This window comes from Caballeronia zhejiangensis, assembly GCF_000698575.1.
Taxonomy (GTDB): Bacteria; Pseudomonadota; Gammaproteobacteria; order Burkholderiales; family Burkholderiaceae; genus Caballeronia; species Caballeronia zhejiangensis.
Genome location: NZ_JFHD01000010.1, coordinates 112060 through 167984 on the forward strand (window position 1 = coordinate 112060; position 55925 = coordinate 167984).

Consider the following 55925-nt stretch of genomic DNA (forward strand, 5'->3'; position numbering starts at 1 on the left):
GACTCTCGACGCATCCTCAGTCATACCACCGCGGCGTATAAACCCAATCCCCGACGACACGCGTCATCGATGATCCGACGATGACCATCGTCCTCATGTCGACGAGCTCGCTCTTCAGTTCACCGAGCTCAATGACGCGCAAAGCCTCCGCCGGACGTCCGATATCTCTTCCCAGCACGACCGGCGTGTCCGAGTCCCGATATCGCTTCACGACGTCGATCGCACGATCGAACTGCCACGGCCGCGCCTTCGACAGCGGGTTATAGAAAGCCATCACAAGATCCGCTTCGCCTGCATGCGCGATGCGCTTCTCGATCACGCTCCACGGCTTCAAGTTATCCGACAACGACAACACGCAGAAGTCATGGCCGAGCGGCGCACCCGCGCGCGCGGCCGTCGCGAGCGAGGCCGACACGCCCGGCACGATCTGAAGCTTCACCGCATTCCATTCGGGATGCGTGGCGCGTCCTTCGTCGAGTGCTTCGAGCACCGCTGCGGCCATCGCGAACACGCCGGGATCGCCCGATGACACCACGATCACGCGTCGGCCTTCACTCGCGAGTTCGAACGCGTGTCGCGCGCGCTGCAGTTCCTCGCGATTGTCGGTGATGTGCACGCGCTGGTCGTCGCGAAACGGTCCCGCCATACGCACATACGTCTCGTAACCGAGCACGTCTTGTGCGTCGTGAAGCGCGCTTCTTGCGGCGGGCGTCATCAGTTCCGCCTTGCCGGGACCAAGGCCGATCACCGTCAGCGTGCCGCGCGCATGGCCGATCGATCCCGCATCGATCGGCGTATCGCTGACGTGCAGCGCAACGCCTCGCGCATCGTTGCGAGCGAATGGCGGGGCATCGCAGAAGCGCAACGGCACATCGAGCGCACGCGCCGCATCTTCGAGCGGACGCGAAGCCATGTAGCGAGCGGGCGCGGTCAACGCCGCGAGCGCAAGCGGTGCGAGACCACGTTCGTTCAAGGCAGCTCGCACGCGTTCGGCGACGTCATCGTCGTGTGAAATATCTTCGATCCACGCAAGCACGCAACGCGGATGAATCACGAGGCTGTTTTCATCGCGCGTGGCAAGCGGCGTGATGCGAACGGCAAGACGCGCATCGTCGTTGCGAGGCAGCGCGGCATCGTCGAGCCAGGGCGCGTGGCCTTCGATGCGCGTCGTCGCGCCCGCCAGCAGGTCGGACACGAAACGCTTGCCTTGCTCGATATCCGCAAGTGCATAACCTTCGGGCGGCGCCAGCAGACATTTCCCGAAGCGCAATTCGCCGCTCGTCGTGATCGCGGGTGCGACTTGCAAGGCGTCGCCGATCTCGCGCGCAAGCACATTCACGCCGCTCATGCCGCCCAGCAGCGGCACGATGGCGCTGCCATCCTGCGCGATGGCGAGCACGGGCGGTTCGTTGCCTTTGTCGGCGAGACAGGATGCAAGCGCGCGAATCACGATGCCCGCGGAACACAGCGCGACGATCGCCGCGCCCGACGCATACAGACCACGCACGTGCGCGCCGAAGTCGTCATACGCGATGTCCGCGCTCACGCGGCTCGCCAGTCCATGCACGCGCGATTGCGGAAAGCGCGCCTGAATGCGACGCGCGGTATCGAGCGCGCCCGCGCCGAGCACGACGATCGCCATCGGCATGGAAGCCTTCATGCGCGCCATTTTTTCCCCGGCACGACGAGCAGCGAGAAATACGGCGATGCCATCGGATCGACTTCATCGAGCGGCACGATGCGCTGGTTGGCCATCGTCGCGCGCTCGACATACAACGCGCGATCGTCGAGGCCGAGTTCGCCCAGCACGCGCCGCACTTTCTCGAAGTTGCGGCCGAGCTTCATGATGACGGCCGCATCGGCTCCTTCGAGACGGCGCTTCAGATCGTCTTCAGGCAGCACGCCCGACAGCACCGACAGACTCTGATTGCGATACACGAGCGGCACGCCGAGCACGGCCACGCCGCCGAGCATCGAGCACACGCCCGGCACGACCTCTGCATCGAAGCGTGCTGCGAGACGATCGTGCAGATACATGTACGAGCCGTAGAAAAACGGATCGCCCTCGCAGATCACGGCGACATCGCGGCCGGATTCGAGATGACCGGATATCGTGAGCGCGGCTTCGTCGTAGAACGCGCTGATGATCGTCTCGTAGCAGAGCGGCGGTTCGAGCGCTTCGGTCGTCACCGGATAGACGAGCGGCAGGCGCATCTGCGTATCGTCGAGATGCGATTCGATGATGCCGAACGCATTACCCTTCTTGCCCTTTGCGACGAAATACGCGACCACCGGCGCGGCCTTCAAAAGCCGCAGCGCCTTCACGGTGATCAGCTCCGGATCGCCCGGGCCGACGCCTAATCCAAAGAGACGTCCACGCATCATTCGGCCTCCGAAGCAAGTGCGTTCACTGCGGCCGCTGCCATCGCGCTGCCCCCGCGCCGGCCGAGCAGCGCGACGAAGGGCACGCCGCGGCTATCGGCGGCGAGCATCGCTTTCGATTCCGCCGCGCCGATGAAACCGACCGGAAAGCCGAGAATGAGCGCGGGCTTCGGCGCGCCGGCATCGATCATGTCGAGCAGATGGAAGAGCGCGGTCGGCGCGTTGCCTATCGCGACGATCGCGCCTTCGAGTTGCGCACGCCATAGTTCGAGCGCGGCGGCCGAGCGCGTGTTGCGCATCGCGCGGGCGCGCTCGGGAATCGAGGGATCGCTCAAGGTGCAGATCACGCGGTTGTCGGCGGGCAAGCGCGCGCGCGTGATGCCCTCGGCGACCATGCGCGCATCGCACAGGATCGGCGCGCCCGCTGCAAGCGCCTTTCTTCCGATGCTGCCCGCGCCGGGCGAGAAGCGCAGATCGCTCACGATATCCACCATGCCGCACGCATGGATCAGTCGCACGGCGAGCTTCTCCAGATCGGCGGGAATGGCGGCGAGGTCGGCTTCGGCGCGGATCGTCGCAAAGGACTGACGATAAATCTCCGCGCCGTCGCGGATGTAGTCAAGCATCGGCATGGCTCCGGGCGAGCCGTTCGGCCGCCTCTTCGATGGTCAGATTGCGCGCGACGGCTCGTGCGTCGCGATGTAAGTCGTATCGTCCGGGCGCGACTGCGTAGAGCGTGACCGGAACCGGATGCGCCGCCGCGCACGAACGCTCGCAGCCGCTCAGATGCACCTGCGTCTCGTCATCCGAAGGCAGGAGCGCGGCGAGCCGGTGAGCATCGGCTTTGGTATCGGCACGGCTCTTTGCGCAGCCTTCCGAACCCGCGCACGCGATGAGGCGCGCGAGCGGTTCGTGCGCGCCGGTTGCAAGGCCGAGCGCGTGCAGCCCTTGCAGCACGTCATGCGCTGAATGCGCCGCGAGGCCGGGAATCAGCACGCTTTGCCACGGCGTCATCGTCAGGCGGCTTGCGCCGTGTGCGTCGGCGAGATTGGCGAGCGCTTCGAGCTTCGTCGCATCGAGACGGCCCAGCGGCGTTTGCGCACCCGCGTACCACGTCGCGCGATGCGGCTCCTCGTGCGCGCCGAGACGCAGCGATGCATCGGCGGGTGCGCGTGTCCATGTCGCGATATCGGCGTCGAAACGTAAGGCGTCGAGAAAGCGCGCAACGCCGATACGCGCAAGCAGATCGCGCATGCGATGTTCTTCAGGCGTCGCCAGCGCGAGAAAGCTGCGCAACACGTTCAGGACGAACATCACGAGATCGTCGCGCGAGATCGCGCCGAGCGCCGGATCGCGCATCGTTCCGGCGAGGCCGAATGCGAAGCGCGCGCCATCCTCGATGGCGGAAAGCCAAACATCGTGCGGATGATCGAGCATCGCGAGGCGCTCGCCGGCGTCGAGCTGGAGCGCGAATTTCGGCGACAGCGCATGCAGCGACGCATCGGCCTGCATCGCATCGACGATCCGCGCGGCGAGCGCGCGCGTGCCGTCGTCCGCAAGCGGGCTCAGCATTACGTTGCGGATGTCGTCTGCGCCCGCCGTCGACGGGCCGAGGCCCGCGTCGAGGGCGATGTCGACGAGCGCGGCGTGGGCATCGTCGCGAATGCCGCGCAGTTGCAGATTCGCGCGATTGGTCACTTCGATCACGCCCGAGCCGTACTCGCGAGCCGCGCGCGCGACGGCCCGCGCCGCCCGCGTGCTCAACACGCCGCCCGCGAGACGCAGACGCGCAAGGCCGCCATCGCGCGCGGGCACGATGCGCATCAGGCCCGGGCATGCGGAAGCACGCGGCGTTGCGTTGAGCGATGAGCGGTCGAAAGAATTCAAAAGCGTGACCCGTTGGGCTTCGCGCGTGATGAGCGAACCGGTACACCCCGCCCGGTCGGCGTCGCGCGAATGCGTTGGGTCGGCAGGTCTCTTGGCTGGCAGGTCGACATTCGCGCCGGCCTTCCCGGTAAAAACCAGTGGCAGTGGAGCGCGGACTCGCTGCGTACAATTGCGGGGGCAGCCACAGTTTTGCTGTGTTCCCTTTTAAGCCCTCGGTCTCACGACCCCGGGCGCCGACGGACCTGTATTATGCCCGCTTTTATCGACCCTCCGAGCGCTTCCGGCATGTATCCGGGAACGCGATCGGAATCGCTGCAAGGAGACCGCGCATGTCGAACTGGCTGACCGTGGTGGGCATCGGCGAAGACGGCTGGCACGGACTTTCCCGCGCCGCGCGTCGCGCGCTTCTCGACGCCCAGTCGATTCACGGCGGCGAACGTCATCTCGCGTTGCTGCCGGATCGCATCGCCGCGCGCCGCATGCCGTGGCCGAAACCCTTCTCGCTCGATGCCGTGCTCGCCGAACGCGGCGACGGCAAGACGCGCATCTGCGTGCTCGCGAGCGGCGATCCGATGTGCTTCGGCGTCGGCGCGACGCTCGCGCGCGAAGTCGCCAACGGCGAAATGCGCGTCATTCCCGCGCCGTCGTCGCTGTCGCTCGCGGCGGCGCGCCTGTGCTGGGCGCTCCAAGACGCCGTCTGCGTATCGCTCGTCGGGCGGCCGGCGGCGTCGCTGCTCGCGAATCTGCATCGCGGCGTGCGCCTCATCGTGCTGAGCGCGGACGGCACGACGCCCGCCGCCGTCGCCACGCTTCTGACCGCGCATGGTTTCGGCGCGAGCCGCATGACCGTCTTCGAGCATCTCGGCGGCAGCGACGAACGCCGCATCGACGAGCGTGCCGACGACTGGCGCGAGCCCGTCGTTGCCGCGCTCAATCTCATCGCGATCGAGTGCCGGACGCACGCCGGCCACGCCGGGCCGCCGCTCACGCCCGGTCTCGCCGACGACGCCTACCGCCACGACGGCCAGTTGACGAAGCGCGACGTGCGCGCCGTGACGCTCGCGCGCCTCGCGCCGCAGCCCGGCGAACTGCTGTGGGACGTCGGCGCGGGCTGCGGCTCGATCGGCATCGAATGGATGCGCGCGCACGGCGCGTGTCGGGCGATCGCGATCGAAGCGAACGAGAGCCGTCAGCGTCTCATCGAATACAACCGCGATGCGCTCGGCGTGCCCGCGCTGCAACTCGTCAGAGGCGAAGCGCCCGCCGCGCTCGACGGCCTTCCCGCGCCGGACGCGGTGTTCATCGGCGGTGGATTGACGGTGCCGGGCCTGCTCGATGCGTGCTGGGCGCGTCTGCGTCAGGGGGGGCGGCTCGTCGCCAATGCGGTGACGCTGCAAAGCGAGGCGGCGCTCGTCGAATGGCGCGCGCGGCACGGCGGCGAGCTGACGCGCATCGGCGTCGCGCAGGCGGAACCGCTCGGCAGCTTCGATACGTGGCGTCAGGCGCTGCCGATCACCATCCTGCACGCGAGCAAACCGTGATGCGTCATGCGTGAAGAGACACCGGAGAAAGCCGCGCCGCTGCGCAGCGGCTACACGACAGGAAGCTGCGCGAACGCGACGAGTCTCGCGGCCGCGCGCCTCTTGCTGCTCGGCGAGACGAGCGAGCGCGCGGAGATCGTCCTGCCGAAGGGCCAGCGCGTGACGATGATGCTTTCGTTCTGCCGCCGTTTACCCGATGAAAGCGCCGCCGCCGAAGCCGGCGTCATCAAGGATGCGGGCGACGATCCCGACGTCACGCACGGTGCGCTCGTGTTCGCGCGCGTGCGACTGTCGGAGGAACCGGGCGTGCGTTTTCATGCGGGCGCGGGCGTCGGCACGGTGACGCGCGCGGGCCTCGCGCTCGCCGTCGGCGAACCGGCGATCAATCCGATGCCGCGCAAGATGATGACCGAGCATCTCGACGCGCTCGCAAAAAGCGTCGGCTATCGCGGCGGTTTCGACGTGACCATCGGCGTGGAGAACGGCGAAGCGCTCGCGCAGAAGACGATGAATCCGCGCCTCGGCATCGTCGGCGGATTGTCGATACTCGGCACGACCGGCATCGTCAGACCGTTTTCGTGCTCGGCGTACATCGCGTCGATTCATCAGGGCATCGATGTGGCGCGGGCGAACGGGTATCGGCATATCGCCGCGTGCACCGGCAACCAGAGCGAGGACGCGATGCGCGCGCGCTACGGCCTGCCCGACATCGCATTGATCGAAATGGGCGATTTCGTGGGCGCGGTGCTCAAGCATTTGCGCCGCGCGAGCGTCGACAAGCTGAGCCTGTGCGGCGGCTTCGGCAAGCTGTCCAAGCTCGCGGCGGGGCATATGGATCTGCACAGCCGCAGTTCGAGCATCGACTTGCCGCTGCTCGCCGTCTGGGCCGCCGATGCGGGCGCGAACGCCGAACTGCTGGCGTCGATGCGCGCGGCCAACACGAGTCAGGAAGCGCTCAAGCTCGCACGCGCCGAAGGCATCGCGCTCGGCGATATCGTCTGCCGACGCGCGCGCGATGTCGCGCTCGACGTGCTGCCGCCAGGCATCGAAGTCGAGACCTTCGCGATCGACCGGCAGGGCAATATCGTCGGGAGCGCGGCATGACGCGCGTGCTGCTGCTCGGCGGCACCGGCGATGCGCTCGCGATCGCGCGTGCGCTTCCTACGACGCACGTCTACAGTCTCGCGGGCCTCGGGCGCGTGCCGGGCGATCTGGCGTGCACGGTGCGCGTCGGCGGTTTCGGCGGCATCGACGGGCTCGTGCGATATCTGCGCGACGAGCACATCACGCTCGTCGTCGATGCGACGCATCCCTATGCCGCGCAGATGAGCCGCCACGCGTTCGATGCCTGCGCGCTCGCCGACGTGCCGCTCTGGGCGGTGCGCCGTCCCGCATGGCAGCCGCAGGCGGGCGACGACTGGCGCGAGGCGTCGGACTGGCGCGAGATCGTCGAATGCATCGCGCCGTTTCATCGGCCGCTTTTCACGCTCGGGCGCGAGGCGCTCGCGCATCTGCACGACATTCCCGCGTCGCAGCACTGGACGATTCGCTGTCTCGACGCGCATCCGGGCAACGCGCGCGCGAGCATTGTCGATGCGCGCGGTCCGTTCGATCTCGCCGGCGAGCGCGCCTTGTTCGACGCGGCGCGTATCGATGTCGTCGTCAGCAAGAACAGCGGCGGGCGGGCGACCGAGGCGAAGCTCGCGGTCGCGCGGGAACGCGGTATCGCCGTCGTCATGCTCACGCGGCCCGCGCTTCCCGACGCCGACCGTATTTTCGACGACGCCGCCAGCGCCCGCGACGCGCTTCAACACTGGCTCACCAGACCATGACCGTTTATTTCATCGGCGCCGGACCGGGCGATCCCGAACTCATCACAGTAAAGGGGCAGCGGCTGATCCGCGCATGTCCCGTGATTCTCTACGCCGGCTCGCTCGTGCCGACGCAAGTCCTCGACGGACATCGCGCGCTGAAATGCATCGACACGGCCGAGCTCGATCTCGACGCGATCGTCGCGCTCCTGCAGGAAGCGCACGCGAACGGGCACGACGTGGCGCGCGTGCATTCGGGCGATCCGTCGCTGTACGGCGCGATCGGCGAGCAGATTCGCCGGCTCGACGCGCTCGCGATTCCCTACGAAGTGGTGCCGGGTGTCACGGCGACGGCGGCATCGGCGGCGGCGCTGAAGCGCGAACTGACGCTGCCCGGCATCTCGCAGACCGTGATCTTCACGCGCTACGCGACGAAGACGTCGATGCCCGAAGGCGAGAGCCTCGCCGATCTCGCGCGTCATCGCGCGACGCTCGCGATTCATCTGGGCGTGCGGCATATCGAGCGCATCGTCGCGGAGCTCGTGCCGCATTACGGCGCGGACTGTCCCGTCGCGGTCGTGTTTCGCGCGAGCTGGCCGGACGAGACGTGCGTCGAAGGGACGCTCGCGAACATCGCGCCGAAAGTGCGCGAGGCGGGCATGGAACGCACGGCGATGATTCTCGTCGGACGCGTGCTGGCCGCCGACGGCTTCGCGGAGTCCACGCTCTACGCGAAGGATCGATGACGCGATGCGCGACCTCGACGCCGTCTTCGATGCGCTCGCGAAATCGGCATTCCGGCGCCGTTTCGCGCTCGGCGTGCGTGAGGGGAAAGTTTTAAGGGAGAAGGGCGTCGACACGGTCGTCGCGCAGGCGCATGAGCTGATCGGCAAGCGGCTTGCGCCGCAAGCGCCGCTGAACGACGGCAAGCAGACACCGTTTCGCGGGCATCCTGTCTTCATCGCGCAGCACGCGACGGCGACGTGCTGCCGCTCGTGTCTCGCGAAATGGCACGGCATCGCGGCGGGAAAAGCGCTCGACGACGCCGAGCGCCAACATGTCGTCGATGCCATCGAACGCTGGCTGCGCGCGCAACCGCTGCCGGCGGCGTCGAACCAGCCCGCGCCCGACAATCCGCAGCGCGAACTGCCTTTCTGACGCGCTCTAACGCGACGGATCGGCGCCCGCGGCTTCGAGACGCGCGCGCCGCACCGCCACGAAAATCAGCAACGCGAAAACCAGCGGTCCTACACCTACGCCGCAGTCCTTGGCCAACTGATTTCCCAACTGCGGATAGATCCACGCGAAAAACAGGATCGCGGGCTCGCCGCGCAGCCATCCGTCGCGCAGCGCGCGCGCGGCGATGAGTGCCAGCGGGATGCCGAGCCACACGCCGTCGTAGTTATAGATGTAGGGGCTGATCATGAACGTCGCGGCGACGAGCGCCGTCGCGCGAACTTCCAGTCCTTTCGCATTGCGCCATACCCACGCGACGGCGCAGATCGCCACGGTCGCCTGACACGCCTGCGCGACATAGGCGGGACCGGTCGCGACGTGCGCCATGCGCAGGCTCGCGAAGAGGCTCGCCATCTGGAACCAAGGAAGACTGCCGCTCGCGGTGAAACCGTTGGCATCGTGCAGTCCGTGCAGAAAGACCGGCAGGATGTCGAGGCCGAAGACGGCGACCGAAACCGTGGTGAACAGGATCGTCGTCAGCGCGGCGGCGATGAAGGTCGTCCACATGCCCGCGCACGCCAGCGCGAGCGGAAACAGGATGGCCAGATGCGGCTTGATCGAAAGCAGGCCGATGAAGACGCCCGCGAGCATCGGCCGTTTTGGCATCGAGAGAAATGCGGCGAGCGCGAGACTCGCGGTGAGCGCGGCATTCTGTCCCTGGGCCGCGTTGAGCCAGATGCCGGGAAACGCGACGATCCACATGATCATGTCGGGGATCGGCAGCGCGCGGCGGGCCAGCAGCACGAAGACGACCGACGAAATCGAAGCGAACAGCGCGTAGGCAAGCGGCGCCGACAGGAAGCCGAACGGCTGCACCAGCAGCAGAAAGTTCGGCGGATAGAACCACGGCCCCGGCAGGATGATGTGCGGCCCCAGTTGCTGCGCGACGTGCTTGATCGCGTCCGCCGAATAGGCGTCGAGCGGATGCCCCGCGAGCGCGAGGCGCGCAGCCGACCAGAACGTCAGAAAGTCCCAGCCGGCCGGATGACCTTTCTCCGCCACGGCACTGCGCACGGCGAGAACGAGCCCGTAACACTGGAGCACGACGAGGATCGTCGCGCAATAAGCGCTCACGCGCGAGCCGTTGAGCCAGCGCCGACCGGGCGCGCGTTCGATGGAAGCGGGTTGGGTGCTCATCCGTCCGATATCGGCCGGATGGCGCCGAAACTTTAGCGAACGTCCGCCCGCGCGCGTTACTCGCGAACGCGTCCCTTGGCGCGCCGCGCGAGCATGTTCAGGCCCTCGACCAGCGCCGAGAACGCCATCGCCGCATAGATGTAGCCCTTCGGCACGTGTGTTCCGAAGCCTTCGGCGATCAGCGTCATCCCGATCACGAGCAGGAAGCCGAGCGCGAGCATGACGATCGTCGGATTGCGCTCGATGAAGCGCGACAGCGGACCGGCCGCGAACAGCATCACGGTGACGGCGGCGATCACCGCGACGAACATGATCGGAATGTGCTCGGTCATGCCGACCGCCGTCACGATGCTGTCGATGGAAAACACGAGATCGAGCAGCAGGATCTGGCCGATCGCCGACAGCGGCGTCAGGCTCTTGCCCGACGCGGGGCCGGCGTGTTCGTCGGCGTCGTGCGTGACGTGATGGCGGATTTCCGTCGTCGCTTTCCAGACGAGAAACACGCCGCCCGCGATAAGAATCAGGTCGCGCCAGGAAAAGCCGTGCCCGAACGCTTCGAAGATCGGCGTGGTGAGGCGGACGATCAGCGCGACCGTGCCGAGCAGGCCGAGCCGCATCACGAGCGCGAGCGCGATGCCGATGCGCTGCGTGCGTTCGCGGTGCGCCGCGGGCAGCTTGTTGGTCAGGATCGAAATGAAGATCAGGTTGTCGATGCCGAGCACGACTTCCATGACGACGAGCGTCGCGAGTGCGGCCCAGGCGGCGGGATCGGCGAGAAGGGCAACGAGATAGTCCATGGTTCGGGAGCGTTCGAGATGAGGGCGAGATATTAGCCTGTTCGGCGGGAAAAATGAAATGAACTTGAAAGCTTGCGCCTGATCGAAACCAGCCGGTGACAATCCCCGACGCGAGATGTTGTTCAAACCGACAAATATCGGATTTGAAACGCTTATTTGCATCTGTTCGCGTGATGCACTGCCGCAAATACGGGTAAACTCCAATGCTTTCGCGCCGCGTGTTCGCGGCCGTGTTTAACTGTCGCCGCAAGGACACTGAGCAAGCCGCATGCAGCAAAAATCAAAACGTCTCGTCGAGCTGGACTTCTTCCGGGGACTGGTACTGCTGATCATCGTCGTCGATCATATCGGCGGCAGCATGGTGTCGCGTTTCACGCTGCATGCCTTCGCGCTCAATGACGCCGCCGAAGTCTTCGTGTTCCTCGGCGGCTTCGCCACGGCGACGGCCTACGCGTCGCTCGCGGAGCGCCGCTCCGAAAGCGCGGCGCGCAGGCGCTTCGTGAAACGCGCGTTCGAGCTTTATCGCGCGTTTCTCGTCACGGCGGCGCTGATGCTCGTCGCATCGTTCCTGCTGCGGCCCTTTTTTGGCCACGCGCCGAATCTCGCGCTGCATGACCTGGACACGCTGATGTCGCAGCCGGTTTCCTCGATCGCGGAAATTCTCACATTCGAGCGCCAGCCTTATCTCTCGGCCGTCCTGCCGATGTACGCGCTCTTCGCACTCGCCGTGCCGCTCATGCTGCCGCTCGCGCGCAGCAAGCCTTGGCTGCTGCTCGGTCTAAGCCTCGCGTTGTGGGCGTTCGCGGCGCAGATCGGCGAATTCATGCCGTCCGTCGACGACAATCTGTGGGACTTCAATCCCGCCGCCTGGCAGTTGATGTTCGTGCTCGGCGTGCTGGCGCGCTGCCAGCCGATCTATCAACGCGTGAGCGCGAACCGCTTCGGCTGGATCGTGAGCGCGGGCGCCGTGGCGCTGATCGCCGGCATGGCGTATTACAAGCTGCTCGTGCTGCCGCCGGTGCTGGACAGCGCCTTCAAGCGCGACCTTGCTGGTCCGCGCGTCGTGAATTTCCTCGCCATCGCGTGGATCGCGGCGAATCTGGCGCGCTACGGCGTCGTCAAGGCGGTGGCGACGCGCCTGCCGTGGGTCGGCGCATTGGGACGCGCGGGCATGGTGTCATTCGTGGCGGGAACGGTGATTTCGCTCGTCGTCGATTCGATCCTGTTCACGTTGACCGATGGCCTCATCAACGTGCCTGCCGGACTCGCCGCCGACGCCATCGCGATCGGCGCGCTGCTTGCCGTGCCGCATGTGCATCAGCGGATCTCGAACTGGCTCGGCACCCGTCAGCCGGTCCCGGCGACGGCCGCCGCCGCACCCGCGACGGTCGCCGCAGCCGACAATCGGGGGCGCGGCATACGGTGATCTCTTCGAAGCGGGCAGTCGAACTGCCCGCTTTTTTATCGCGCTTTCATTGCAACTAACGGTCTGATTTTGCCGCCGACTTCGATAAGCACCGCCCGCGAAGAACCGAGGCACAGGTCTTGCAAGCAGTCACCGAATACAACACAAAAATCGGACCTGCCATGCTCAAGCTCGCCATTCTGTTCGCGATCATTTCTGTCGTCGCCGGATTCTTCGGCTTTACGCGCGTATCGTCGGGTGCGGCGGGCATCGCGAAGATCTGCTTCTTCATCTTCCTGATTCTGTTCGTCATATTCCTCGTCGTCGCGATTTCGGCGGGCTCGCTCGTGCTGTAGCGCGGGAAAGCGCCGGGCGCCGTACCGCGTGGTTCCTCGCATCGACCCGCGTGCGGCGACGGTGTTACATTGCCCCGAGAAGACGTTCACGCGACCGTGAATCGAAAAGGAGGAGGCGATGCAGCATGCCATCGGCGCGGCCTTGCAGCCGGCGCAACGCGACGTCATCCGTCATTCGCACGAGCGCTCGGCCACGTTCGGGCTGTGCGAGACGATGCGCCCGGATTACGCCGTGCTGTCGGGCACGGAGCTCGCCGTCAAGCTCGATGAAAGCCGTGCGCTCTTCGCTCACGCGCTGCCGGTGATGGAAACGCTGTACGCGCAGATCGCCAATACGCACAGCATGATCGCGCTCACCGACGCGAGCGGATTGATCCTGCATTCACTCGGCGACGACGACTTCCTCGCACGCGCCGAAAAAGTCGCGCTGCGCGCGGGCGCGCTCTGGAGCGAGGAGCATCAGGGCACGAACGCGATCGGCACGACGATCGCCGAGCGCACGGCCGTCACCGTGCACGGCGACCAGCACTACCTGCGCGCCAATCACTTTCTGACGTGTTCCAGCGTGCCGATCCTCGATCCGCACGGCAATCTCTCCGGCGTGCTCGATGTCACCGGCGACCGACGCGGCTATCACCAGCACACGATGGCGCTCGTGAAAATGTCCGCGCAGATGATCGAGAACCGACTGATCGCGAGCGGGTTCAGCGACGGCCTGCGCATCCGTTTCCATAGCCGGCCCGAGTTCATCGGCACGTTGATGGAAGGCATCGCCGTATTCGATCTCGACGGGCGCCTGCTCTGCGCGAACCGCAGCGCGCAGTTTCAGCTCGGTCTCGAACTCGGCGCTTTGCGTTCGCAGACGCTCGATGCGCTGTTCGGCGAGCGCGTCGATGAACTCATCGCGCGCGCGGGCGATGCGCCTTGCCGGCTCGAACTGCATAGCGGCGTCGCGGTGTTCGCGAGCGTCGATTTTCACGCGCGGAACATGTCGAGCGTCCCGAGCACGACGAGCACGATTCCCGCACGCGAGCGCGCCGGTTCGAGCCTCGCCGATCTCTGTACCGGCGATGCGCAGATGAACGACATCGTCGCGCGCGTGCGCAAGGTCATCGGCAAGAACATACCGATTCTGATCGGCGGTGAAACGGGCGCGGGCAAGGAAATGCTCGCGCGCGCGATCCACGACGATTCGCCGCGCCGCGCGGGGCCGTTCGTTGCGGTGAACTGCGCATCGCTGCCGGAGACGCTGATCGAATCGGAGCTTTTCGGCTATGCGCAGGGCGCGTTCACGGGCGCGGCGAAGCGCGGCGCGATCGGCAAGATCGTGCAGGCGAACGGCGGCACGCTCTTTCTCGATGAAATCGGCGACATGCCGCTCGCGATGCAAAGCCGTCTGCTGCGCGTGCTGCAGGAACGCGTCGTCGAGCCGCTCGGCGCCGCGCGCGCGGTGCCGGTCGATTTCATGCTCGTCTGCGCGAGCAATCGCAAGCTGCGCGAGCGCGTCGCGCAGGGCGAATTCCGCGAAGATCTGTATTACCGGATCAACGGTCTTTCTGTGACGCTGCCGCCGCTTGCCGCGCGCTCCGACCTGCGCGCGGTCGTCGACAAGATTCTGCGGCACGAGCGTTTCGCCGGGCGCGTCGTGTACGTCGACGACGACGTGCTCGCGCTCTTCGCGCGTCATCCGTGGCCGGGCAACATACGGCAGTTGAGCAATGTCCTGCGCACGGCGTCCGCGATGCTCGACGATCACGACACGCATATCCGCATCGAACATCTTCCGCACGATTTCGTCGATGAACTCGGCGAACAGCCCACATTCGATAACGCAACGCCGCCCGCGAACGTCGCGCGTCTTGTCGACATCGAAGCGAGCGCGGTGAGCGCCGCGCTCAAGGCGCACGGCGGCAATGTATCCGCGACGGCGCGCGCGCTCGGCATATCGCGCACGACGCTGTATCGGAAGTTGCGCGTTTAATCGGCTGGCAATTTCGCGTCGGACGCGGGCAACGCGCCGCTGTGATCCTTCAGCCCGACGCCGGTGAGCTTCAGGCGGCGCGCTTCGTTCAGCAGCCACATCAGCTTGAATGCGGCGATTTCGTAGTCGAGTCCTTCGGGCCGCACATTCGATATGCAGTTGCGCTCGGCGTCGTTGCGTCCGGCGCGCGGCGCGTAGGTCACGTAAAGACCGAGGCTGTCGGGCGAACTGAGCCCCGGCCGTTCGCCGATCATTACGACGACGATCTGCGCCCGCAAAAGCTCACCGATGCGATCGCCGAGGGCGACGCGCGCCTGCGTCGCGATCACGACGGGACCGACGTTCCATCCGTCGAGCCGCGCACGCAATGTCGCGAGCAAGGGCGCGACGTGACGTTGCGCGGCGAAGGCCGACAAGCCATCGGCGGCGACGAAAACGATATCGCTTTCGGATGCGTGCGCTGCAAGCCGTTGCGCGCTTTCATCGTTCAGCACGCGGCCCAGATCCGGCCGACGCAGATAGCGATCGCGATCGGGCGCGGCGCTTTGCGCATCGAGCGTATCGAAGCCGGCGGCGCGAACGGCTTCGCGCAACGCGACGGTATCGAGCGGCTGATGCACCGCGTCGCGCGCCTGCGCATGCGCGAGTTCGAATGCGAGCAAGGGCGCGGTCGGCAGGCTGCTGCCCGCGCGGCCGAGCGCGATGCGCGCGTTGGTGAAGCGCCGCAGCGCGTCCCAGGCATCGGCGTTCGTCATGAGTCGATCCAGTCGAGCAAAGGTTGCGTGGGCGCGGCGAGCAGATTGCCGCGGCCATCGGTGACGCGCATCTTCGCGAGCCACGCTTCGAATTCCGGCGCGCGTTTCAGGTTCAGCGCGCGGCGGATATAGAGCGCGTCATGAAACGACGTGCTTTGATAGTTGAGCATCACGTCGTCCGCGCCCGGCACGCCCATGATGAAGTTGACGTTCGCCACGCCGAGCAGCGTGAGGAGCGTGTCCATGTCGTCCTGATCGGCTTCGGCGTGATTCGTGTAGCAGATGTCGCAGCCCATCGGCACGCCGAGCAGCTTGCCGCAGAAGTGGTCTTCGAGTCCCGCGCGGATGATCTGCCGTCCGTCATAGAGATATTCCGGGCCGATGAAGCCGACCACCGTGTTCGTCAGAAGCGGTTGGAAGCGGCGCGCGACCGCGTACGCGCGCGCTTCGCAGGTCTGCTGATCGACGCCGTGATGCGCGTTCGCCGACAGCGCGCTGCCTTGCCCCGTCTCGAAGTACATGACGTTATCGCCGACGGTCCCGCGTTTGAGCGAGAGCGCCGCGTCGCGCGCTTCCTCCAGCAACGCGAGCGACACGCCGAAGCTCGCGTTCGCGCGCTCCGTGCCCGCGACGGACTGGAACACGAGATCGACGGGCGCGCCTTGCTCGATGGCGGCGAGCGTGTTGGTGACGTGCGTGAGGATGCACGACTGCATCGGCACGTCGTAGCGCTGGCGGAAATCGTCCATCATCGCGAGCAGCTTGCCGATGGCGGCGGGCGAATCCGATGCGGGATTCACGCCGATGACGGCATCGCCGCAGCCGTACAACAGGCCGTCGAGCATCGATGCGGCGATGCCCTTCGGATCGTCGGTCGGATGATTCGGCTGCAGGCGCACCGAGAGATGCCCCGGCAGGCCGATCGTCGTGCGAAAGCGCGTGACGACCGGGCGTTTTCTGGCAGCGAGGATCAGATCCTGATTGCGCATCAGCTTGGAAACGGCGGCGGCCATCTCCGGCGTCACGCCCATCGTGATGCGTTCGAGCGCGGCGGTGTCGGTGGTATCGGCGAGCAGCCACTCGCGGAATTCGCCGACCGTCAGGTGCGCGATCGGCGCGAACGCTTCGCGCGAATGCGTATCGACGATGAGGCGCGTGACTTCGTCGTCCTCGTAGGGAATGAGCGGCTCGTCGAGAAACGCGGCGAGCGGCACCTGCGCGAGCGCCATTTTCGCGGCCACGCGTTCTTCCTCGGTGGCGGCCGCGATGCCCGCGAGTTCGTCGCCGGAGCGCCGCGGGCTGGCGCGCGCGAGCAGCGTCTTCAGATCGTCGAAGCGGTAGCGGCGCGCGCCAATCGTCTCGTGAAAGCTCATTGCTTTCCTCTCGGAAGCATCGATTCATGCACTTTAGCCGCTTTCGCGGGCATCGCGCGTCGGTCAAAAAAAGCGCGTCCGGGCCGAAATCCGCCCGCATGCGATAATTTTTCGCTCGATTCAGCCAAAACCCGCCCGCAAGCCCGTGAAAAACCTGCTCGTTCCCATCGATCGCCTGAGCGAGTTCGATGAAATCGTCGACGTCCGCACACCGCTCGAATTCGCCGAGGATCACATTCCCGGCGCGATCAACGCGCCCGTGCTCAGCAACGAAGAGCGCGTGATCGTCGGGACGATGTACAAGCAGGTCTCACCGTTCGAGGCGACGCGCGTCGGCGCGGCGATGGTCGCGCGCAATATCGCGATGCATCTCGACACGATCTTCGCCGACAAGCCGCGCAACTGGCGTCCGCTCGTCTATTGCTGGCGCGGCGGCAAGCGCTCCGGCTCGATGACGACGTGGCTCAACATGATCGGCTGGCAGGCCCGGCAACTCGACGGCGGCTACAAGAGCTATCGGCGCGACGTGATCGAGCGGCTCGGCACGCTGCCCGGACGTTTTCGCTATGTCGCGCTGATCGGCCATACGGGCAGCGGCAAGACGCGGCTGCTGAAGGCGCTCGACGCGGCCGGCGCGCAGACGCTCGATCTCGAAGGACTCGCCGCGCATCGCGGTTCCTTGCTCGGCGCGCTGCCGGGACGCCCGCAGCCGACGCAAAAAGCGTTCGATTCGGCGCTCCTGAAGACGCTTTCGGGCTTCGATCCGGCGAAACCGGTTTTTGTCGAAGCGGAAGGGCGGCGCATCGGATCGATCACGATGCCCGACGCCATCCTCGACAATCTGCACGCGGCGTCGTGCGTGGAAGTCGAGGCGCGGCGCGAGGACCGCATCGCGTTCTTGCTGCAGGATTACGCGCATCTTTTCGACGATCCCGCGTTTTTCAAGGCGCAATTGTCGAAGCTCGTCGCGCTGCATAGCCGGGAGCGCGTCGCGCACTGGCATCGGCTGATCGATGACAACGCGCGCGCGGAGCTTTTCGCCGAACTGATCGACCGTCATTACGATCCGGCGTATGGACGCAGCAGCCAGGCGCTCTATACGAAGCTGCCGCATGCGGCGCACGTGCTGTTCCGTCCGAACGACGCGGACAGCGTCGATCAGGCGAAAGCCTTGCTCGCCCGGCTCGCCGAGACGACGCCCGCGCTCTGATTCAATTTCATCACTCGAAAGAAAAAGATATGACCACGTTTTCACAACCTCGCGTCGCACGCGGCTGGCTGGTATTCCTGCTGATCGCCGTCGTGGGCCTGTTCTACGTGAAATGGTTTCCGTACTACAACCGCGCGTTCGTCGCGGCGAGCCAGCATTCGATCGGCAAATCCATTCTGATGGGCACGTCGGCGAGCGCGCCGGAGCCGTCGTGGCAAGCCGCGCTCGACTACGCGATCGCCTACGGCAAGGCCATCTGGCAGGCGATGGTGCTCGGCCTTCTGCTCGGCTCCGCGGTGCAGGCGCTGATTCCGCCGCGCTGGGTCGCGCGGGCGCTGGGCGAGCACAACTTCGGCAGCGTCGTGAACGGCGGGTTGATGTCCTTGCCCGGCATGATGTGCACGTGTTGCGCCGCGCCCGTCGTCGCGGGGCTGCGTGCGCGCGAAGCGGCGCCGGGCGCGGCCGTCGCCTTCTGGCTCGGCAATACCGTGCTCAATCCGGCGGCGCTGGTTTTCATGGGCTTCGTGCTCGGCTGGCAGTGGACCGGTTTGCGGCTCGTGCTCGGCGTATTGATGGTGTTCGGCCTCGGCTACGCGATCAACCGGATGGTGACGCCGGCGCAGGCGGCGTCGTCGCGTCAGGCGCTTGCCAAGCTGATCGAAGAGGACGAGCCGGGCACGGCGTTTTCGCGCTGGATCAAAATTCTCGGACGCATGACGTTGCGGCTCGTGCCCGAATACATCGTGCTCGTGCTGCTGCTTGGCGCGGCGCGCGCCTGGCTCTTTCCGCACATCGGTCCGGATATCGGCAACGGCATGTGGTGGATCGCGGCGTTTGCCGTCGCGGGCACGCTCTTCGTGATTCCGACCGCCGGCGAAGTGCCCATCATTCAGGCGATGCTTTCGCTCGGCATGGCGACGGGACCGGCCGGCGCGCTCTTGATGACCTTGCCGCCCGTCAGCGTGCCGTCGCTCGCGATGCTCGCGCGGTCGTTTCCGCCGCGCGTGCTCGCGTTCGTGGCCGCGTCGGTCGTGGTGTTCGGGATCGTTGGCGGGGTGATTGCGGCGGCGGTGTTCTGAACGCGCGCGGCGCCTCAATGAATCGCCGCGCCCGCCTTGATCAGCAACTTGAACGGCAGCGCGAGCAGCATCGCGCCGCCGACGCCCGCCATCCACAACGCGACGAACCAGAACACCTTGCGCGCGCGCTCAATGGTAGTGATGTTCGCCATGACGCACCTTTCCTCTGAAGACCCAATAGCCTAGCGTCGTGTAAGCGACGATCACAGGCAGAATCACCGCCGCGCCGACGATCGTGAAGAGCTGGCTCGAACGGGGCGCGGCCGCATCCCAGATCGAAACGCCGGGGAAAATCTCGTGCGGCGACACGCTCAGCACCAGACCCGAGTAGCCGAGAAACACGAAGCCGAGCGCGACGGCAAACGGCCGCTTCTCGTGACGCGATGCGATCGAGCGGCGCATCGCCCACGCGCAAACCGCGACGAGCACGGGCACCGGCAACATGCGATAGAACCACGGCGAATCGAACCAGCGCGACGCGATGCCCGCGTCTTGCAACGGCGTCCAGATGCTGACGACCGCGATCGTCGCGAGTTGCAGAACGGTCAGCGGCCACACGACGCGATACATCCGCCGCTGCAGATCGCCTTCCGTTTTCGCGATCAGCCAGCACGCGCCGAGCAGCGCATAAGTGACGACCAGCGCGCCGCCCGTGAAGATCGAGAAGGGCGTGAACCAGCCGAAGGCATCGCCGGAAAAACGGCCGTCGGCGACCGGAATGCCGTCGAGAAACGCGCCGAGCGCCACGCCCTGAAAGAACGTCGCGCCCGCCGATCCACCGATGAACGCCAGATCCCACATATGCTTCGTGCGCTGCGCCTTCGCGCGGATTTCAAACGACACGCCGCGGAAAATCAGGCACACGAGCATCAGCACGAGCGGCAGATACAGCGCGGACAGCACGGTCGAATAAACCATCGGGAACGCGGCGAACAATCCCGCGCCGCCGAGCACGAGCCACGTTTCGTTGCCGTCCCAGACGGGCGCGACGGTGTTCATCATCACGTCGCGATCGTGCTGATCCGGAAAGAACGGGAAGAGAATGCCGATGCCGAGGTCGAAGCCGTCGAGCACGACGTAAAGGAACAGGCCGAACGCGATGATCGCGGCCCAGGCGAGTGTGAGGTCCATGTTCTTAAGCTCCTTCGATGGACTGATTCGGAAGGCTGAGCGGACGCCGCGCGCTGCCGTCCGACGGCTGCGTCGACGCGCCCGGCAACGCGGGGCCGTGACGCAGCAGCTTCAGCAAGTAGTAGATGCCCGTGCCGAAGACGAAGGTGTAGACGATCACGAACGCGAGCAGCGACACGCCGACTTGCTGCGCCGTGACCGGCGAGACGGCATCGGCAGTACGCATCACGCCGTACACGACCCAAGGCTGGCGTCCGGCTTCGGTCGTGACCCAGCCCGCGAGCAGCGTGATGAATCCGCTCGGACCCATCGCAAGCGCAAAGCGATGGAACCAGCGCGCCTCGAACAGCTTGCGCCTGCGATGCAGCCACCACGCCGCGAACGACATCACGATCATCAGCACGCCGAGTCCGGCCATCACGCGGAAGCTCCAGAACACGAGCGTCGAGTTCGGACGGTCTTCCTTCGGGAATTCCTTCAGGCCGCGAATCTCGCCGTCCCAGCTATGCGTGAGGATCAGGCTGCCGAGATGCGGAATCTGCACGGCGTATTTCGTCGTTTCGGCTTCCATGTCGGGAATGCCGAAGAGATTGAGCGCGGTGCCGCCTTTCTCCGTTTCCCAGATGCCTTCGATCGCCGCGATCTTCGCCGGCTGATGTTCGCGCGTGTTGAGGCCGTGCGCGTCGCCGACGAGCGCCTGAATCGGCGTCAGGGCGAGCAGCAGCCAGAGCGACATCGAAAACATCTTCTTGATGGCCGGATCGCGCCGGCCTTTCAGCAGATGCCACGCGCCGGTCGCGGCCACGACGAGCGCCGCCACGATGAACGCCGCAATCGCCATATGCGCGAGCCGGTACGGAAACGACGGATTGAAGATGATCGCCCACCAGTCGACCGGCACGACATGATCGCCTTCGATGCGAAAGCCCTGCGGCGTCTGCATCCAGCTATTCGAGGCGAGAATCCAGAAGGTGGAGATGAGCGTGCCGATGGCGACCATCAGCGTTGCGCCGAAGTGCGCCTTCGGGCCGACCTTGTTCCAGCCGAACAGCATGATGCCGAGGAAGCCCGCTTCGAGGAAGAACGCGGTCATCACTTCATAGGTGAGCAGCGGCCCGGTGATCGGACCGGCGAAGCTCGAAAAGCCGCCCCAGTTGGTGCCGAATTCGTACGCCATGACGACGCCCGACACGACGCCCATGCCGAACGCGACGGCAAAGACTTTCGACCAGAAGAGACACAGCTCCTTGTAGACCGGCTTGCCGGTTTTGAGCCACGCGCCTTCGAGCACGGCGATGAAACTCGCGAGCCCGATGGAAAGCGCCGGAAAGATGATGTGGAACGAGACGGTGAACGCGAACTGGATTCGGGCCAGATCGAGTGCTTCGGGAGTCGAATGCATGATGACTTGTGCCTTGAAATTCACGCGCGCCCGCAGTCGGGAGCGGTTGTGTCCTGTGCTGATCGAGACGTGCGACGGGCCGGAGCTTAGCTCTGTTTCGAGACGGGTGTTGCGCTGCGTCAGTGAATTGTCATTGCGCGCAAATGCCGCAGTTTCAAGGGTTTAGCACCGCTATCGGATTGATTTCTCGATGATTTCGAGATGGAGATTTAGTGCGCTGCGGCAAGATCGCGCACGCGTTTTCGCGACAATCGACCGCACTGGAATCGCCGCGCGCAAGAGGCGCCGGTTTTGATCGGTTCAGAAAGAACTTTTACGTTGTCGCGGCACGGGACGTGCGACAGGCGCGGTTACCATAATCGCTTTTGACACGCGCGACGTGCGCGTAGGAAGGAGAAGCATCATGCGCCTCGATGACCAGCAGGAAAGTCAGAATGTAGAGGACCGGCGCGGCGGGGGCGGTTTTCGAATGGGCGGCGGATCGATCGGCATCGGGACGATCGTCGTGGCGCTCGCGGCGTCGTATTTCTTCGGCATCAATCCGATGACGATCATCAACGGCGCGCAAGTTCTGCATGGCAACGCGCCGCAACAGCAGGCCGCACCGTCCAATGCGCAACCGGCCAACGATCCCGGCGCCGTGTTCGTGCGCCGCGTGCTCGGCAACACGGAACAGACGTGGCAGCACATCTTTCGCGCGCAGTTCAATCAGGACTATCCGGCGCCGCGGCTCGTGATGTTTTCCGGCGCCACGCAAACCGCGTGCGGCACCGGGCAGGCAGCCATGGGCCCGTTCTATTGCCCGAACGACCGCAAGGTGTACATCGATCTTTCGTTCTATCGCGAGTTGCGCGACCGCTTCGGCGCGAGCGGCGATTTCGCGCAGGCGTATGTGATCGCGCATGAAGTCGGGCATCACGTTCAGAACGCGCTCGGCATCATGAACAAGGTCGATCAGGCGCGCTCGCGAATGTCGCGCGAGCAGGCGAACGCGCTGTCGGTGCGCGTCGAGTTGCAGGCGGATTGCTTCGCGGGCGTCTGGGCCGCGGTCGCGCAGCGCGAGAACGCCAAGCTGATCGAGCCGGGCGATTTCGAGCAAGGCTTGAACGCGGCGGCCGCGATCGGCGATGACCGTCTGCAACAGCAATCGCAAGGTCGCGTCGTGCCCGAGGCGTTCACGCACGGGACGAGCGCGCAACGCCAGCGCTGGCTGCGGCGCGGCATGTCATCGGGCGATGTCGCCCAGTGCGACACGTTCTCGACGCGTTCGCTCTGATCGACGGGCGCGCGTCGCGGCAACCGGACGCTGTGAATTGGTCTATTCTGAAGCCGTCGCAGCGTCCGTTTCCGGATAGTCCTTACAAACGCTGACATCGCGTTCGTCTCAAATTCATTAGAATCGCTGGTTTTCCGGGTTCGGCCCAGCATTGCCGCTGGCCGCGACTCGCACCGGAACATTCTCGTCCCGTTCATGAAGCGAATTCTGATCGTCAAAGTCACGTCTCTCGGCGATATCGTCGAGACGCTACCCGTCGTTGCCGATCTGCGGCGCGCGTTTCCTTCCGCCAAAATCGACTGGGCCGCGGACGCCGCCTTCGCCGATATCATCCGCTGGAATCCCGGCGTCGATCGCGTGCTGAGCGCGCCCTTGCGCAAGTTCAAGAAGGCGCGCAGCTGGAACGATCTGAAGGAGATCGGCGCGTCGATCGGTGAGTTGCGCGCGGAAAAATACGACGTGATCGTCGATATTCACGGTGTCTACAAGAGCGCGATCATCGCGTTCATCGCGCGCGGACGGCGGCGTTACGGGTATCTGAATCAGGATCTCGGCGAGCGCGGCGCGGCTTTCGCGTACAACGCGCGCTTCGGTCCGCGTCCGCTCACCGATGCCTGGCGCGGCATGCGCGTGAGCGTCGCGGATGCGCTCGGCTATCGTCTGGAAGACCCGCCCGACTTCAACATCCGCCTGCCCGCGCCCACCCGCGAACTGAACATTCCGCGCGACGCGCGCATCGCGATGCTGTTTCATGCGACGTCGGCGGACGTGAAGAAGTGGCCGCAGTCGCATTGGGGCGAAGTCGGCCGCTGGCTGACCGCGCGCGGTTATTCGATCGCGCTGCCGTGGGGAACGGAGCGCGAGCAGGACGAGGCGCGAGCCATCGCCGCGCTCGTGCCGGGTGCGACCGTGCTGCCGAAGCTGTCGGTCGTGGAATGCGCCCACTGGATTCAGGCGTCTGAACTCGTTGTCGGCGCGGATACCGGGCTCGTGCATCTCGCGCACGCCCTGCAGCGCCGCACCGTGATGTTGTTTGCCGCGACCTCGCGAGAGCATTTCGGCGTGAATGATCCCGGACGGTCGGTGTCGATCGGCGAAGAGGGCGCACCTCCCGACGTGCCGCAAGTGCTGGCTGCCATCGAAAGCGTGACGAATTCGCCGCAAAAACCCGTTCCTCATTCGGCCGAATCGGGCGCTACGGTTCGCTGAACATGAGTCGCAGCGAAACTTTGTGCGCATAAACTCATGCGACGCTTGGCCCGGTAGAAAATCCATCGCGCGGAAAAAATATCAGTACGCTAACGTAAAACTTGCCATACAGCACTTGACGGCAACCCCGGCAAGCACGACGATTGCGGAAAACACCTAAGAATCGTCCGATAAGATGACCGAAGAAACCGTCGCAGATGCGCGCCAGTCGCTGGCGCGTCTCGAACCGTCCGAGATTCCGCTCGGCACGCCGCTCGAATGGCCGATCGTCGCCGCAGATGGCGCGATGTTGTTCGACGCCGGCGCCGTCGTGCCGGACGGCGCGGCGCTCGAATTCATGTTCCGGCACTTCGAGCCGAATCGTGCGATTCAGGCGGCAGCGCCGAGCGCGCCCGAGGAAGAGTTCGCGAAGGACGGGCCGCTGACGCTGGAGGACATCGGTCTCACGATCGGCGCGCGGGTCGGCTTGCGCGGCACGGGCGGCACGGGTTCTGCCATGTACGCGAGCCGCGTGATCGGCTTTTCGACGCCGCGCCGCAATGGCGAGCGTTCGCTCTTCGTGACGCAGCCTTTGATGGCGGGATTCGATCCGCTCGTTCTGACGCTGGGCGAGCAGGTCGATCTGGTCGCGCTGACGGGGCGGGGCGTGTTCCGCTTCGCCTGCACCGTCGATGCCACCTGCCGCGAGCCGTTCAATTACGCGGTGCTATCGGCGCCGGGCGCGATCCGCCGATTGCGCACGCGCAAGTTCGCGCGGATGCCGACTCGTCTCGCGGCGCATTTCGCGGCCGTCGGGGAGCCGCAGAGCGCGCTGCAACTGGGCCGCGTGAGCGACATCAGTCCGTACGGCATGTCGCTGACCGTCGCGAATCCGGTCGCGCACATGGGCGAGCGTCTGCAACTTTCATTTCAGTTCAGGACCGATGGCGTCGAGGTGAAGATCGAGACCATCGCGATCGTGCGCCATGTCGGCGCGACCGATCCTGCCGATGGCAGCGCGGCGTACGGGCTCGAGTTCGAAACGCTCGAACCGTCGCAGCGGATCGCGCTGAAATCGTTTATGGCCGAGCACAGCTAAGCGGCCTCGACGCGCTTCAGGCGCCCGGAAAGCCGTCGGGAAAGAGCCGCTCGACCGCCGCCTCGAAATGCTGAATCGGCGCGGCGCCGCGCAGCGCGATCGGCGGCGGCGGTTCCTGGCCGGGCGCGGGCTCGCGCGACAGCACAGCGAACGGCACGCCCGTCACGCCGAGCTTCTTCGCGAACTCTTCGTCTTCGATCACGAGATCGGTGTACGTGCCGTCATCGAGCGCTTCCTCGAGCAGTTCGGGATCCACGCCGCAGGTCGCCGCGATGTCGAGCAGCGCGTCGGTATCGCCGATATCGATGCCTTCCTCGAAATACGCCTTGAAAATCGCCCGATGCACGAGATCGTAGCGGCCGGATTCGCGCGCGAACATCGCCGTCTCGAATGCCTTGCGGCTGCGCGGCGCGACCGGCGGCATACGCATCGTCACGCCGCGTTCTTCCGCCAGCGGACGCACCGATTTCTCCCACGATTCGACGATCTGCTCGCTGTTCGGATCGACGAGCGGCGTCGGCTCCGGACGCAATTCGAACGCGTGCCAGCGAATCTCGACCGCATCGCCGTATGCGTTGCGGAACTGGTCGAGCACGGGCGTCTCGAGATAGCAGAACGGACACACGAAGTCCGACCAGACGTCGATATAAAGAACTGACGTGGATGCCATGTGAGCCTCAAAAACGAACGGCGCGTGTTTGCGCCGTTTGACTGAACCGGGCGAACGCCGCGTTTCCGGCGACGTCCGCAAAACCGGTATGTTAGCGCGTGCGCGCCGCCGACGCGCGGTCGCGCGACGCATCAGAATCCGCCGTCGAGCTCGATCTTGCTGCCGTCGAAGAAGCGCGACAGGCGAAACGCGCGGGGATCGACGATCGGTGCGTCGTTCGCGACGATATCCGCCATCAGTCGGCCCGCGCCCGGACCGATGCCGAAGCCGTGCCCCGAGAAACCCGTCGCGATGAAAAGCCCCGGTTTGCCATCCACGCGGGAGATGACCGGCACGGCATCTGGCGTCACGTCGATATAGCCCGCCCACGCTTGTTCGATGCGCAATGGATTCAGCGCCGGAAAGAGCTTGCGGAACTCCGTGACCGCCGCTTCGTTGAACGATTCGACCGGCACCGGATCGAGCGTGCGCGCGGTTTCGAAGACGGTCGGCCGGTCGAGCGGCCAGCGGCGCGGGCGTCGAAGTTCCTCGAAGAAGCGCGCGTTGAGTCCGAGCTTGATCGAACCGATCTGGCTCCTGAGCGCGGGCAGGAATTTGACGAGGAGCCGAAAGCTGTCGGGCGTGATGTCGTGATAGCTGTGAAACGCATTCGCGATGGTGTAGCCGCCGTCCAGACGCTTGCGATAGCCCATTTCCTGATTGCACGCGCTGACGTCGGGTCCGCCGTCGAGCGGCGCGGTGCGCATGACCGACGAACGCACCATGAGTTGCGGCACATCTACGCCGAGACTGCCCGCGAAATAGCGCGTCCACGCGCCGCCCGCGATGACCACGCTCGAACAGCGGATGCGTCCGTGTTCCGTGACCACGCCGTGTATCGCGCCGCCGCTCGTTTCGATGCCGCGCACCGCACAGGGCGTGAGCACTTTCACGCCGCGTTCGCGCAGCGCTGCGGCCATGGCGGGCACGGCGCGTTGCGGTTCCGCGCGGCCATCGCTCGGTGTGTAGATGCCGCCCGCGAAGCGTCGCGACGTGCCGGACATCAACGCGCCGGTTTCGTCGGGCGACGTGATACGCGAATCGAGCGCGTCGCGGCCGACGAGCGCGACGGCGCGCGCGAGCCAGGCTTCGTGATCGGCGAGGGCTTTGGCATCGTCGGCGGCGTAGAGAATGCCGCATTCGCGAAAGCCGGTGTCGATGCCCAGTTCCGCATCGATGCGCCGCCAGAGCTTGAGGCTTTCGAGGCTCAGTTCGAGTTCGCGCAGGTCGCGATGCGTCGCGCGGCACCATCCCCAGTTGCGGCTCGATTGCTCGCCGGCGATATAGCCCTTTTCGCACACGGCGACCGACAAGCCTTTTTCGGCGAGCGCGCGCGCCGTGCTGATGCCGATGACGCCGCCGCCCACGACGACGACATCGACGTGATCGGGCGGCGTGCGGTCTTCGGTGATGCGTTCGGTAGGTGGACCCATGTGATGTGGTGTTGTGTTAAACGCGAACGGGCGATGATAGTCCAATGCGCAGGCTCCCTGCACCCGCTCGAGCGATCGGCTACGATGCAAGCGCTCGGGCTATCGAAGGGCGCCGTTCGGGCACGGCGCGTGCGAATCGTCGGTTCCAATTTATCTTCTGGAGAACTCTCGTGCAAAAGACAGCATCGGCAAAATGGAGCGGCGGCATCAAGGACGGCAAGGGTTTCATCTCGACGCAGACCGGCGTGCTCAACGAGGCGCCGTACGGCTTCAAGTCGCGCTTCGAGGAAGGTCCGGGCACCAATCCGGAAGAGCTGATCGGCGCGGCGCACGCGGGCTGCTTCACGATGGCGCTCTCGCTGCAACTCGAGCTGGCCGGCATGAAGGCCGAGAGCCTCGAAACCAAGTCGACCGTGACGCTCGATAAAGACGGCGACGGCTTCACGATCACCGCCTGCCAGCTCGATCTCAAGGCGAAGATTCCCGGCGCCGACAAAGCCGCTTTCGACAAGGCTGCGCAGGCCGCGAAAGAGGGCTGTCCGGTGTCGAAGCTGTTTGCGGGCAACGCGAAGATCACGTTGAACGCCGAGCTGGTGTCGTAAGCGGCGTGGCAGTCGAAGCCGAAAACGCGGACGGCCACATCACCCGTCCGCGTTTTTTTCGCGCGTCAGTTCCTCGATGATGAGCCGCGCGGGCGCCGGCAATGCCGCGCCTTTTCTGGTCACGACGCCATACGGCTCCGTGCGCGAACGCACCGCGATGGCAAGCCGCTTCGCGAGTCCGTGTCCGGCGAGAAACGTCGCCATGTCGAGCGGCATCATTGCGACGAGCGTCGGATCGCGCTGCAGCAGCAGGACGGTCGTGATGGTCGATGCCGTTTCGATCGGATGCAAGGGCAGCGGCAGCCCCGCTTCCTTGAACTCGCGCTCGTAGAGGCTGCGGATCGGCATGATGGCCGGATAGACGATCCATCGGCTCGAAGCGAGTTCGCTCAACTCGACGCGCGGTGCATCGACGAGCGCATGGGAGACGCCCGCGACGATCGCGAGCGGTTCGTCGCGCAACTCGACGTAGTGGTAATGATCCGGCTGACGCGCGACGCTCGCACGGCAGATCGCGACGTCGAGCCTGCCTTGATCCAGCAGCGCGAGCAGGCGCGCGCTCGTGTCTTCGACGACTTCGATGGTCAGCGCCGGCTGCCGCTCGCGCAGTCGCGCGAGTGCATCGACGAGCACGCCCGACACCGCGCCGGTGATCGCGCCGATGGCGAGCCGTCCGCCCGTGCCTTGCAGAATGCCCGCCATTTCCTCGCGTAAATGCGCGACGTCCATGTGAATCAGCCGCGCATAGCGGATCACGCAGCGCCCGAGTTCGTTCGGCTGAATGCCTTGCGCCGAACGCGTGAAGAGCGTGGCGCCGAGCGTCGCTTCGATCTCGCGCAGCGCCTTGGTCGCGCCGGGCTGCGTAAGCGCCATTTCGTCGGCGGCGCGATGCAGCGAGCCATGATCGTCGAGCGCGATCAGCAGGCGCAGTTGCTTGAGCCGCAAGCGCGCGGCGATGGAATCGGCATTCGGCAGCATGGTTTCGGCAGGCATAGGGACAACGAGAAGATAACGGAAAGTTATTGCCCCGGCAGCAGCTTTCATTATTCAAGCGATGCAGCGTTCTCTACATTGTGGGTTCCGTTCACCTCGTCAAGGAAATACCGACTCATGAAGCTGCTGCGATACGGCGCTCCCGGCCGCGAAAAACCCGGCCTTCTCGATTCCAGCGGCGCGATCCGCGACTTGTCCGGCGTCGTCGGCGATATCGCGGGCGATGCGCTCCTGCCCGAATCGCTCGCACGTCTCGCGAAGCTCGATCCATCGACACTGCCCGTCGTGCCTTCGAACGAACGCATCGGGCCGTGTGTCGGACGCATCGGCAAGTTCATCTGCATCGGGCTCAATTACGCCGATCACGCGGCGGAATCGAATCTGCCGGTGCCGTCGGAGCCGGTCGTGTTCAACAAGTGGCTCTCGGCGGTCGTCGGCCCGAACGACGATGTGCGCATTCCACGCGGCTCGAAGAAGACTGATTGGGAAGTGGAACTGGGCGTCGTGATCGGCAAGGGCGGCGCGTATATCGACGAAGCCGATGCGATGAGTCACGTCGCCGGTTACTGCGTCATCAACGATGTCTCCGAGCGCGAATATCAGATCGAGCGCGGCGGCACCTGGGACAAGGGCAAGGGCTGCGATACGTTCGGCCCGATCGGTCCGTGGCTCGTCACCGCCGACGAAGTGCCCGATCCGCACAAGCTCCCGCTCTGGCTCGAAGTCGACGGCAAGCGTTATCAGAACGGCAACACGAGCACGATGATCTTCAAGGTCGGCGAGATCGTCGCGTATCTCTCGCGCTTCATGAGCCTGCAACCGGGCGATGTCATTTCGACGGGCACGCCGCCGGGCGTCGGCATGGGGCAGAAGCCGGACGCCATCTATTTGCGCGCGGGACAGACGATGCGCCTCGGCATCGAAGGTCTGGGCGTTCAACAACAACGCACGGTGGACGCATGAACCGATACGACTTCACGAATCGCGCGGCTGTCGTGACGGGCGGCGCGCAGGGCATCGGCTACGCGGTGGCGCAGCGTCTATTCGAAGGCGGCGCGCGCGTCTCGTTGTGGGATCGCGATGAAGCCGCGCTGGCGAATGCCCGCGCGCGTCTGGGCGACGTTCAGACCGTGCTCGTCGATCTGACGGATCGCGATGCAGTTGCCAACGCGACGTCGCGCACGCTGGAGCGCTTCGGGCAAATCGACGTGCTCGTGCACAGCGCGGGCATCGCGGGCGCGAACGCGACGGTCGCCGATTACGCGCCGGAAGAATGGTCGCGCGTGATCGACGTCGACCTCAACGCGGCGTTCCATGTGAATCAGGCGATCGTCAGGGCGATGATCGCGCGCGGCTATGGACGCATCGTCAACATCGCGTCGATCGCGGGCAAGGAAGGCAATCCGAACGCGTCGGCGTACAGTGCGGCGAAGGCGGGCGTGATCGCGCTGGCGAAGAGTCTCGGCAAGGAAACGGCCGGCCTCGATATCGCGGTGAACGCCGTGACGCCCGCCGCCGCGCGCACGAAAATCTTCGAGCAGATGAAGCAGGAGCACATCGACTACATGCTGTCGAAGATTCCGCGCGGACGCTTCGTCGAAGTGAACGAGATCGCATCGATGGTCGCGTTCCTCGCTTCGTCGGAGAACTCGTTCACGACGGGCGCGGTCTTCGATCTCTCCGGAGGACGCGCGACTTACTGAACACACGCGTCAAGACAAGAAAATCAAGGAGACAAGCCACATGAATACCTTCGCCGCCCCGCGCGAGGCGACGCTCGACGACAGCCGCATCTACAAGAAAGTGTTCTGGCGCTTCGTGCCGCTGTTCGTCGCGTGCTTCGTGTTTTCGTATCTCGATCGCATCAACATCAGCTTTGCGAAGCTGCAGATGCAAAGCGAGCTCGGCTTCTCCGACGCCATGTACGGCTTCGGGGCGAGCGTATTCTTCGTCGGATACTTTTTATTCGAAGTGCCAAGCAATATCGTTTTGCATCGCGTCGGGGCGAAGCGCTGGATCGCGCGCATCATGATTACGTGGGGCATCGCGTCGGCGTGCATGATGTTCGTGCGCAGCGAAACGTGGTTCTACGTGCTGCGCTTTCTGATCGGCGCGCTCGAAGCGGGCTTCGTGCCGGGCGCGCTGTACTTCTTCACGAAGTGGTTTCCGTCGTCGCGGCGCGGGCGCATCAACTCGTTTTTCATGGCGTCGATCGCGCTGTGCGGGATCATCGGCAGCCCGCTGTCGGGCGCGATCATGAAGTTCTGCGATGGCCTGAACGGCATGCCCGGATGGCAATGGCTCTTTCTGCTCGAAGGCATTCCGTCGGTGCTGCTCGGCTTTGTCGTGCTCGCGTTCGTCGATGACGACGTCGATCACGCAAAGTGGCTCGACGCCGGCGAAAAGCGCGCGCTGAAAGCGCAACTCGCGCGCGATCCGAAAGTCGGCGAAGTGCATTCGCTGAAGGCCGCGTTCAGCCAGCCCGTCACGCTCGTGATGGCGCTCATCTATCTGTTCCTCGCGATGGGCATCTACGGGCTCGTCTTTTGGATGCCGCAGCTCGTGAAAACCGCGGGCACGAGCGATCCGTTCATGATCGGCCTGATCTCGATGCTGCCTTACGCGGTCGCGGGCATCGGCATGATCCTGATCGGCAAGCATTCGGACCGGACCGGCGAACGGCGCTGGCACCTCGGCGCATGCGCGCTCGCGGGCACGATCGGTTACGTGCTGTGCGGCTTTTTCCCGACGAACACGGTGATGCTCGTGATCGGCCTCACGATCGCCGCGACGGGCATCATTACGTCGCTCGGGCTGTTCTGGATTCTGCCGACGCGCTTTCTCACCGGTATCGCAGCGGCGAGCGGCATCGCGCTCATCAATTCGGTCGGGCAGTTCGGCGGGATCATCAGTCCGTACATGGTCGGCAAAGTGAAGACGATGACCGGCAGCGCGACGCCCGGCCTCTATGCGATCGCGTGCGCGTGCCTGCTGGGCGCGATGCTGATAGTGTGGGGCCTGCCGCGCCGCCTGTATTTCCGCGAGAGCGGCAGCGAGTGAAGCGAACTCGACCGCGGGTCAGTGAGGCGCGTTGACCACCACGTACTGAACGGACGTGCCCGAGTATTGCGGCTGATACCACGTCGAGCCGCATTGCTGATACGTCACGCCGTTGACGCTGATCGCGGAGCAACTGGGCGGCAGTGTATGAACGATGGAGCCGACTATGGCTGCCGTCGCGACCACGGTTGTCGTGACGGCGGCAGCGGTTGCCACCGGATGGTCGTTGTACCAGCCGCCGTTGTTGTAGCAGCAGCCGTGGTTGTCACTGATGTTCTGCGCCGCATTCATCCGGTTATTGCTGATGTTTGTCGCCGCGTTCGTTCGGTTCGAACTGACCTGCTGAACGGTGTCCTGCCGGTTGCCCTCACGCGTCGTGCGGTTGGCTTGCCGTGTCGCGACATTGGTTTCATGCGCGCTCTGCCAGGCGCCGCTATTCACGGACGTTTGAGCGCCGCCGCGGACTTGAAAGGCGCTTGCCGTCGACGCGATTGTTGCCAGTAAGAGCGCCGCGCATGCCGTGCTTGAGAAGTTCTTCAAATTCATGATGATGATCTCTACATTAATCGATTATTGCGTGTCTTTGACCTGCACGATTTTGATTTCGCGCGCGTTCTCAGGGGCCGAGAATGCGAATGCGCCATTTCCGATTTCAGGATTGAGGTTCCAGCGATAAATCGCCGTGTATTGCGGCCGCTCCTTGTCCGACAATGTCACGATATTCAACTTGCACGGCAGCGGTTTATCGCCTTTCTGAACCCAGAGCTGCCAATCGACCGATTTTTCGTGGTATGCATAATGTGAGCACGTCGCGCCGTTTATTGTCTCGTCACCGAGATAGGCGGCGGAAAGCACTCTTTTCATGTCGTCCGGATTCGCTCCCAGCGTGAAAATATCGCTTAACGGCAATTCGATTCCGTACTTGTCGCCGAGATCGCTGATCAGTTCCTTGATGGTGGCCGGCGCCGGCACCGTCGCATAGTATTTGCCCGGCTCAGTGTAAAGCGTGAAGTGCTTTCCGTCGAAATAGGCGTGACGACTGCTGCCAGGCGCACCGCCGGAAATATCCGCCTTGAGATGATCGGGGCGATTTACGGTCAGCTTCGTCGTGTGCGACAACTGGACCAATTGTGCCGTTTTACCGTCCACCATGATTTGATCTGTCGTCGAATCGACATCCAGAACGAACTGCTTCACGGTTTGCATATAAGCGCTCATTTTGGCCAGCGCTTCCATTGCGGCGGGATCTGGTTTATGCGCGGTCGCCGTTTCCTTCGCCGATGCGCTTACCATGCTGCATAACGCGCCTGCAACCGCGGCGCACAGCGCGAGTTTCGCGAAGATAGTCGTCATTGTCTTCTCCTGAATTGATGATTGAAATTCGACGAGATAATCATCAGAGAATACCTTTTTGTTATAGGAACATGATTTAGTCCGCGTAAATTTTCTTTGCCGATTGAAATAAATTATATGATGGAAGTGCGTCAGTTCAACTGAAACACTGATTTTCGGTTTTTGCTTCGTGCCCGGCTGACGCGATTATTACGTTTTTTGACGTCGAACTTATTCCCGCCGTATTTTCGGCGCGTTGAATAAGTATTTCGTTTGGCGGCGCGCTGGACAATCGCTGCCTGCGACGCCTTTTATTTGAATAAACGCAATCTGTTTCGGATCAAAGCACAGATCGCAACGCTCGTTGGCGCTAGCGCGCCGGAGCGCTTTTGCGGGCGGCTTTCTGCGCGTACATCTTGCTGTCGCTTGCCGCGAGCAGATCGATCACCGACGAATGCCGATCGGCGTCGAACTGTGTCTGCCCGACGCTGAAGCGAATCCGATAACCCGGCGCCGATGCCGCATTGCTCGCGGCGAGCAATTCGCGCAGGCGATCGAGCGCGCGGCGCGTTTCGTCTTCGCGGGCGTCGGTCAGAAGGGCGACGAATTCGTCGCCGCCCAGACGGCCGATGACATCGCTCTCCCGCAGCGATTCGCGCAGCGCGGCGGCGAAGGTCACGAGCGCGCGATCCCCTTCCGCATGACCGAAGGTGTCGTTGATCTGCTTGAAATCGTCGAGATCGAAGAAGAGCAGCGACGCGTCGCGCTCAAGGCGCTTGCAGACGTTCAGCGCATGCTGCGCGAGCGCTTCGAAGCCGCGCCGGTTCGCGATGAGCGTCAGCTCGTCGACGGTCGCGAGCTCGATCGCCGCGATCTCCTGTTCCGCGATATGCGCGAGATCGCGCAACAGGCCGCGTTCGTCGCCGTCCAGCTCGCGCGGGCGCGTGTCAATGAGACAGAGTGTGCCGAGCTTGCTGCCGTTGGGCACCATGAGCGGCTGACCGGCGTAGAAACGGATGCCCGGATGGCCCGAGACGAGCGGGTTGTCGTGAAAGCGGACGTCTGCGCGGGCGTCGGGAATCATGAAGACGTCGTCTTGCAGGATCGCGTGTCCGCAGAAAGAAATGTCGCGCGAGGTTTCCTGCACGCCGAGACCCGCGCACGACTTGAACCACTGACGGTTTTCGTCGATGAGCGAGACGAGCGCGATGGGTACGTCGAAGACGCGGCGCGCGAGACGCGTCAACCGGTCGAAGCGTTCTTCGGCGGGCGTATCGAGGATGCCGAGCGTGCGCAGGGTGGCAAGGCGGGCGGATTCGTTCTCGGGTATCGGTGCGACGAGCATGTGTCTCCGTGCTTAACGTAACCACTGGAGCCGTTATTCTCTGACAATTGCGCAATAAATACACCCGTTCGTGCCGAAGGCGCGCGGTTGCGTTTTCGCTATGATGCCGATGGTCTGCGGCCCTTTGTCACGGCAATCCCTTCGCACGCGCGGCGCTCGCGCAGGTCCGATGCATTCGGCGCGTTTTTGCTGCAACCTCGTGGCTACATCGCAAGAGCCGACGATCCCATTCAACCGATCCGCCCGGAGCGCCGATGAAATTCAAGCTGGACTGGACCCTCGTTTCCCCGATTCTCGCGCTCGTCGTGCTGGCCGCGGCCGCTTTCATACACAGCGGCGCGCTGATCGTGCTCGCGGCCATCGCGCTGGCGTTCGCCGTGTTCGCGGCGGTGCATCACGCGGAAGTGGTCGCGCATCGCGTCGGCGAGCCGTTCGGCACGCTGGTGCTCGCGGTCGCCGTCACGGTGATCGAAGTCGCGCTGATCGTCTCCGTGATGCTTTCCGGGGGTCCGGAAAAAGCCGGTCTGCCGCGCGACACGGTGTTCGCCGCGATCATGATCTGCAGTTGCGGGATCGTCGGGCTGTGTCTGCTGATCGGCGGCTTGCGGCATCACGTGCAGGATTTTCAGCTGCAAGGCGCGAGCGCCGCGCTCGCGATCCTGTGCGCGCTTTCCGTGCTTACACTGGTCTTGCCGAATTTCACGAGCACGGTCGCCGGTCCCGCGCTTTCGACGTCGCAACTGATCTTCGTCGGCGTGATTTCGCTCGTGCTGTACGTGACGTTCGTGTTCGTGCAGACGATCCGCCATCGCGATTATTTCCTGCCGTTCGCGCCGCCGGCCGCCGCGGGCGTGCAGGACGAGGACGAGGCGCCGCACGCGCCGCCGCCGAGCAACCGGGAGGCGTGGGTCGCGCTCATCTTTCTGATGCTTTCGCTGGTTTCGGTGGTCGGGCTGGCGAAGCTGCTGTCGCCGGCGGTGGAAGCGGGCGTCGCGGCGGCGGGCGCGCCCGAGGCTGTGGTCGGCGTGGTGATCGCCGCGCTCGTGCTGCTGCCGGAAGGACTCGCCGCCTTGCGCGCGGCGCGCCTGAACCGCCTCCAGACGAGCTTGAATCTCGCGCTCGGTTCGGCGCTCGCGAGCATCGGATTGACTATTCCCACAGTGGCCGTCGTGTCGATCTTCATGGGCCAGCCGATTTCGCTCGGGCTCGCGCCCAAGGAAATCGTCATGCTCGCGCTCACGCTGCTCGTGTCCGTCATTACGCTCGGCACGGGCCGCTCGACCGTGCTCCAAGGCGTCGTGCATCTCGTGATCTTTGCGGCTTTCCTGTTTCTTTCGGTCGTGCCTTGACGCGCGTCGTCCGATCAATCGTGCGATTTTGTTACCATTCACGGTTTTTCGCGCGCGTCCGCGCGCGACGTTTCGCGGTCTCATCGAAAGTCCTGAAGGAAAAGCATGTCATTGAAGAAGTCCGCATCGTTCGCGATGCTTGCAGCACTCGCCGCCGTGTCTTTCTCGGCGCAAGCGAAGGAAATCACGCAAATCCGTTTCGCCGTCGATCCGTCCTATCCGCCGTTCGAATCCAAGCAGGCCGACGGCAAGCTCGCCGGCTTCGATATCGATCTCGGCAATGCGCTCTGCGCGCAGATGAAGGTCAAGTGCGTGTGGGTCGAAAACAATTTCGACGGCATGATTCCCGGCCTCAAGGCCCGCAAATTCGACGCCGTGTTGTCCGACATGGGCATCACCGAAGAGCGCCTGAAGCAGATCGATTTCACCGATCCGCTCTATGACACGCACGCGCAACTCGTCGCGCGCGCCGGCTCGGGCATCCTGCCGACGCCGCAGGCATTGAAGGGCAAGCGCGTCGGCGTCGAGCAAGGCACGGTGCAGGAGCGTTACGCGAAAGTGAAATGGGAGCCGCAAGGCGTGACCGTCGTGGCTTACGGCGATCAGGAACAGGTCGAGGCCGATCTCGTCGCGGGCCGCATCGACGCGATCTTCACCGACGCCGCGCAAGCCGCCATCGGCTTTCTGAAGAAGCCGCAGGGCAAGCCGTTCGCGCTCGTCGGCCCGATCGTCGAGGACAAGGCGATCATCGGTCCTGGCACGGCCATCGGTCTGCGCAAGGGCGACGCCGATCTGAAGAACGGCCTGAACAACGCGTTCGCCGAGATCAAGAAGAACGGCACGTTCAAGCGCATCATGGCGAAGTATTTCGAGACGGATATCTCGATCCAGTAAGCGCCGCCCGCCGCATTCGTTTTCGACCGGAAAGGCATCGTTCGCGATGCCTTTTCTTTTCGCTTTCGACGAGAGATACATCGAAGATGCAGGTTCATCATCATCCGCTCGTCGGCGCGTCGCTCGGCACAGGGCGCGCGATCACGAGCTATCGATTCGGTCCGCAAGACGGCGACGCGGCGCCGAAGGTCTATATCCAGGCTTCGCTGCATGCCGACGAATTGCCGGGCATGGTCGTCGCGTGGTATCTGAAGCGGCGCTTCGCCGAACTGGAAGCAGCGGGGAAGCTGAACGCGCGTGTCGTAGTCGTGCCGGTCGCGAATCCGGCGGGATTGAACCAGCATTGGTTCGGCACGCAAATGGGCCGCTTCGAGATGCGCTCGGGGCAGGACTTCAACCGGCGCTTTCCCGAGTTCGGCGCGGAATTGGCGCTCGAACTCAAGAACCGTCTGACGGGCGACGCGACGCGGAACGCTCGGCTCATCCGCGCGGCGCTGCGCGAGCATCTGGCGGCGCTCGAAGCGGCGACCGAGCTCGAATCGCAACGCATCGAGCTGATGAAACTCGCGTGCGACGCGGATCTCGTCATCGACCTGCATTGCGACTGGGAAGCCGTCGCGCATCTCTACACGACGCCCGGCGCGTGGCCCGCGATCGAACCGCTCGCGCGCTATCTCGGCAGCGAGGCGCAATTGCTTGCGGACGTGTCGGGCGGCGAGCCGTTCGACGAGGCGTGCACGGCGGCGTGGCGCTATCTGCGCGGTGCGCTCGGCGAGCGCTTTCCGATTCCGATGGGCGCGCAATCCGTCACGCTCGAACTGCGCGGCGTGCGGGACGTGTCGCACGAGATGGCGGCGCGCGATGCACAGGCGATCGTCGATTATCTGACGCACATCGGCATGATCGCAGGCGATGCGCCGAAGCCGCCGCCGCTGCGCAATCCCGCGACGCCGCTTGCGGGATGCGAGTACATCCACGCGCCGATGTCGGGCGTGATTCTGCATCGGCGCGAAATCGGCGAGCGGATTCGCGCGGGCGACGTCATCGCCGACGTGCTCGATCCGCTCGACGATCGCCTCGTGCCGCTCGTGGCGCAGACGGAAGGGCTGCTCTACGCGCGGCACTGGACGCGCTTCGCGACGGCGGGAATGCTGGTCGCGCGCATCGCGGGCGCGGACGCGGCGCGGCAGGGCGACCTGCTCGTGCCTTAGCTGCGCCTCGGTTGCGCGGCGGCGGGTACCATAGATTCGGCTGGCCTTACGTCATGGAGAACAAGAAACATGCTCAAGAACATCGATCCGCTGCTCAACGCGGACATCCTGCACGCGCTCTGCGCGATGGGTCACGGCGACGAAGTCGTGATCTGCGACGCCAACTTTCCCGCCGATTCCGTCGCGCGACAGACGGTGCTCGGGCGCGTGCTGCGGCTCGACGGCGTGAGTTCGCCGCGCGCGGTGCGGGCGGTGCTGTCGGTGCTGCCGCTCGATACGTTCGTCGATCATCCTGCTCAGCGCATGGAGGTCGTCGGCGACGCGGCCGCGCTGCCCGCCGTGCAACGCGAAGCGCAGCGTGAAGTCGATGACGCCGAGGGGCGCGCCGTGCCGCTGGCGTCGATCGAGCGTTTTGCCTTCTACGAGCGCGCGAAGAACGCGTATTGCGTGATCGCCACCGGCGAATCTCGGGGTTACGGCTGCTTCATCTTCAAAAAGGGCGTGCAGTTGGCGCCCGACGCGCCGGAGAAAAATTGACCGATCGACCTAGGGAATACCCTGTTGCTTTTTTGAAAACGTGTTGCGGTGCAGCGAGAAAGGCGTATAGTTAGGGTTATTCCCTAGCTACTTACCCTGAGAGACCCACATGAAAACCACCGCACAACAATCCCTGGTCGTTTCGTTCGGTTCCTGGCTGCGCGCGGCAAAGGCTGCGGTGCGTCGTGAGTGGAACCGTGCGCTGCAACTGCATCTCCAGAACTGCGAGATTCTCGTCGAATCGTATCGCCGCAAGTAAGCCGCGCGCGACAGCATCCCGGTCAAGAGCATCATCCGCAACGCCCCGGAAGTGAAGAGCTTCCGGGGCGTTGTCGTTTTCGCGCTTGACATGCAACCAAATGGTTGCATAATCCGTTCATGGATGACGATTCGGTTTTTCGCGCGCTCGCCGACGCGAGCCGCAGGCAACTGCTCGACCGGCTTCGCGAGGCGAACGGCCAGACGCTCGGCGATTTATGCGACGGCCTCGGCATGACGCGGCAGGCCGTGTCGAAGCATCTCGCGATACTCGAAGACGCGAATCTCGTGTCGACGCAGCGTCATGGCCGCGAGAAGCGTCATTTCCTTAATCCGGTGCCGATCCACGAGATCGCGCAACGCTGGATCAGCAAGTTCGAGCGTCCGCGGCTGGACGCTTTGTCCGACCTGAAACGCACGCTTGAAGGAGACGATCATGAGTAGCGACACGTTTGTGTATGTGACCTACATCCGCACGACGCCGGGAAAGCTGTGGGAAGCGCTGACGACGCCTGAGTTCGTTCGGCAGTACTGGTTCGGGATGCATCAGGAATCCGACTGGTCAGCAGGCTCCGCGTGGAAGATGCTGTTTTCCGATGGACGCGTCGCGGATGCCGGAGAAGTGCTCGAAGCCGAGCCGGGCAAACGCCTCGTGCTGAAATGGCGCAACGAATTTCGCGACGATCTGAAGGACGCGGGCTGGTCGCGCTGCACCTACGACATCGAGGCGCTCGGCGATGCGGTCAAGCTCACGGTCACGCACGTCAGCGAGAGCAAACCGTTCATCGAGGCCGTGTCGGGCGGATGGCCGAAGATTCTGTCGAATTTGAAGTCGTTGTTGGAGACGGGTTCCGTCGCGCTCGTCACGAAGTAACACGGCCATGAAAAACGGCGCGCTGTCCTCTCGGGCAGCGCGCCGTTTCGCTTCACGCGATAGAGCCGTCGATCAGATCGCCCAGCCGCCGAGATAGAAAACCGCGAGCACGACCGCGATCGCCACCGTGCCGACATTCAGCTTGCGCCATTCGCCCGCGACGATGCGGCCGATCACGAGCGTGCAAAAGCCGAGCATGATGCCCGTCACGATATTCGCCGACAGCACGATATACACCGCGCAAACGAGGCCCGACATCGTGTCGACCGTGTCCTCGAAATGCAGCTTGCTCACGTTGCCGAGCATCAGCAGGCCGACGTACATCAGCGCAGGCGCCGTCGCGTAGGAAGGCACGAGCGCGGCGAGCGGCGACAGGAACATCACCACCAGGAACAGCACGCCGACGACGCTTGCCGCGAGACCCGTCTTCGCGCCCGCCGCCACGCCCACCGACGATTCGATATACGCCGCAGCCGGCGCGCCGCCGAAGCAGGCGGAGAAGATCGAGCTGAGCGAATCGGCGGTCAGCGCGCGGCCGCCGTTGACGATGCGTCCGTTCTTGTCGATCTGGCCCGCTTGGCCCGCGACCGCGCGGATCGTGCCGGTCGCGTCGAACACGGCGGTCATCACGAGCGCGAGCACGCTCGGCAGTACGGCCATCGAGAGTGCTCCCTTGATGTCCATCGCACCGATCAGCGATGCATGGCCCGGCGCCGACAACGCCGGCAGCGCGAACACGCCATGAAAGCGCACGGACGGATCGAAGATCAGGCCGATCGCCGACAGGCCGATCACCACCAGCAGGATGCCGCCCGGCACGCGCCGGCGCTCCAGACCGAAGATCGCGGCGAGGCCCGCCACCGACATCAGCACCGGAAACGCCGTGATATGCCCGAGCGACACCGGCATGCCGGGCGCGGGATTCTTGATGATGAGCCCGACATCGTTCGATGCGATCAGCAGCAGGAACAAGCCGATGCCGATGCCCGTGCCGTGCGCGACGCCCGTCGGCAGATTGCGCAGGATCCACGAACGCACGCCGGTGACGGAGATCGCGGTGAACACGACGCCCATCAGGAACACGGCGCCGAGCGCGATGTTCGGCGTCAATCCCTTGCCGAGCACGAGACCGAAGGCCGTGAACGCAGTCAGCGAGATTGCGCAGCCGATCGCGATCGGCAGACGCGCCCACACGCCCATCAGCAGCGAGCCGAACGCGGTCGTGAGGCACACCGCGACGAACACCGCGCTCGTGTCGAAGCCGGCCTTGCCGAGCATGCCCGGCACGACGAACACGGAGTAGACCATCGCGAGGAACGTCGTAACGCCCGCGACGATCTCGCGTTTTTCCGTGCTGCCGGTTTTGGAAATGCCGAAATAGCGATCGAGAAATCCGCCGCTGGCGGTCTGAACGCTTTCCTCTCGTTCTGTGGGGGTGATGTCGATGTCGCCAAGCTGCTGGGCGGAGGATTCCAACATGAGCTGCTCCTTTATCAGCACGCTGAAACGGAACGCCGTGCGCCGCGCTTGTCAGCTCGCCGGCACCGCGGGTCCATCGTCAGGGTCGTCTCGTATGTAGTTCTGGATGAATGCCGGGTGACGCGCTCTGATGGCTGCACTCGGTCAGGACAGAGACTAGGGGAACAGAACGCGGGGTCCAATCCCATGAAAAACATGCCGCTCATGCCGAGCGGCTTATATGCCGCGAATCCCGCGCGGGGCGGGGCTCTCGCATGAGCGAAAAAAGGCCGGACTAGGGGAAACGCCTAGTCCGGACCGGGCCGCTATTTTACTCGTTCGACGTTGTAAGGCGCGTTACTGGATGACGCGCGACACGCCGCGTCCGCGCGGATCGGACATCGGTTCGGGCTTGTCGCCGTCGATGCGGATCGCCTGAATGTCGCCATTGAAGTTCTGCATCGTGAACTTGTAGCCCTTGTCTTCGAGCTGCTTGACGACGCTCGCGTCGAGCTGATGGAACGGCTCCTGATAGATCGTGTCCGGCGGCAGCAACTGATGATGGAATCGCGTCGCGCCGACGGCTTCCGCCAGCGGCATGTCGAAGTCGTACACGTTCGTGATGACCTGGAAAATCGACGTGAAGATGCGCGAGCCGCCCGGCGTGCCGATCACCATCGCGACCTTGTCGTCCTTCGTGAGGATGGTCGGCGTCATCGACGAAAGCGGACGCTTTTTCGGCGCGATGGCGTTCGCATCGCTGCCGACGACGCCGAACATGTTCGGCACGCCCGGCTTCGACGCGAAGTCGTCCATTTCGTCGTTGAGCACGACGCCCGTGCCTTCCGCGATCACGCCCGAGCCGAAATACCCGTTGATCGTGTACGTGTTCGATACCGCGTTGCCCCATTTGTCGACGACCGAAAAGTGCGTCGTTTCCGCCTTCTCGGGCATCGACGTGCCGAGTCCCGGCTGCACGCTCTTCGTGTCCGAAGGCTTGTCGGGATTGACTTCCTGCGCACGCTTCAGGATGTAGTCGTCGTTGGTGAGCTGCGCGACCGGCACCTTGTAGAAGTCCGGATCGCCGAGATATTGCGCGCGGTCCGCGAACACGCGCTTCTCGATTTCGGCCACGAGATGGATGTACTGCGCGGAATCGAGCGGCACGTCCTGGAACTTGTCCTTGAGGTCGGCCTTCATCTTGAGCAACTGCACGAGGCCGACGCCGCCGGAGCTCGGCGGCGGCGCGGTGATCACGCGATAGCCGTTCCAGCTCGCCGTGATCGGCTGACGCCACACCGCCTTGTAGTCCTTCAGGTCGCGCGTCGTGATGAGGCCGTGGCCTTCCATCGACTTGGCGATCAGCTCGGCGGTTTCGCCTTCGTAGAAGCCTTTCGCGCCTTTATCGGAGATGCGCTGCAAGGTCTTGGCGAGATCCGGCTGCTTGAACACCTGACCGGCCTTCATGCCGCCGAAGTACAGATCGAAGTTGGTCTTGCCGGCGAACTCCTTCGATGCGTTGTCGCGTCGCGAGACGAGCTGATCGTCGACTTCGAAGCCGTCCTGCGCGTACTTGATGGCCGGCGCGAGCACCTGTTTCCACTTCAACTTGCCGAAGCGCTTCTGCGCTTCCCACATGCCCTGGACCGTGCCCGGCACGCCCACCGCGCGATGCCCGATGAGGCTCATGCCCTTGATGACCTCGCCCTTGTCGTCGAGATACATGTTGCGCGTGGCCGAAAGCGGCGCGCGCTCGCGATAGTCGAGGAAGTACGGACGATGATCGACGTAGAGCGTCATGAAGCCACCGCCGCCGATATTGCCCGCTTCCGGATACGTCACGGCGAGCGTGAAGGCGATCGCGACGGCCGCATCGACCGCATTGCCGCCCAGCTTGAAGATTTGTTCCGCGGTGTCGGCGGCGTATTTGTCGGCGACCGCGACAGCCGACGCGGTCAGCACCGCCGGCTGATTGTCGGTGGTTTTTGCGTAAGCCGGCGCCGTCTCGACGAATCCCGCCGTCATGAGCGCCGACGCGACGATGGCGCCGAGTGCGACCGAGCGGATGCGAAGTTCCTTTTTCAAAAGCATCTCCTGCGTTCTCCTTTATTGCATGCGACGAAAGACCAGCGCTTTATATACCACGAGCCGCGCGACGCTCAGGGCATCAACTGGCCGCCGTTCACGTCGATGATCTGGCCCGTCACATAGCGCGACATCGCTTCCGACGCGAGATAGAGGAACGCGCCGCTGCAATCGTCCGGCTCGCCGATGAAGCCCATCGGAATTGCCTTGCGGAAGGATTCGAGTTGTTCCGGCGATGTGAAGCGCTCCTGAAACGGCGTCTGGATCACGCCGGGCGCGACCGCATTCACGCGGATGCGATCCGGCATCAGTTCCTTCGCCATGCCCTTGGTGATGGTGCTGACGAAGCCCTTCGACGCCGCGTAGAGGAGCGCGCCCGGCCCGCCGCCGTTGCGCGCCGCCACCGATGTCACGTTGATGATCGAGCCGCCGCCGCCCGAGCGCAGCGACGGCAGCGCCGCGCGCGTGAACGCGACGACCGAGCGCGCGTTGATGTGCATGATCTCGTCGAAGAGCTCGTCGCTCGCGGACGCGATCGGCTCGCGTTTCACGAGACTGCCCGCGTTATTGATGAGCACGTCGATCTTGCCGAAGGTATCGGCGACTTGCGCGACGGCGGCATCGATGGCTTTTGAATCGCGCACATCCGCGCCGACGGTGATCGCCGTGACGCCGAGCGCGCGCACGTCCTTCGCGACTTCCTCGGCCTTGTCTTTCGAGCTGTTGTAGTGCACCGCGACATTCGCGCCGTATTGCGCGAACGCCCGCGCCGCCGCCGCGCCTATGCCGGTGCTCGCGCCGGTGATGAGAATCGACTTGCCTTTCAGATCGTGCATGTGTGCTCCGTATGGATGAGGGTTTGAAGCGGGCGCAACAGACGAGAGTATGAAACGGAAAACCGATCGGCGGCCGAGTGGCGCGCGGTGCGTCAGTCCTCCGCGAGAGGCGCTTCTTCGGCGGCCTCGAACGAATAGTGCTCGACCACGCGCTTCACCGAACTTCGGAACGATGCGACGAGATCGGAGCGGATGCCGCTGCTCGGATACGACAGCACGTATTCATACTCGATGTCGGTCTCGAACGGCCGCACGACCACGCCGTGCGCGCGCCAGACCTTGGCCGCGAACGGCTCGACGATCGAAATGCCGAGCCCGCCCGCCACCATCGCGTAACGCGTGTGCGCCGTGTCGGTGAAAACGGTGTAACGCGGCCGGTCTTCCGTCGATGAAATCAGCGATTGCTCCGCCTCGTACGGCTGGCGCGCGTTCGGCAGCCAGCCGATGAGCTTTTCGCCGCGCAAGTCGGAAGGGCGCACGATCTTCTTCTTCGCGAGCTTGTGCGTCGTGGGCATCGCGCACGACGCGCGCGCCTTGAGCAGCGTCTCCACCTCGATGCCCGCGACCGCCGGAAACGCCAGGCTCAACGCGACATCGGCCTTGTGGTTCTGCAGGTTCACCAGCACTTCCGGCACTTTCACCGAATCGACCTTGATCGGCACGCCGGGATGACGTTCGGTGAAATCGGCGAGTACGGGCGGCAAAAGCGTGGTCGCGAGCACGGGCATGCATGCGACCGTGAGGCTGTCTGAAGCTTCCTCGCGAATCATTGCGGCGACCTGCTTCAAGCGCTCCAGGCCGAGGAAGTTTTCCTCGACGGACTTGTAGAAGCGCAGGCCGGCGGTCGTCGGATTGAGACGGCCGCCGATGCGCGAGAACAGGCTGAAGCCGAGATCGGCTTCGAGATCGGCGATCAGGCGGCTGATTGCGGGCTGCGTCACATGGAGTTTTTTTGCTGCGCCGACACTGGTGCCGGTCATGATGAGGCTGCGAAATGCCTCGATCTGGCGGAAACGGATCATCTTTCGGACGGCTCTAAAGCGGCGGTTATACGGCGACGCAATCTTATAGGAAACAAACACTTGCTGCCTTAACCCTGTTCAGCTAACCAAAGCCCGAAAGTGCGTTAAACCAACAAATTGAACGACTATTCGAAAAATTTAGTGACTATAAGCACATGTGAGTGGCATCCGTCTTATTGATACGAAATACTCGCCGCCAGCCTGAAGCACGAATGAAAGCGTCTACGTAAGAAATATCCGCCAGACGCGCGGTTTTCAACGAGTTATCGGCATTGGCGCGCCGACAGAAGATAGAAAGCAATACGTTAGATTCTCCGGGCTTGAAGCTGCTTTGTTTATCCCAACGGCGATAAACGATCCGCTACACGAAGGACTGCCAAATTTCGAAAGCCCGGCGAAAGGCAACAATCGATAAACGAGACAGGAAAGAGGATTCCCCATGACGTTTTTTGCCGTTCCCCACGCATCGATCCAACGCACGAAACTCGCCGCCGCCGCGGCGCTGCTCGCGTTCTCCGCGCTGAACGCGTCGGCCGCCATCGTGCCGCCGGGTGTTGCGCTCGCCGCGAAGCAGGAACTCGTGCGCAACAACGGCTCGGAGGTCGAGACGCTCGATCCGGCGCTGGTCGAAACCGTGGTGGCGGCCAACGTCTCGCGCGACCTGTTCGAGAGCCTGACCGCGACGAATTCGGACGGCACGGTCGTGCCCGGTGTCGCGGAAAAATGGGAACAGAAGGACGCGACGACCTGGATTTTCCATCTGCGCAAGAACGCCCGCTGGTCCAATGGCGACGCCGTCACCGCAAACGATTTCGTGTACGGCTGCCAGCGCTTCCTCGACCCGAAAACGGCGTCGTCGTATGCGAGCGTGTACGGCCCGTTCCTGCTGAACGGCGCGGATATCGCCGCGGGCAAGAAGCCGGCGAGCGCGCTCGGGGTGCGCGCCATCGACGCGAGCACCGTCGAAATCAAGACCGCCGGACCCGTGCCGTTCCTGCCGGAACTGATGTCGAATCCGAACCTCGGGCCGGTGCATCGCGCGACGATCGAGAAATTCGGCAAGGAATGGACGAAGCCGGGCAACATCGTCAGCAACGGCGCGTTCCAGTTGAAGGACTGGCAGGTCAACAGCAAGCTCGTGCTGACGAAGAACGCGAACTACTGGGACAAGGCGAACGTTCAACTGACGCAAGTCACGTATCTGCCGGTCGAAGACGAGAACACCGACGTCAAGCTGTTCCAGTCCGGCGAGAACGACATGACGTATCAGCTTCCGACCGGCACCTATGCGAAGTACAGCCAGCAGTTCCCGAAGGACATCCGCAACTCGCTGATTCTCGGCACGCGCTACTACAGCTTCAACAATCGCGATCCGCTGCTGAAGGACGTGCGCGTGCGCAAGGCGCTCTCGATGGTCATCGACCGCGACCTGCTCGCGCAACGCGTGACCGCCGATGGTCAGACGCCGCTTTACGGCCTGCTGCCGAAGGGCGTGAGCGGCGCCGACGTGTCGAACTACGAATGGGCGACGTGGCCGATGGCCAAGCGGGTCGAGGAAGCCAAGAAGCTGCTCGAACAGGCGGGCGTGAAGCCCGGAACGAAGCTGCGATTCGCGATGAACACGAGCGATTACAACAAGAAGATGGCGATCTTCGTCGCATCGGAATGGAAGTCGAAGCTCGGCCTCACGATGGACATCGAATCGATGGAGTTCAAGGTGCTGTTGAAGAAGCGCCATGAAGGCGACTATCAGATCGCACGCAACGGCTGGGTCGCCGATTACAACGACGCGACGACCTTCCTCACGCTCGTGCAATGCAAGTCGGAGCAGAACGACAATTTCAGCTGCAACCCGAAGGCCGACGCGCTCATCAAGGAAGCCGGCGAAACCACGGATCAAGCCAAGCGCACGCAGTTGCAGACGCAGGCCGCGAAGATCGTAATGGACGACTATCCGATGCTGCCGCTCCTGCAATACGGCCTGCCGCGCCTCGTGAAGAGCTACGTCGGCGGATACTCGCTGAAGAATCCGATGGATCATTACGGCAGCAAGGATCTCTACATCGTCAAGCACTGACGGCAAGGAGCCTTTCATGTGGTCCTATACCTTGCGGCGCGTGTTGCTCACGCTGCCGACGCTGCTGATCGTCGTGACGATCTGCTATCTGCTCCTGCACGCAACGCCGGGCGGTCCGTTCGATGGCGAGCGCAAGATTCCGGCGGAAGTGCTCGCGAATCTGCAGGCGAAGTATCACCTCGACGAGCCGCTGTGGAAGCAGTATGTGTTCTATCTTCGAGACCTTCTGCACGGCGATCTCGGTGCGTCGTTCCGTTATGCCGACTGGAGCGTGAACGATCTCGTGCTTCGTGCGCTGCCGGTGTCGCTGACGATCGGCGGCGTGTCGATGCTGCTTGCCATCGTGATCGGCGTCGCGCTCGGCATCGCCGCGGCACTGCGCCGCAATAGCATCGCGGACTATGTGCTGATGCTCGCCAGCAACGCGGGCAATGCGTTCCCGTCGTTCGTGCTCGGGCCGGTGTTGATCCTCGTCTTCGCGATCCTGCTCAAGTGGCTGCCCGCGGGCGGCTGGAACGACTTCCAGTTGCGCTATATGGCGCTGCCCGTCGCGCTGCTCGTGATGATCAACGTCGCCACGGTCGGCCGCGTGACGCGCGCGAGTCTGATCGAAGTGCTGAACACGAACTACATCCGCACCGCGCGCGCGAAAGGCTTGCCGATGCGCACCATCGTGCTGCGCCATGCGCTGAAGCCGACGCTCATTCCTGTCGTCTCGGTGATCGGCCCGCTCGCGATCTCGTCGATCACGGCGGCGGTCGTCACGGAATCGGTGTTCTCGCTGCCGGGCATCGGCAAGCTGATCGTGAACGGCGCGGCCAATCGCGATTACACGCTCGTGCTCGGACTCGTCGTGCTCGTCACGGTGGTGGCCGTGCTGCTCAACCTGCTGGTCGATCTCGCGTATGCGTGGCTCGATCCGAAGATTCGTTACTGAAAGGGCGCGCGATGAAATCTGCTTCTCTTGCACCGATGCTCGAAAAGGCGGTCGCCGGCCGCAGCCCGTGGCAGGACGCGCGCGCGCGTTTCCTGCGCAACAAGGCGGCGGTCGTGAGTCTCGTGCTGCTCGTGCTGATCACGCTCGCGTGCATCGTCGGACCGTGGTTGTTGCCGAACGAATTCGATTCGACCGACTGGAACGCGACGAGCGTCGCGCCGACGCTCGCCAACTGGCATCTGTTCGGCACCGACGACACTGGCCGCGATCTGCTCGTGCGCTGCCTGATCGGCGGGCGCGTGTCCCTGATGATCGGCGCGCTCGCCACGCTCACGTCGGTGACGCTCGGCATCCTGTGGGGCGCGGTCGCGGGCTTCGTCGGCGGACGCGTCGATAACGCGATGATGCGTATCGTCGACATGATGTACGCGATTCCGTATCTGCTCATCGCTATCCTGATGGTGACGCTGCTCGGCCGCGAGTTCTATCTCGTCGTCATCATCATCACGATCTTTTCGTGGATGGACATGGCGCGCGTCGTGCGCGGCCAGACGCTGTCGATCCGCTCCAAGGAATATGTCGAAGCGGCGCGCGCGATCGGCGTGCCGACGCGGCGCATCATCGCGCGGCATGTGGTGCCGAATCTGCTCGGCATCGTCGCGATCTATACGACTGTCACCGTGCCTGCCGTCATCCTCACGGAATCCGTGCTGTCGTTCCTCGGCCTCGGCGTGCAGGAACCGATGACGAGTTGGGGCGTGCTGATTCAAGACGGCGTCGGCGTGATGGAGTCGTCGCCGTGGATTCTGCTGTTCCCGGCGGCGCTGCTCTCGATCACGCTTTACTGCATCAACTTTGTCGGCGACGGGCTGCGCGACGCGCTCGATCCGAAGGACAGGTGAGCCATGCCGCTACTCGAAGTCAACGATCTGCAAGTCGAATTCAGGACGCACGACGCCGCCGTGCGCGCCGTCAACGGCGTGAATTTCACGCTGGAAGAGGGCGAGACGCTCGGCATTGTCGGCGAGTCGGGCTCGGGCAAGAGCCAGAGCGTGCTCGCGATGCTCGGCCTGCTCGCATCGAATGGGCGCGCGAGCGGACGCGCGATGTATCGCGGCGAGAATCTCATCGGCATGACGAATCGCGCGATGAACCGCATCCGCGGCAATCGCCTGTCGATGATCTTCCAGGATCCGATGAGCTCGCTCAATCCGTATCTCACGATCGAGCGGCAGATGACCGAAGTGCTCGAACTGCACAAGAACGTCACGCGCCGCGAAGCGAAGAGGCGCGCAATCTCGTTGCTCGAAGCCGTGCGCATTCCCGAGGCCGCGCATCGCATCGGGCAGTATCCGCACGAGTTGTCGGGCGGCATGCGTCAGCGGGTGATGATCGCAATGGCGTTGCTGTGCGAGCCCGAAGTGCTGTTCGCCGACGAGCCGACCACCGCGCTCGACGTCACCGTGCAAGCGCAGATTCTGCAATTGTTGCGCAATCTCCAGCATGACTTCGGCACGTCGATCGTATTGATCACGCACGATCTCGGCGTCGTCGCCGGCTTGTGCGAAAAAGTCATGGTGATGTACGGCGGGCGTGTGATGGAACAGTGCGATGCGAACACGTTGTTCGCGCAGCCTTCGCATCCGTACACGGTCGGCCTGTTGCGCGCGTTGCCGCGTCTCGATCACGACGGCGGCGAGCTGACCGGCATCCCCGGCAATCCGCCGAACATGGCCCATCCGCCGGCGGGCTGTCCGTTCCACGAACGATGCGCCGATGCAAGCGATGAATGCGCCGTCGATGCGCCCGCGCTGAAGGCGATCGGACCGGGCTGGCTGCGGGCCTGTCATCGTCCGGTTCATCTGATCAAGAAGGAAGCGAGCCATGTCTGACGCGACGATTCTCTCCGTGCGCGACATGCGCGTGCATTTTCAGGTGAAGCCGAAGAACCGTCTGCCGTGGGCGGCGCGCCGCACGCTAAAGGCCGTCGACGGCGTGAGCTTCGATCTCAAGGCGGGCGAGACGCTCGGCGTCGTCGGCGAATCGGGTTGCGGCAAGTCCACGTTGTCGCGCGCGATCCTCAATCTCATTCCCGCGACGAGCGGCGACATCGTGTGGATGGGCGCGCGCTTGTCGGGCGCTTCGACGCGTGAATGGCATCGCGTGCGCGGCGACGTGCAGATGATCTTTCAGGACCCGCTCGCATCGCTCGATCCGCGCATGACGATCGGGCAGATCATCGCGGAGCCGCTCGTCGAGCATCGGCCGGGCATGAACACGCGCGAAGTCGAAGAACGCGTGCGCGCGATGATGGCCAAGGTCGGTCTGCGCGAGCAGATGATCAACCGCTATCCGCACGAGTTTTCGGGCGGGCAGTGTCAGCGCATTGGCATTGCGCGGGCGCTGATCGTCGAGCCGAAGCTCGTCATCTGCGATGAACCGGTGTCCGCGCTCGATGTGTCGATTCAGGCGCAGATCGTCAATCTGCTGAAGTCGCTGCAAAAAGAGATGAAGCTCGCGCTTATCTTCATCGCGCACGATCTGGCCGTGGTGCGGCACATCTCCGATCGCGTGATGGTGATGTATCTCGGCCGCGTGATGGAGCTCGCGGAGAAGCACGCGCTCTATGACACGCCGCGCCATCCGTATACGCGGGCGTTGCTGTCGGCGGTACCGGTACCCGATCCGGCCGTCGAGCGCGCAAAGACCGTGCAGATTCTGTCGGGCGACATTCCGAGCCCGATCGATCCGCCTTCGGGCTGCGTGTTTCATACGCGCTGTCCGATGGCCGACGCGCGTTGCGCACGCGAAGTACCGGTGTTGCGCGCGCTTGGTGAGAGTTCGTCGGCCGCCTGTCTGTATGCGATGGCCCCGGCGTAAAGGGACACTTTCTCTTTTACTAGCGCGTCCCTGAACGGACCGTTCGTGCCGATCCTTCGCGATCGACGGGTACGGTTCACTTTGTCGAGTAATTCGGAATCCTTTCTAGTTGTTCATTTCATGTTGTTTGCGGGTCGAGTCAGTGGAGATACTTTTCATGAAAAAACAAAAAACGTCAGCGGCATTGTCCATTTTGCTTTTCGGCGCTTATATCGCCGCAGCCGTTCCGGCACATGCGCAACAGGCGCCGACGCAGGCCGCGCAGGCGCAGCAGCCATCCGCCGACGATGATCTGCTCACGCGTCAAAAGGCGCTGGCACCGGATTCGCCGCCCAACACGGAAGCCGATGCGCCCGTCAGCAATCAGGCGAAATCGAAGGGATTCATCGAGGATTCGCACTTGAATCTGTTGATGCGGTCCTTCACAGAGCATGACGAATTCAAGGGCGCAGGCAAGAAGGACGCGTGGGTCCTCGGTGCGCAGGCCGTGTTCGAGTCGGGCTATACGAAAGGGCTGATCGGCGTGGGTGCGGACGTGTCGCTCTTCGGTGCGTTCAAGCTGAACGGCGGGCAGGGCGCGGGCAATCGCGTGCACGTTTCCTCGAGCGGCGACCCGAGCGGCGCGAACCAGCTCGCGTGGGCGTATCCGGGCGTGTGGGACGTGAAGGCGCGCGTGTCGAACACGGTGCTTAAATACGGTCAGCAACTCTTCGATAACCCGTTCCTCGTGCCGCACGACAACCGCGCGTTGCCGCCGACGTATCGCGGCTTCTCGCTTGCCAGCGACGAGATCAAGAACCTGACGCTCAAGGCCGGCACGGTCGATGGCGTGATCGCGCGCGGCATGACGACCGTCACCGGCCTCACGACGGAATACGGCGGCACGCACGTCTCGCAGTTCACGTACTTCGGCGGCGACTGGACACACGGTGACGATACGGCCGTCTCGCTCTACGGCAGCGTCGCGAACAACGTATGGCAGCAGTACTACCTGACGGCGACGCAGAGCATCGGCGATCCGAAGAGCATCCGCTGGACGGGTTCGTTGAACTACTACTACACCGGCGCGATCGGCGACAAGCGTCAAGGGTCGATCAACAATAACGCGTATTCGCTCGCGCTCGCCGGCACGCACGGCGCGCATACGGTGCAGTTCGCGTTCCAGCAGATCGTGAGCGATCAGACGTTCGACTACATGGGGCAATCTGCGGGCGATTATCTGTCGAATTCGCTCGATGTCGACTACAACCAGCCGCATGAAAAATCGGTGAGCCTGTCGTATTCGCTCAACCTCAAGGAATACGGCCTGCCCGGCGCGAAGTTCGCGTTGTGGGGTGCTTACGGCTGGGGCGCGGATGGCAGCGCGATGGCTAACGGCGACAGCGCTCAGGCGGCTAACTATCTGGTGAACGGCAAGCCGATCAGCGGTACGCACTACGAAATCGGCGTGATCCCGAGCTACACGATTCCCGACGGCAAGTTCAAGAACACGTCGATCAAGTTCTACTACATGCATCATCACAGCAATAGCGCGTACTATCCGGACGGCACGAGCGACGTCTACCGGCTGATGGTCAATGTCCCTGTGAACGTGTTCTGAAAACGCCTAAAAACACCGCAGCGTAAACCCTACAAAAATACCCGTTTACATTACGTTTAACTTTCATTTATAAAGAGAAGGCGTGCTGCGGATTGCCATGTCTCGCCCACGCTCATCGCCCGGCAGGTCTCCCTCTGCCGGGCTTTTTTTCGTCTGTACGATCCGCGCTCACTGCAGCTTTCATGCGCTTACACCGTTTCATCCTCTAAGTGAAAACCCCGCCATTTCTTTCGCTTGACTTACTTGATATATCACATACTGTGTATATGCGCGCAGCATGAATGGGCGTCGCGGGAGGCGTCGTTCGACGTCCGCATACACAAGGCATATTTGCCAAGGAGACAGGCATGGGAATGAACCAGATGGGCCGCGATGACAAGGCGTCGCGCCTCGCGTCGCCGTGGGTGCAGTTGGTTTTCGGCGTGATTTGCATGGCGATGATCGCGAACATGCAGTACGGCTGGACGCTCTTCGTCAATCCGATCGACGAGAAGTACCACTGGGGCCGCGCGGCCATTCAGGTGGCGTTTACGATCTTCGTCGTGACGGAGACATGGCTCGTGCCTATCGAGGGTTATCTCGTCGACAAGTACGGTCCAAGGCCGGTGGTGGTCGGTGGCGGGCTGCTATGCGCGATCGCGTGGGCGATCAACTCGGTGGCGTCGTCGCTGCCGCTTCTGTACTTCGCCGCGGCGGTCGGTGGCGTGGGTGCGGGCGCGGTGTACGGCACGTGCGTCGGCAACGCGCTCAAGTGGTTCCCGACGCGGCGCGGACTTGCTGCGGGCATCACGGCGGCAGGCTTCGGGATGGGTTCCGCCGCGACCGTCGTGCCGATCGCGCACATGATCAAATCGAGCGGCTATGAAGCGACGTTCCTGTGGTTCGGTCTCGGCCAGGGCCTCGTGGTCTTCCTGCTCGGCATGGCGCTCTATGCGCCGCCCGCGCAGTTGCTCGCGACGGTGAAGAGCACGGTCAAGGCCGCGGTCTACAACGCGAGTCCGAAGCAGGTGCTGCAGTCGCCGATCTTCTGGGTCATGTATCTGATGTTCGTGATGATGGCCGCCGGCGGCCTGATGGCGACCGCGCAGCTCGGTCCGATCGCGAAGGACTTCGGCTTGCACGATTCGCCCGTGTCGATACTCGGCTTGACCTTGCCCGCGCTGACCTTCGCGCTCACGATCGACCGCGTGCTCAACGGTCTGACGCGGCCGTTCTTCGGTTGGGTCTCGGATCGCATCGGACGGGAAAACACGATGTTCGTCGCGTTCGCGATCGAGGCGGTGGGCATCGTCGCGTTGTCGAAGTACGGGCATAGCCCGATCGCGTTTGTCGTGCTGACGGGCATCGTGTTCTTCGCGTGGGGCGAAATCTACAGTCTCTTCCCGGCGACGTGCGGCGATACCTTCGGTCCGAAGTTCGCGGCGACGAACGCGGGCCTGCTGTACACGGCGAAGGGCACGGCGGCGTTGCTGGTGCCGTTCTCGAGCGTCATCACGACGATGACCGGCAGCTGGCACGCCGTGTTCATGCTTGCGGCGGGGATGGCGGCGATATCGGCGCTGCTCGCGCTTTTCGTGCTGAAGCCGATGCGCAATGCACATTCGCAGACCCAGCAAAGTCTCATGCAACAAGGGCTAACCAAAACGAACCAGATATCTTCCTGAAATTAGCCTGGTTTTCACTGTCGTCCGCGAACGTCCTTGTGCCGGTTCGTGGCCGAGCAGTGCTCGTGTGAAGGTCCTCTCCGCGCGTCTTCGGCTGAAGCCGCGCGGAGAAGGGAGCGGGTCAAACGGACCGCCGCTTCGGCAACTTATTAATTTGTGTCACACCGCGTTACAATTCCGCCTTCCACATAGCCGGCATTCATGAGAACGCTGGGACAAGCTTTTAATAAGAACGGCCGAGAGGACAGTAATAATTTCCTGCTGTTGCGTCTTATCGCCGCTTCGCTCGTTGTCTATGGGCATTCGTTCGCGCTTGCCGCCACGACCAACGGTCTCAGAGATTTCACGACGTCGATCCTGCATTACCGATATTCGGGCGATCTCGGTCTGCATATCTTTTTCGTCATCAGCGGATTTCTCATCACGTTCAGCTTCGATCGTCGGCACAGCGTGAAAGACTTCGTCATCTCGCGCGCCCTGCGTCTGTTCCCGGCGCTGGTCGTTTGCATGGCGCTGCTCGCCTTCGTGCTCGGACCGTCGTTGACGACGCTTTCGCGCGGAATCTACTTCGAGTCACCCGAGACGTACGGCTTTGTCTGGCGCAACGCCTCTCTGTATGAGTATGCCGAGCGCTTGCCCGGCGTCTTCACGGACAATCACGCGCGGAACGCCGTGAACGGAACGCTGTGGAGCATCTGGGTCGAGGTCCGGCTTTACGTCCTGGTACTGGTGTTCGGCGCGCTCGGCGCGCTTCGCAGTCGATGGGTCGCTAACCTCTGCATCGCCGCCCTGGTCGCGATCGGACTCTTCGCGCCGACCTACATGCCGTTCATCACGGGCGATCCGTCCAACCTTCGCGTTGCCGTGTTTTTCGCCGCTGGTGTCTTTCTCTACGTCAACCGGGATTTCATCCCGCTGAACCGCCAGGGTCTCTTCGCGCTGCTGCTTGCGGCGGTGCTTTCCTACCGTCAGCCGGCGTTCGAGATTGCCTGCGGCGCGGTGATTGCCTATGGCGTGTTCATGATCGCCTTCGCGCCAAAGCTCAATCTCGGACCCATCGAAGACTATTCGTACGGGATCTATCTCTATGGCTGGCCGATTCAGCAGGTCGTGAATCACTTCTATCCGGACGGCTCCGCGCTACAGATGATGCTGATCGCGCTGCCCGGTTCCTGGCTCGCGGGCGCGCTCTCTTGGTATTTGATCGAGAAGCAGGCGCTCGGATTGAAGGCGAGGTATTCGGGCGCCAAAAAGGCGAAGGCCGCGGGCGGCGTTGCGCTGTGATGACGATGATCCTTGCGACCCGGCTTGTCGCCCGCCTCGCGCCATCGAATCAGAACCGCGTGCCGACGCTGCAGCCGCCGAAGCCGCCGCCGTTGGTGGCAAAGCCGCTGCATCCGAAGAGGCCGCAGCCGGAAAGGGCGAGCAAAGCGGCGATGAGCGTCGCCGCGGCGCAAAGAGAACGAAGGTGCTTCATGGCGGGATCGGAATCGGAATCGGGAAAGCCGGACGCGATTCTCGCGGAACCCTCGCTTCCCGATGTCAAAATCCGTCGCCGTCTCAACCTGGCTTGCCATCCGCGCGCGGCTTGAAGAGCGGCGCGGCATAAGCGGCGACGTAGAGCCCGAACGCAAGAACCCAGCACGACCCAGCCGCAAAGACCCACGTCGAATGCCACGAAGGCGCGACGAGCGGCCCGAGCACGCGCAGTGCGCCCGCTGAC

56 protein-coding genes and 1 riboswitch (2 of these 57 only partly in view) are annotated in these 55925 nt (G+C 63.9%); of the genes, 33 read left to right on the top strand and 23 right to left on the bottom strand.

Annotated features, from left to right (window positions below; translation table 11 throughout):
• On the top strand, positions 1-2 hold a 2-nt sliver of the coding sequence (locus tag BG60_RS15460) for a type VI secretion system amidase immunity protein Tai4 (protein ID WP_008353114.1). The gene continues 454 nt to the left of window position 1, outside the view; just 2 of its 456 coding nucleotides fall inside the window; its start codon lies beyond the left edge, outside the window; the stop codon is cut by the window's left edge — 2 of its three bases fall inside, at positions 1-2.
• Between the two features lie 14 nt (positions 3-16).
• Here BG60_RS15460 and cobJ read toward each other — a convergent pair whose 3' ends face one another.
• From cobJ to cobG, 4 genes are read right to left on the bottom strand one after another with little or no spacing between them, the layout of a single operon-like run.
• Positions 17-1669 carry a precorrin-3B C(17)-methyltransferase gene (gene cobJ, locus BG60_RS15465; protein ID WP_008353115.1) on the bottom strand — a complete coding sequence of 551 codons (1653 nt, stop codon included), beginning with the start codon at positions 1667-1669 and terminating at the stop codon, positions 17-19.
• The gene (locus BG60_RS15470; RefSeq protein WP_033537056.1) at positions 1657-2385 is read right to left on the bottom strand and encodes a precorrin-2 C(20)-methyltransferase; all 729 of its coding nucleotides are present in this window, start codon (positions 2383-2385) and stop codon (positions 1657-1659) included. Before BG60_RS15470 ends, cobJ begins: the two co-directional genes overlap by 13 nt.
• Positions 2382-3008 (bottom strand): precorrin-8X methylmutase, encoded by a 627-nt coding sequence (locus BG60_RS15475; RefSeq protein ID WP_008353117.1) that lies wholly within the window; start codon positions 3006-3008, stop codon positions 2382-2384. The genes BG60_RS15470 and BG60_RS15475 overlap by 4 nt, the downstream gene beginning before the upstream one ends.
• Positions 3001-4269 carry a precorrin-3B synthase gene (gene cobG, locus BG60_RS15480; protein ID WP_034471943.1) on the bottom strand — a complete coding sequence of 423 codons (1269 nt, stop codon included), beginning with the start codon at positions 4267-4269 and terminating at the stop codon, positions 3001-3003. Before cobG ends, BG60_RS15475 begins: the two co-directional genes overlap by 8 nt.
• Positions 4270-4333: 64 nt before the next feature.
• Positions 4334-4522, bottom strand: a riboswitch (cobalamin riboswitch).
• A 76-nt stretch (positions 4523-4598) separates the two neighbouring features.
• On the opposite strand from cobG, the gene BG60_RS15485 reads away from it, so the two are divergent.
• From BG60_RS15485 to BG60_RS15505, 5 genes are read left to right on the top strand one after another with little or no spacing between them, the layout of a single operon-like run.
• Positions 4599-5810 (top strand): bifunctional cobalt-precorrin-7 (C(5))-methyltransferase/cobalt-precorrin-6B (C(15))-methyltransferase, encoded by a 1212-nt coding sequence (locus BG60_RS15485; protein ID WP_034471945.1) that lies wholly within the window; start codon positions 4599-4601, stop codon positions 5808-5810.
• 6 nt (positions 5811-5816) lie between these two features.
• On the top strand, positions 5817-6914 hold the full coding sequence (locus tag BG60_RS15490; protein WP_008353120.1) for a cobalt-precorrin-5B (C(1))-methyltransferase: 1098 nt from the start codon (positions 5817-5819) through the stop codon (positions 6912-6914).
• Positions 6911-7642 carry a cobalt-precorrin-6A reductase gene (locus tag BG60_RS15495; protein ID WP_008353121.1) on the top strand — a complete coding sequence of 244 codons (732 nt, stop codon included), beginning with the start codon at positions 6911-6913 and terminating at the stop codon, positions 7640-7642. Before BG60_RS15490 ends, BG60_RS15495 begins: the two co-directional genes overlap by 4 nt.
• The gene (gene cobM, locus BG60_RS15500; RefSeq protein WP_008353122.1) at positions 7639-8367 is read left to right on the top strand and encodes a precorrin-4 C(11)-methyltransferase; all 729 of its coding nucleotides are present in this window, start codon (positions 7639-7641) and stop codon (positions 8365-8367) included. The genes BG60_RS15495 and cobM overlap by 4 nt, the downstream gene beginning before the upstream one ends.
• 4 nt (positions 8368-8371) lie before the next feature.
• Complete coding sequence (locus tag BG60_RS15505; protein WP_008353123.1) at positions 8372-8779, top strand: DUF4186 domain-containing protein; 408 nt, start codon at positions 8372-8374, stop codon at positions 8777-8779.
• A 6-nt stretch (positions 8780-8785) separates the two neighbouring features.
• Here BG60_RS15505 and BG60_RS15510 read toward each other — a convergent pair whose 3' ends face one another.
• Both BG60_RS15510 and BG60_RS15515 read right to left on the bottom strand, forming a co-directional pair.
• The gene (locus BG60_RS15510; protein WP_008353125.1) at positions 8786-9994 is read right to left on the bottom strand and encodes a glycosyltransferase family 87 protein; all 1209 of its coding nucleotides are present in this window, start codon (positions 9992-9994) and stop codon (positions 8786-8788) included.
• Between the two features lie 56 nt (positions 9995-10050).
• Positions 10051-10791 (bottom strand): TerC family protein, encoded by a 741-nt coding sequence (locus tag BG60_RS15515; RefSeq protein ID WP_008353127.1) that lies wholly within the window; start codon positions 10789-10791, stop codon positions 10051-10053.
• A gap of 268 nt (positions 10792-11059) precedes the next feature.
• On the opposite strand from BG60_RS15515, the gene BG60_RS15520 reads away from it, so the two are divergent.
• The 3 genes from BG60_RS15520 (at position 11060) to BG60_RS15530 (ending at position 14533) form a co-directional block, all read left to right on the top strand.
• Positions 11060-12217: an OpgC domain-containing protein gene (locus tag BG60_RS15520; RefSeq protein WP_008353129.1), complete on the top strand. Its 1158-nt coding sequence runs from the start codon at positions 11060-11062 to the stop codon at positions 12215-12217.
• A 161-nt stretch (positions 12218-12378) separates the two neighbouring features.
• Entirely contained in the window at positions 12379-12552 is a 174-nt protein-coding gene (locus BG60_RS15525) for a DUF1328 domain-containing protein (protein ID WP_008353131.1), read from the top strand.
• Positions 12553-12670: 118 nt separating this feature from the next.
• Positions 12671-14533, top strand: a complete 1863-nt coding sequence (locus BG60_RS15530; RefSeq protein ID WP_008353133.1) for a sigma-54-dependent Fis family transcriptional regulator — start codon at positions 12671-12673, stop codon at positions 14531-14533.
• On the opposite strand, the gene eutC is transcribed toward BG60_RS15530, so the two are convergent.
• Together eutC and BG60_RS15540 are read right to left on the bottom strand one after the other, a co-directional pair.
• On the bottom strand, positions 14530-15288 hold the full coding sequence (eutC, locus tag BG60_RS15535) for an ethanolamine ammonia-lyase subunit EutC (protein WP_008353135.1): 759 nt from the start codon (positions 15286-15288) through the stop codon (positions 14530-14532). The genes BG60_RS15530 and eutC overlap by 4 nt on opposite strands.
• Entirely contained in the window at positions 15285-16661 is a 1377-nt protein-coding gene (locus BG60_RS15540) for an ethanolamine ammonia-lyase subunit EutB (RefSeq protein ID WP_008353137.1), read from the bottom strand. The genes eutC and BG60_RS15540 overlap by 4 nt, the downstream gene beginning before the upstream one ends.
• A gap of 145 nt (positions 16662-16806) precedes the next feature.
• On the opposite strand from BG60_RS15540, the gene mnmH reads away from it, so the two are divergent.
• Together mnmH and BG60_RS15550 are read left to right on the top strand one after the other, a co-directional pair.
• On the top strand, positions 16807-17871 hold the full coding sequence (mnmH, locus tag BG60_RS15545) for a tRNA 2-selenouridine(34) synthase MnmH (protein ID WP_008353138.1): 1065 nt from the start codon (positions 16807-16809) through the stop codon (positions 17869-17871).
• A gap of 29 nt (positions 17872-17900) precedes the next feature.
• A complete protein-coding gene (locus BG60_RS15550) occupies positions 17901-18950 on the top strand; it encodes a permease (RefSeq protein WP_008353139.1) in 1050 nt (349 codons plus the stop codon).
• Positions 18951-18964: 14 nt separating this feature from the next.
• Here the strand turns inward: BG60_RS15550 and BG60_RS39020 are convergent, their stop codons facing one another.
• From BG60_RS39020 to BG60_RS15560, 3 genes are read right to left on the bottom strand one after another with little or no spacing between them, the layout of a single operon-like run.
• Positions 18965-19102 (bottom strand): hypothetical protein, encoded by a 138-nt coding sequence (locus BG60_RS39020; protein WP_167357759.1) that lies wholly within the window; start codon positions 19100-19102, stop codon positions 18965-18967.
• Positions 19080-20081 (bottom strand): cytochrome d ubiquinol oxidase subunit II, encoded by a 1002-nt coding sequence (gene cydB, locus BG60_RS15555; RefSeq protein WP_008353140.1) that lies wholly within the window; start codon positions 20079-20081, stop codon positions 19080-19082. The genes BG60_RS39020 and cydB overlap by 23 nt, the downstream gene beginning before the upstream one ends.
• Before the next feature lie 4 nt (positions 20082-20085).
• Positions 20086-21483: a cytochrome ubiquinol oxidase subunit I gene (locus BG60_RS15560; RefSeq protein WP_008353141.1), complete on the bottom strand. Its 1398-nt coding sequence runs from the start codon at positions 21481-21483 to the stop codon at positions 20086-20088.
• 403 nt (positions 21484-21886) lie between these two features.
• On the opposite strand from BG60_RS15560, the gene ypfJ reads away from it, so the two are divergent.
• The 3 genes from ypfJ (at position 21887) to BG60_RS15575 (ending at position 25046) form a co-directional block, all read left to right on the top strand.
• Entirely contained in the window at positions 21887-22759 is an 873-nt protein-coding gene (ypfJ, locus tag BG60_RS15565) for a KPN_02809 family neutral zinc metallopeptidase (RefSeq protein ID WP_008353142.1), read from the top strand.
• 195 nt (positions 22760-22954) lie between these two features.
• A complete protein-coding gene (gene waaC, locus BG60_RS15570) occupies positions 22955-23968 on the top strand; it encodes a lipopolysaccharide heptosyltransferase I (protein ID WP_008353143.1) in 1014 nt (337 codons plus the stop codon).
• Between the two features lie 175 nt (positions 23969-24143).
• Positions 24144-25046 carry a flagellar brake protein gene (locus BG60_RS15575; protein WP_008353144.1) on the top strand — a complete coding sequence of 301 codons (903 nt, stop codon included), beginning with the start codon at positions 24144-24146 and terminating at the stop codon, positions 25044-25046.
• A 16-nt stretch (positions 25047-25062) separates the two neighbouring features.
• Here BG60_RS15575 and BG60_RS15580 read toward each other — a convergent pair whose 3' ends face one another.
• Both BG60_RS15580 and BG60_RS15585 read right to left on the bottom strand, forming a co-directional pair.
• Positions 25063-25716, bottom strand: coding sequence for a DsbA family oxidoreductase (locus tag BG60_RS15580; protein ID WP_033537055.1), 654 nt, complete (start codon positions 25714-25716; stop codon positions 25063-25065).
• Positions 25717-25847: 131 nt separating this feature from the next.
• On the bottom strand, positions 25848-27188 hold the full coding sequence (locus BG60_RS15585) for an NAD(P)/FAD-dependent oxidoreductase (protein ID WP_008353148.1): 1341 nt from the start codon (positions 27186-27188) through the stop codon (positions 25848-25850).
• Positions 27189-27358: 170 nt separating this feature from the next.
• Between BG60_RS15585 and BG60_RS15590 the strand changes: the two genes are divergently transcribed.
• Positions 27359-27790 (top strand): OsmC family protein, encoded by a 432-nt coding sequence (locus BG60_RS15590; protein ID WP_008353150.1) that lies wholly within the window; start codon positions 27359-27361, stop codon positions 27788-27790.
• A 39-nt stretch (positions 27791-27829) separates the two neighbouring features.
• Here the strand turns inward: BG60_RS15590 and BG60_RS15595 are convergent, their stop codons facing one another.
• On the bottom strand, positions 27830-28768 hold the full coding sequence (locus tag BG60_RS15595; protein ID WP_008353151.1) for a LysR family transcriptional regulator: 939 nt from the start codon (positions 28766-28768) through the stop codon (positions 27830-27832).
• A gap of 132 nt (positions 28769-28900) precedes the next feature.
• On the opposite strand from BG60_RS15595, the gene BG60_RS15600 reads away from it, so the two are divergent.
• From BG60_RS15600 to BG60_RS15610, 3 genes are read left to right on the top strand one after another with little or no spacing between them, the layout of a single operon-like run.
• Positions 28901-29746 carry a fumarylacetoacetate hydrolase family protein gene (locus tag BG60_RS15600; RefSeq protein WP_008353152.1) on the top strand — a complete coding sequence of 282 codons (846 nt, stop codon included), beginning with the start codon at positions 28901-28903 and terminating at the stop codon, positions 29744-29746.
• A complete protein-coding gene (locus BG60_RS15605; RefSeq protein ID WP_034471948.1) occupies positions 29743-30486 on the top strand; it encodes an SDR family oxidoreductase in 744 nt (247 codons plus the stop codon). Before BG60_RS15600 ends, BG60_RS15605 begins: the two co-directional genes overlap by 4 nt.
• A gap of 40 nt (positions 30487-30526) precedes the next feature.
• Entirely contained in the window at positions 30527-31843 is a 1317-nt protein-coding gene (locus BG60_RS15610; protein WP_008353154.1) for an MFS transporter, read from the top strand.
• A gap of 18 nt (positions 31844-31861) precedes the next feature.
• Here BG60_RS15610 and BG60_RS15615 read toward each other — a convergent pair whose 3' ends face one another.
• From BG60_RS15615 to BG60_RS15625, 3 genes are all read right to left on the bottom strand, one after another.
• Entirely contained in the window at positions 31862-32284 is a 423-nt protein-coding gene (locus BG60_RS15615; RefSeq protein WP_309792415.1) for a DUF6515 family protein, read from the bottom strand.
• A 129-nt stretch (positions 32285-32413) separates the two neighbouring features.
• Positions 32414-33196: a DUF2092 domain-containing protein gene (locus BG60_RS15620; protein WP_008353156.1), complete on the bottom strand. Its 783-nt coding sequence runs from the start codon at positions 33194-33196 to the stop codon at positions 32414-32416.
• Between the two features lie 349 nt (positions 33197-33545).
• A complete protein-coding gene (locus tag BG60_RS15625; RefSeq protein ID WP_008353157.1) occupies positions 33546-34520 on the bottom strand; it encodes a GGDEF domain-containing protein in 975 nt (324 codons plus the stop codon).
• Positions 34521-34774: 254 nt separating this feature from the next.
• On the opposite strand from BG60_RS15625, the gene BG60_RS15630 reads away from it, so the two are divergent.
• The 7 genes from BG60_RS15630 (at position 34775) to BG60_RS15655 (ending at position 39643) form a co-directional block, all read left to right on the top strand.
• Positions 34775-35869, top strand: a complete 1095-nt coding sequence (locus BG60_RS15630; protein WP_008353159.1) for a calcium:cation antiporter — start codon at positions 34775-34777, stop codon at positions 35867-35869.
• A 105-nt stretch (positions 35870-35974) separates the two neighbouring features.
• Entirely contained in the window at positions 35975-36763 is a 789-nt protein-coding gene (locus BG60_RS15635) for an ABC transporter substrate-binding protein (RefSeq protein WP_008353160.1), read from the top strand.
• Between the two features lie 86 nt (positions 36764-36849).
• Positions 36850-37974 (top strand): succinylglutamate desuccinylase/aspartoacylase family protein, encoded by a 1125-nt coding sequence (locus BG60_RS15640; protein WP_008353162.1) that lies wholly within the window; start codon positions 36850-36852, stop codon positions 37972-37974.
• A 69-nt stretch (positions 37975-38043) separates the two neighbouring features.
• Positions 38044-38511: an RbsD/FucU family protein gene (locus tag BG60_RS15645; protein WP_008353164.1), complete on the top strand. Its 468-nt coding sequence runs from the start codon at positions 38044-38046 to the stop codon at positions 38509-38511.
• A gap of 109 nt (positions 38512-38620) precedes the next feature.
• Positions 38621-38770 carry a hypothetical protein gene (locus BG60_RS38745; RefSeq protein WP_157695790.1) on the top strand — a complete coding sequence of 50 codons (150 nt, stop codon included), beginning with the start codon at positions 38621-38623 and terminating at the stop codon, positions 38768-38770.
• A 119-nt stretch (positions 38771-38889) separates the two neighbouring features.
• Positions 38890-39213 (top strand): ArsR/SmtB family transcription factor, encoded by a 324-nt coding sequence (locus tag BG60_RS15650; RefSeq protein ID WP_008353166.1) that lies wholly within the window; start codon positions 38890-38892, stop codon positions 39211-39213.
• Positions 39206-39643: an SRPBCC family protein gene (locus BG60_RS15655; RefSeq protein ID WP_008353168.1), complete on the top strand. Its 438-nt coding sequence runs from the start codon at positions 39206-39208 to the stop codon at positions 39641-39643. Before BG60_RS15650 ends, BG60_RS15655 begins: the two co-directional genes overlap by 8 nt.
• A 72-nt stretch (positions 39644-39715) precedes the next feature.
• On the opposite strand, the gene BG60_RS15660 is transcribed toward BG60_RS15655, so the two are convergent.
• The 4 genes from BG60_RS15660 to BG60_RS15675 form a co-directional block, all read right to left on the bottom strand.
• The gene (locus tag BG60_RS15660; protein ID WP_008353171.1) at positions 39716-41122 is read right to left on the bottom strand and encodes an NCS2 family permease; all 1407 of its coding nucleotides are present in this window, start codon (positions 41120-41122) and stop codon (positions 39716-39718) included.
• A 336-nt stretch (positions 41123-41458) separates the two neighbouring features.
• Complete coding sequence (ggt, locus tag BG60_RS15665; protein WP_372492488.1) at positions 41459-43126, bottom strand: gamma-glutamyltransferase; 1668 nt, start codon at positions 43124-43126, stop codon at positions 41459-41461.
• A 134-nt stretch (positions 43127-43260) separates the two neighbouring features.
• Positions 43261-44022, bottom strand: coding sequence for an SDR family NAD(P)-dependent oxidoreductase (locus tag BG60_RS15670; RefSeq protein WP_008353174.1), 762 nt, complete (start codon positions 44020-44022; stop codon positions 43261-43263).
• 92 nt (positions 44023-44114) lie between these two features.
• Positions 44115-45044: a LysR substrate-binding domain-containing protein gene (locus tag BG60_RS15675; RefSeq protein ID WP_008353175.1), complete on the bottom strand. Its 930-nt coding sequence runs from the start codon at positions 45042-45044 to the stop codon at positions 44115-44117.
• Between the two features lie 439 nt (positions 45045-45483).
• On the opposite strand from BG60_RS15675, the gene BG60_RS15680 reads away from it, so the two are divergent.
• The 8 genes from BG60_RS15680 (at position 45484) to BG60_RS15715 (ending at position 55486) form a co-directional block, all read left to right on the top strand.
• Positions 45484-47121: a peptide ABC transporter substrate-binding protein gene (locus tag BG60_RS15680; protein ID WP_008353176.1), complete on the top strand. Its 1638-nt coding sequence runs from the start codon at positions 45484-45486 to the stop codon at positions 47119-47121.
• 16 nt (positions 47122-47137) lie between these two features.
• Positions 47138-48058, top strand: coding sequence for an oligopeptide ABC transporter permease OppB (gene oppB / locus BG60_RS15685; protein ID WP_008353177.1), 921 nt, complete (start codon positions 47138-47140; stop codon positions 48056-48058).
• A gap of 11 nt (positions 48059-48069) precedes the next feature.
• A complete protein-coding gene (locus BG60_RS15690) occupies positions 48070-48960 on the top strand; it encodes an ABC transporter permease subunit (protein WP_051996515.1) in 891 nt (296 codons plus the stop codon).
• A gap of 3 nt (positions 48961-48963) precedes the next feature.
• Positions 48964-49950 (top strand): ABC transporter ATP-binding protein, encoded by a 987-nt coding sequence (locus BG60_RS15695; RefSeq protein WP_008353179.1) that lies wholly within the window; start codon positions 48964-48966, stop codon positions 49948-49950.
• Positions 49943-50938 (top strand): murein tripeptide/oligopeptide ABC transporter ATP binding protein OppF, encoded by a 996-nt coding sequence (gene oppF, locus BG60_RS15700; protein WP_008353180.1) that lies wholly within the window; start codon positions 49943-49945, stop codon positions 50936-50938. Before BG60_RS15695 ends, oppF begins: the two co-directional genes overlap by 8 nt.
• Before the next feature lie 157 nt (positions 50939-51095).
• Positions 51096-52538 carry an OprD family outer membrane porin gene (locus BG60_RS15705; protein WP_008353181.1) on the top strand — a complete coding sequence of 481 codons (1443 nt, stop codon included), beginning with the start codon at positions 51096-51098 and terminating at the stop codon, positions 52536-52538.
• A gap of 347 nt (positions 52539-52885) precedes the next feature.
• Positions 52886-54202: an oxalate/formate MFS antiporter gene (gene oxlT, locus BG60_RS15710; protein WP_008353183.1), complete on the top strand. Its 1317-nt coding sequence runs from the start codon at positions 52886-52888 to the stop codon at positions 54200-54202.
• A 201-nt stretch (positions 54203-54403) separates the two neighbouring features.
• Positions 54404-55486: an acyltransferase family protein gene (locus BG60_RS15715; RefSeq protein WP_033537053.1), complete on the top strand. Its 1083-nt coding sequence runs from the start codon at positions 54404-54406 to the stop codon at positions 55484-55486.
• Positions 55487-55535: 49 nt separating this feature from the next.
• On the opposite strand, the gene BG60_RS39025 is transcribed toward BG60_RS15715, so the two are convergent.
• A complete protein-coding gene (locus tag BG60_RS39025; RefSeq protein ID WP_167561851.1) occupies positions 55536-55679 on the bottom strand; it encodes a hypothetical protein in 144 nt (47 codons plus the stop codon).
• 83 nt (positions 55680-55762) lie between these two features.
• Positions 55763-55925, bottom strand: partial view of an NnrS family protein gene (locus BG60_RS15725; protein WP_008353189.1) — the 3' portion only. The gene runs 1067 nt beyond the window's last position; only the last 163 of its 1230 coding nucleotides appear in the window; its start codon lies beyond the right edge, outside the window; the stop codon is at positions 55763-55765.

What these genes read in the sequence shown, in the direction of transcription:
- BG60_RS15530 (WP_008353133.1), top strand. Translation starts at nt 12,671, where the DNA reads ATGCAGCATGCCATCGGCGCGGCCTTGCAGCCGGCGCAACGCGACGTC.
- ypfJ (WP_008353142.1), top strand. Translation starts at nt 21,887, where the DNA reads ATGCGCCTCGATGACCAGCAGGAAAGTCAGAATGTAGAGGACCGGCGC.
- cobM (WP_008353122.1), top strand. Translation starts at nt 7,639, where the DNA reads ATGACCGTTTATTTCATCGGCGCCGGACCGGGCGATCCCGAACTCATC.
- BG60_RS15495 (WP_008353121.1), top strand. Translation starts at nt 6,911, where the DNA reads ATGACGCGCGTGCTGCTGCTCGGCGGCACCGGCGATGCGCTCGCGATC.
- BG60_RS15475 (WP_008353117.1), bottom strand. Translation starts at nt 3,008, where the DNA reads ATGCTTGACTACATCCGCGACGGCGCGGAGATTTATCGTCAGTCCTTT.
- BG60_RS15540 (WP_008353137.1), bottom strand. Translation starts at nt 16,661, where the DNA reads ATGAGCTTTCACGAGACGATTGGCGCGCGCCGCTACCGCTTCGACGAT.
- BG60_RS15705 (WP_008353181.1), top strand. Translation starts at nt 51,096, where the DNA reads ATGAAAAAACAAAAAACGTCAGCGGCATTGTCCATTTTGCTTTTCGGC.
- BG60_RS15695 (WP_008353179.1), top strand. Translation starts at nt 48,964, where the DNA reads ATGCCGCTACTCGAAGTCAACGATCTGCAAGTCGAATTCAGGACGCAC.
- BG60_RS15605 (WP_034471948.1), top strand. Translation starts at nt 29,743, where the DNA reads ATGAACCGATACGACTTCACGAATCGCGCGGCTGTCGTGACGGGCGGC.
- BG60_RS15575 (WP_008353144.1), top strand. Translation starts at nt 24,144, where the DNA reads ATGACCGAAGAAACCGTCGCAGATGCGCGCCAGTCGCTGGCGCGTCTC.
- BG60_RS15580 (WP_033537055.1), bottom strand. Translation starts at nt 25,716, where the DNA reads ATGGCATCCACGTCAGTTCTTTATATCGACGTCTGGTCGGACTTCGTG.
- waaC (WP_008353143.1), top strand. Translation starts at nt 22,955, where the DNA reads ATGAAGCGAATTCTGATCGTCAAAGTCACGTCTCTCGGCGATATCGTC.
- BG60_RS15715 (WP_033537053.1), top strand. Translation starts at nt 54,404, where the DNA reads ATGAGAACGCTGGGACAAGCTTTTAATAAGAACGGCCGAGAGGACAGT.
- BG60_RS15630 (WP_008353159.1), top strand. Translation starts at nt 34,775, where the DNA reads ATGAAATTCAAGCTGGACTGGACCCTCGTTTCCCCGATTCTCGCGCTC.
- BG60_RS15620 (WP_008353156.1), bottom strand. Translation starts at nt 33,196, where the DNA reads ATGACGACTATCTTCGCGAAACTCGCGCTGTGCGCCGCGGTTGCAGGC.
- BG60_RS15520 (WP_008353129.1), top strand. Translation starts at nt 11,060, where the DNA reads ATGCAGCAAAAATCAAAACGTCTCGTCGAGCTGGACTTCTTCCGGGGA.
- BG60_RS15625 (WP_008353157.1), bottom strand. Translation starts at nt 34,520, where the DNA reads ATGCTCGTCGCACCGATACCCGAGAACGAATCCGCCCGCCTTGCCACC.
- oppB (WP_008353177.1), top strand. Translation starts at nt 47,138, where the DNA reads ATGTGGTCCTATACCTTGCGGCGCGTGTTGCTCACGCTGCCGACGCTG.
- cobJ (WP_008353115.1), bottom strand. Translation starts at nt 1,669, where the DNA reads ATGGCGCGCATGAAGGCTTCCATGCCGATGGCGATCGTCGTGCTCGGC.
- ggt (WP_372492488.1), bottom strand. Translation starts at nt 43,126, where the DNA reads ATGACGGCGGGATTCGTCGAGACGGCGCCGGCTTACGCAAAAACCACC.
- oppF (WP_008353180.1), top strand. Translation starts at nt 49,943, where the DNA reads ATGTCTGACGCGACGATTCTCTCCGTGCGCGACATGCGCGTGCATTTT.
- BG60_RS15505 (WP_008353123.1), top strand. Translation starts at nt 8,372, where the DNA reads ATGCGCGACCTCGACGCCGTCTTCGATGCGCTCGCGAAATCGGCATTC.
- BG60_RS15470 (WP_033537056.1), bottom strand. Translation starts at nt 2,385, where the DNA reads ATGATGCGTGGACGTCTCTTTGGATTAGGCGTCGGCCCGGGCGATCCG.
- BG60_RS15645 (WP_008353164.1), top strand. Translation starts at nt 38,044, where the DNA reads ATGCTCAAGAACATCGATCCGCTGCTCAACGCGGACATCCTGCACGCG.
- cydB (WP_008353140.1), bottom strand. Translation starts at nt 20,081, where the DNA reads ATGGACCTCACACTCGCCTGGGCCGCGATCATCGCGTTCGGCCTGTTC.
- oxlT (WP_008353183.1), top strand. Translation starts at nt 52,886, where the DNA reads ATGGGAATGAACCAGATGGGCCGCGATGACAAGGCGTCGCGCCTCGCG.
- eutC (WP_008353135.1), bottom strand. Translation starts at nt 15,288, where the DNA reads ATGACGAACGCCGATGCCTGGGACGCGCTGCGGCGCTTCACCAACGCG.
- BG60_RS15600 (WP_008353152.1), top strand. Translation starts at nt 28,901, where the DNA reads ATGAAGCTGCTGCGATACGGCGCTCCCGGCCGCGAAAAACCCGGCCTT.
- BG60_RS15670 (WP_008353174.1), bottom strand. Translation starts at nt 44,022, where the DNA reads ATGCACGATCTGAAAGGCAAGTCGATTCTCATCACCGGCGCGAGCACC.
- BG60_RS38745 (WP_157695790.1), top strand. Translation starts at nt 38,621, where the DNA reads ATGAAAACCACCGCACAACAATCCCTGGTCGTTTCGTTCGGTTCCTGG.
- BG60_RS15510 (WP_008353125.1), bottom strand. Translation starts at nt 9,994, where the DNA reads ATGAGCACCCAACCCGCTTCCATCGAACGCGCGCCCGGTCGGCGCTGG.
- BG60_RS15550 (WP_008353139.1), top strand. Translation starts at nt 17,901, where the DNA reads ATGACCACGTTTTCACAACCTCGCGTCGCACGCGGCTGGCTGGTATTC.
- BG60_RS15515 (WP_008353127.1), bottom strand. Translation starts at nt 10,791, where the DNA reads ATGGACTATCTCGTTGCCCTTCTCGCCGATCCCGCCGCCTGGGCCGCA.
- BG60_RS15680 (WP_008353176.1), top strand. Translation starts at nt 45,484, where the DNA reads ATGACGTTTTTTGCCGTTCCCCACGCATCGATCCAACGCACGAAACTC.
- BG60_RS39025 (WP_167561851.1), bottom strand. Translation starts at nt 55,679, where the DNA reads ATGAAGCACCTTCGTTCTCTTTGCGCCGCGGCGACGCTCATCGCCGCT.
- BG60_RS15525 (WP_008353131.1), top strand. Translation starts at nt 12,379, where the DNA reads ATGCTCAAGCTCGCCATTCTGTTCGCGATCATTTCTGTCGTCGCCGGA.
- BG60_RS15675 (WP_008353175.1), bottom strand. Translation starts at nt 45,044, where the DNA reads ATGATCCGTTTCCGCCAGATCGAGGCATTTCGCAGCCTCATCATGACC.
- BG60_RS15560 (WP_008353141.1), bottom strand. Translation starts at nt 21,483, where the DNA reads ATGCATTCGACTCCCGAAGCACTCGATCTGGCCCGAATCCAGTTCGCG.
- BG60_RS39020 (WP_167357759.1), bottom strand. Translation starts at nt 19,102, where the DNA reads ATGGCGAACATCACTACCATTGAGCGCGCGCGCAAGGTGTTCTGGTTC.
- BG60_RS15585 (WP_008353148.1), bottom strand. Translation starts at nt 27,188, where the DNA reads ATGGGTCCACCTACCGAACGCATCACCGAAGACCGCACGCCGCCCGAT.
- BG60_RS15490 (WP_008353120.1), top strand. Translation starts at nt 5,817, where the DNA reads ATGCGTGAAGAGACACCGGAGAAAGCCGCGCCGCTGCGCAGCGGCTAC.
- BG60_RS15655 (WP_008353168.1), top strand. Translation starts at nt 39,206, where the DNA reads ATGAGTAGCGACACGTTTGTGTATGTGACCTACATCCGCACGACGCCG.
- BG60_RS15690 (WP_051996515.1), top strand. Translation starts at nt 48,070, where the DNA reads ATGAAATCTGCTTCTCTTGCACCGATGCTCGAAAAGGCGGTCGCCGGC.
- BG60_RS15485 (WP_034471945.1), top strand. Translation starts at nt 4,599, where the DNA reads ATGTCGAACTGGCTGACCGTGGTGGGCATCGGCGAAGACGGCTGGCAC.
- BG60_RS15640 (WP_008353162.1), top strand. Translation starts at nt 36,850, where the DNA reads ATGCAGGTTCATCATCATCCGCTCGTCGGCGCGTCGCTCGGCACAGGG.
- BG60_RS15595 (WP_008353151.1), bottom strand. Translation starts at nt 28,768, where the DNA reads ATGCTGCCGAATGCCGATTCCATCGCCGCGCGCTTGCGGCTCAAGCAA.
- BG60_RS15660 (WP_008353171.1), bottom strand. Translation starts at nt 41,122, where the DNA reads ATGTTGGAATCCTCCGCCCAGCAGCTTGGCGACATCGACATCACCCCC.
- BG60_RS15650 (WP_008353166.1), top strand. Translation starts at nt 38,890, where the DNA reads ATGGATGACGATTCGGTTTTTCGCGCGCTCGCCGACGCGAGCCGCAGG.
- BG60_RS15635 (WP_008353160.1), top strand. Translation starts at nt 35,975, where the DNA reads ATGTCATTGAAGAAGTCCGCATCGTTCGCGATGCTTGCAGCACTCGCC.
- BG60_RS15610 (WP_008353154.1), top strand. Translation starts at nt 30,527, where the DNA reads ATGAATACCTTCGCCGCCCCGCGCGAGGCGACGCTCGACGACAGCCGC.